This window comes from Chloroflexota bacterium, assembly GCA_009840355.1.
Classification (GTDB): domain Bacteria; phylum Chloroflexota; class Dehalococcoidia; order Lucifugimonadales; family JADFKI01; genus Bin90.
The window spans coordinates 1-57671 of the sequence record VXNZ01000054.1; the positions used below are offsets into that span (position 1 = coordinate 1).

The 57671-nt window shown below is 55.4% G+C and carries 50 protein-coding genes and 3 pseudogenes (1 of these 53 running past the window's edge); 23 read left to right on the forward strand and 30 right to left on the reverse strand.

Annotation, left to right across the window (positions count from 1 at the left end):
• Positions 1 to 545 precede the first annotated feature (545 nt).
• The 4 genes from F4X57_13680 (at position 546) to F4X57_13695 (ending at position 3258) form a co-directional block, all read left to right on the forward strand.
• A complete protein-coding gene (locus tag F4X57_13680; GenBank protein MYC08199.1) occupies positions 546 to 1625 on the forward strand; it encodes a hypothetical protein in 1080 nt (359 codons plus the stop codon).
• A gap of 170 nt (positions 1626 to 1795) precedes the next feature.
• Positions 1796 to 2122: a transposase gene (locus F4X57_13685; GenBank protein ID MYC08200.1), complete on the forward strand. Its 327-nt coding sequence runs from the start codon at positions 1796 to 1798 to the stop codon at positions 2120 to 2122.
• Between the two features lie 24 nt (positions 2123 to 2146).
• Entirely contained in the window at positions 2147 to 2881 is a 735-nt protein-coding gene (locus tag F4X57_13690; GenBank protein MYC08201.1) for a hypothetical protein, read from the forward strand.
• Positions 2878 to 3258 carry a hypothetical protein gene (locus F4X57_13695; protein MYC08202.1) on the forward strand — a complete coding sequence of 127 codons (381 nt, stop codon included), beginning with the start codon at positions 2878 to 2880 and terminating at the stop codon, positions 3256 to 3258. The genes F4X57_13690 and F4X57_13695 overlap by 4 nt, the downstream gene beginning before the upstream one ends.
• 573 nt (positions 3259 to 3831) lie before the next feature.
• Here F4X57_13695 and F4X57_13700 read toward each other — a convergent pair.
• From F4X57_13700 to F4X57_13715, 4 genes are all read right to left on the reverse strand, one after another.
• Positions 3832 to 4821 carry a tyrosine-type recombinase/integrase gene (locus F4X57_13700; GenBank protein MYC08203.1) on the reverse strand — a complete coding sequence of 330 codons (990 nt, stop codon included), beginning with the start codon at positions 4819 to 4821 and terminating at the stop codon, positions 3832 to 3834.
• A gap of 377 nt (positions 4822 to 5198) precedes the next feature.
• Positions 5199 to 5474, reverse strand: a complete 276-nt coding sequence (locus F4X57_13705; GenBank protein ID MYC08204.1) for a DUF4326 domain-containing protein — start codon at positions 5472 to 5474, stop codon at positions 5199 to 5201.
• A gap of 477 nt (positions 5475 to 5951) precedes the next feature.
• Positions 5952 to 6233: a hypothetical protein gene (locus tag F4X57_13710; protein ID MYC08205.1), complete on the reverse strand. Its 282-nt coding sequence runs from the start codon at positions 6231 to 6233 to the stop codon at positions 5952 to 5954.
• Positions 6233 to 6916, reverse strand: a complete 684-nt coding sequence (locus tag F4X57_13715) for a ParA family protein (protein MYC08206.1) — start codon at positions 6914 to 6916, stop codon at positions 6233 to 6235. Before F4X57_13715 ends, F4X57_13710 begins: the two co-directional genes overlap by 1 nt.
• Positions 6917 to 7243: 327 nt before the next feature.
• Between F4X57_13715 and F4X57_13720 the strand changes: the two genes are divergently transcribed.
• The 4 genes from F4X57_13720 to F4X57_13735 all read left to right on the forward strand — a co-directional run bounded on the left by F4X57_13720 (position 7244) and on the right by F4X57_13735 (position 12339).
• On the forward strand, positions 7244 to 8596 hold the full coding sequence (locus F4X57_13720; GenBank protein MYC08207.1) for an ATP-binding protein: 1353 nt from the start codon (positions 7244 to 7246) through the stop codon (positions 8594 to 8596).
• 592 nt (positions 8597 to 9188) lie between these two features.
• Positions 9189 to 9803 (forward strand): hypothetical protein, encoded by a 615-nt coding sequence (locus F4X57_13725; protein ID MYC08208.1) that lies wholly within the window; start codon positions 9189 to 9191, stop codon positions 9801 to 9803.
• A gap of 12 nt (positions 9804 to 9815) precedes the next feature.
• The gene (locus F4X57_13730) at positions 9816 to 11030 is read left to right on the forward strand and encodes an AAA family ATPase (GenBank protein ID MYC08209.1); all 1215 of its coding nucleotides are present in this window, start codon (positions 9816 to 9818) and stop codon (positions 11028 to 11030) included.
• A 43-nt stretch (positions 11031 to 11073) separates the two neighbouring features.
• Positions 11074 to 12339: a hypothetical protein gene (locus tag F4X57_13735; protein MYC08210.1), complete on the forward strand. Its 1266-nt coding sequence runs from the start codon at positions 11074 to 11076 to the stop codon at positions 12337 to 12339.
• A gap of 407 nt (positions 12340 to 12746) precedes the next feature.
• On the opposite strand, the gene F4X57_13740 is transcribed toward F4X57_13735, so the two are convergent.
• On the reverse strand, positions 12747 to 13031 hold the full coding sequence (locus tag F4X57_13740) for an SMP-30/gluconolactonase/LRE family protein (GenBank protein ID MYC08211.1): 285 nt from the start codon (positions 13029 to 13031) through the stop codon (positions 12747 to 12749).
• Complete coding sequence (locus F4X57_13745; protein MYC08212.1) at positions 13031 to 13240, reverse strand: hypothetical protein; 210 nt, start codon at positions 13238 to 13240, stop codon at positions 13031 to 13033. The genes F4X57_13740 and F4X57_13745 overlap by 1 nt, the downstream gene beginning before the upstream one ends.
• 454 nt (positions 13241 to 13694) lie before the next feature.
• On the opposite strand from F4X57_13745, the gene F4X57_13750 reads away from it, so the two are divergent.
• The 5 genes from F4X57_13750 to F4X57_13770 all read left to right on the forward strand — a co-directional run bounded on the left by F4X57_13750 (position 13695) and on the right by F4X57_13770 (position 18135).
• Positions 13695 to 14114: a DUF1937 family protein gene (locus F4X57_13750; protein ID MYC08213.1), complete on the forward strand. Its 420-nt coding sequence runs from the start codon at positions 13695 to 13697 to the stop codon at positions 14112 to 14114.
• A gap of 99 nt (positions 14115 to 14213) precedes the next feature.
• Positions 14214 to 14549: a hypothetical protein gene (locus F4X57_13755; protein MYC08214.1), complete on the forward strand. Its 336-nt coding sequence runs from the start codon at positions 14214 to 14216 to the stop codon at positions 14547 to 14549.
• Between the two features lie 134 nt (positions 14550 to 14683).
• Entirely contained in the window at positions 14684 to 15883 is a 1200-nt protein-coding gene (locus F4X57_13760; protein MYC08215.1) for a hypothetical protein, read from the forward strand.
• 29 nt (positions 15884 to 15912) lie between these two features.
• A complete protein-coding gene (locus F4X57_13765; protein ID MYC08216.1) occupies positions 15913 to 16623 on the forward strand; it encodes a Bax inhibitor-1/YccA family protein in 711 nt (236 codons plus the stop codon).
• Between the two features lie 87 nt (positions 16624 to 16710).
• Positions 16711 to 18135, forward strand: a complete 1425-nt coding sequence (locus tag F4X57_13770; protein MYC08217.1) for a hypothetical protein — start codon at positions 16711 to 16713, stop codon at positions 18133 to 18135.
• Positions 18136 to 18321: 186 nt separating this feature from the next.
• Here F4X57_13770 and F4X57_13775 read toward each other — a convergent pair whose 3' ends face one another.
• Positions 18322 to 21510 carry an N-6 DNA methylase gene (locus tag F4X57_13775; GenBank protein MYC08218.1) on the reverse strand — a complete coding sequence of 1063 codons (3189 nt, stop codon included), beginning with the start codon at positions 21508 to 21510 and terminating at the stop codon, positions 18322 to 18324.
• Between the two features lie 277 nt (positions 21511 to 21787).
• Between F4X57_13775 and F4X57_13780 the strand changes: the two genes are divergently transcribed.
• Both F4X57_13780 and F4X57_13785 read left to right on the forward strand, forming a co-directional pair.
• On the forward strand, positions 21788 to 22522 hold the full coding sequence (locus F4X57_13780; protein ID MYC08219.1) for a helix-turn-helix domain-containing protein: 735 nt from the start codon (positions 21788 to 21790) through the stop codon (positions 22520 to 22522).
• A gap of 248 nt (positions 22523 to 22770) precedes the next feature.
• Positions 22771 to 23490, forward strand: a complete 720-nt coding sequence (locus tag F4X57_13785) for a hypothetical protein (GenBank protein ID MYC08220.1) — start codon at positions 22771 to 22773, stop codon at positions 23488 to 23490.
• Between the two features lie 24 nt (positions 23491 to 23514).
• Here F4X57_13785 and F4X57_13790 read toward each other — a convergent pair whose 3' ends face one another.
• The 8 genes from F4X57_13790 to F4X57_13825 all read right to left on the reverse strand — a co-directional run bounded on the left by F4X57_13790 (position 23515) and on the right by F4X57_13825 (position 36953).
• Positions 23515 to 24045 carry a site-specific integrase gene (locus F4X57_13790; protein ID MYC08221.1) on the reverse strand — a complete coding sequence of 177 codons (531 nt, stop codon included), beginning with the start codon at positions 24043 to 24045 and terminating at the stop codon, positions 23515 to 23517.
• A gap of 260 nt (positions 24046 to 24305) precedes the next feature.
• Positions 24306 to 24731, reverse strand: coding sequence for a PIN domain-containing protein (locus F4X57_13795; GenBank protein ID MYC08222.1), 426 nt, complete (start codon positions 24729 to 24731; stop codon positions 24306 to 24308).
• Positions 24718 to 25020: a hypothetical protein gene (locus tag F4X57_13800; GenBank protein ID MYC08223.1), complete on the reverse strand. Its 303-nt coding sequence runs from the start codon at positions 25018 to 25020 to the stop codon at positions 24718 to 24720. The genes F4X57_13795 and F4X57_13800 overlap by 14 nt, the downstream gene beginning before the upstream one ends.
• A 312-nt stretch (positions 25021 to 25332) precedes the next feature.
• Entirely contained in the window at positions 25333 to 26076 is a 744-nt protein-coding gene (locus F4X57_13805; GenBank protein ID MYC08224.1) for an endonuclease/exonuclease/phosphatase family protein, read from the reverse strand.
• A gap of 153 nt (positions 26077 to 26229) precedes the next feature.
• Entirely contained in the window at positions 26230 to 32505 is a 6276-nt protein-coding gene (locus tag F4X57_13810) for a hypothetical protein (protein MYC08225.1), read from the reverse strand.
• Positions 32506 to 32872: 367 nt separating this feature from the next.
• Positions 32873 to 34054, reverse strand: coding sequence for a M48 family metalloprotease (locus F4X57_13815; GenBank protein MYC08226.1), 1182 nt, complete (start codon positions 34052 to 34054; stop codon positions 32873 to 32875).
• A 137-nt stretch (positions 34055 to 34191) separates the two neighbouring features.
• Positions 34192 to 36006 (reverse strand): tetratricopeptide repeat protein, encoded by a 1815-nt coding sequence (locus F4X57_13820; protein ID MYC08227.1) that lies wholly within the window; start codon positions 36004 to 36006, stop codon positions 34192 to 34194.
• A gap of 179 nt (positions 36007 to 36185) precedes the next feature.
• On the reverse strand, positions 36186 to 36953 hold the full coding sequence (locus F4X57_13825; GenBank protein ID MYC08228.1) for a hypothetical protein: 768 nt from the start codon (positions 36951 to 36953) through the stop codon (positions 36186 to 36188).
• Between the two features lie 91 nt (positions 36954 to 37044).
• Between F4X57_13825 and F4X57_13830 the strand changes: the two genes are divergently transcribed.
• Positions 37045 to 37506, forward strand: a complete 462-nt coding sequence (locus F4X57_13830; protein MYC08229.1) for a hypothetical protein — start codon at positions 37045 to 37047, stop codon at positions 37504 to 37506.
• A 354-nt stretch (positions 37507 to 37860) separates the two neighbouring features.
• Here the strand turns inward: F4X57_13830 and F4X57_13835 are convergent, their stop codons facing one another.
• The 7 genes from F4X57_13835 to F4X57_13865 form a co-directional block, all read right to left on the reverse strand.
• On the reverse strand, positions 37861 to 38607 hold the full coding sequence (locus F4X57_13835) for a tyrosine-type recombinase/integrase (GenBank protein ID MYC08230.1): 747 nt from the start codon (positions 38605 to 38607) through the stop codon (positions 37861 to 37863).
• Positions 38608 to 39035: 428 nt separating this feature from the next.
• On the reverse strand, positions 39036 to 39689 hold the full coding sequence (locus F4X57_13840; GenBank protein MYC08231.1) for a hypothetical protein: 654 nt from the start codon (positions 39687 to 39689) through the stop codon (positions 39036 to 39038).
• A gap of 414 nt (positions 39690 to 40103) precedes the next feature.
• Entirely contained in the window at positions 40104 to 40925 is an 822-nt protein-coding gene (locus F4X57_13845; GenBank protein ID MYC08232.1) for a hypothetical protein, read from the reverse strand.
• Complete coding sequence (locus F4X57_13850; GenBank protein ID MYC08233.1) at positions 40895 to 42031, reverse strand: hypothetical protein; 1137 nt, start codon at positions 42029 to 42031, stop codon at positions 40895 to 40897. Before F4X57_13850 ends, F4X57_13845 begins: the two co-directional genes overlap by 31 nt.
• Positions 42032 to 42531: 500 nt before the next feature.
• Positions 42532 to 42822, reverse strand: a complete 291-nt coding sequence (locus F4X57_13855; GenBank protein ID MYC08234.1) for a hypothetical protein — start codon at positions 42820 to 42822, stop codon at positions 42532 to 42534.
• A gap of 130 nt (positions 42823 to 42952) precedes the next feature.
• Entirely contained in the window at positions 42953 to 43168 is a 216-nt protein-coding gene (locus F4X57_13860; protein ID MYC08235.1) for a hypothetical protein, read from the reverse strand.
• A 24-nt stretch (positions 43169 to 43192) separates the two neighbouring features.
• Entirely contained in the window at positions 43193 to 43876 is a 684-nt protein-coding gene (locus F4X57_13865) for a toprim domain-containing protein (GenBank protein ID MYC08236.1), read from the reverse strand.
• 494 nt (positions 43877 to 44370) lie between these two features.
• Between F4X57_13865 and F4X57_13870 the strand changes: the two genes are divergently transcribed.
• Positions 44371 to 44649, forward strand: coding sequence for a hypothetical protein (locus F4X57_13870; protein MYC08237.1), 279 nt, complete (start codon positions 44371 to 44373; stop codon positions 44647 to 44649).
• Positions 44650 to 44748: 99 nt separating this feature from the next.
• On the opposite strand, the pseudogene F4X57_13875 reads toward F4X57_13870, so the two are convergent.
• The 4 genes and pseudogenes from F4X57_13875 to F4X57_13890 form a co-directional block, all read right to left on the reverse strand.
• Positions 44749 to 44832 (reverse strand): annotated as a pseudogene (locus F4X57_13875) (response regulator transcription factor).
• 6 nt (positions 44833 to 44838) lie between these two features.
• Positions 44839 to 46185, reverse strand: coding sequence for an ISNCY family transposase (locus F4X57_13880; GenBank protein MYC08238.1), 1347 nt, complete (start codon positions 46183 to 46185; stop codon positions 44839 to 44841).
• An 89-nt stretch (positions 46186 to 46274) separates the two neighbouring features.
• A pseudogene (locus tag F4X57_13885) lies at positions 46275 to 47031 on the reverse strand (AAA family ATPase).
• Positions 47028 to 47828: a transposase gene (locus F4X57_13890; GenBank protein ID MYC08239.1), complete on the reverse strand. Its 801-nt coding sequence runs from the start codon at positions 47826 to 47828 to the stop codon at positions 47028 to 47030. The pseudogene F4X57_13885 and the gene F4X57_13890 overlap by 4 nt, the downstream one beginning before the upstream one ends.
• A gap of 302 nt (positions 47829 to 48130) precedes the next feature.
• Between F4X57_13890 and F4X57_13895 the strand changes: the two are divergent.
• Positions 48131 to 49618, forward strand: a pseudogene (locus F4X57_13895) (IS21 family transposase).
• Complete coding sequence (locus F4X57_13900) at positions 49615 to 50376, forward strand: ATP-binding protein (GenBank protein MYC08240.1); 762 nt, start codon at positions 49615 to 49617, stop codon at positions 50374 to 50376. The pseudogene F4X57_13895 and the gene F4X57_13900 overlap by 4 nt, the downstream one beginning before the upstream one ends.
• 49 nt (positions 50377 to 50425) lie before the next feature.
• Here F4X57_13900 and F4X57_13905 read toward each other — a convergent pair whose 3' ends face one another.
• The 4 genes from F4X57_13905 to F4X57_13920 form a co-directional block, all read right to left on the reverse strand.
• Positions 50426 to 50632 carry a hypothetical protein gene (locus F4X57_13905; protein ID MYC08241.1) on the reverse strand — a complete coding sequence of 69 codons (207 nt, stop codon included), beginning with the start codon at positions 50630 to 50632 and terminating at the stop codon, positions 50426 to 50428.
• A 1-nt stretch (position 50633) separates the two neighbouring features.
• Entirely contained in the window at positions 50634 to 50801 is a 168-nt protein-coding gene (locus F4X57_13910; GenBank protein ID MYC08242.1) for a response regulator transcription factor, read from the reverse strand.
• A gap of 796 nt (positions 50802 to 51597) precedes the next feature.
• Positions 51598 to 53862 carry a S8 family peptidase gene (locus F4X57_13915; protein MYC08243.1) on the reverse strand — a complete coding sequence of 755 codons (2265 nt, stop codon included), beginning with the start codon at positions 53860 to 53862 and terminating at the stop codon, positions 51598 to 51600.
• 39 nt (positions 53863 to 53901) lie between these two features.
• Entirely contained in the window at positions 53902 to 55143 is a 1242-nt protein-coding gene (locus tag F4X57_13920; GenBank protein MYC08244.1) for an AAA family ATPase, read from the reverse strand.
• Between the two features lie 380 nt (positions 55144 to 55523).
• Here F4X57_13920 and F4X57_13925 point away from each other — a divergent pair, with 380 nt between their 5' ends.
• The 4 genes from F4X57_13925 to F4X57_13940 form a co-directional block, all read left to right on the forward strand.
• A complete protein-coding gene (locus F4X57_13925; GenBank protein ID MYC08245.1) occupies positions 55524 to 56102 on the forward strand; it encodes a hypothetical protein in 579 nt (192 codons plus the stop codon).
• Positions 56084 to 56983, forward strand: coding sequence for a hypothetical protein (locus tag F4X57_13930; protein MYC08246.1), 900 nt, complete (start codon positions 56084 to 56086; stop codon positions 56981 to 56983). Before F4X57_13925 ends, F4X57_13930 begins: the two co-directional genes overlap by 19 nt.
• Before the next feature lie 351 nt (positions 56984 to 57334).
• Positions 57335 to 57565: a hypothetical protein gene (locus F4X57_13935; protein MYC08247.1), complete on the forward strand. Its 231-nt coding sequence runs from the start codon at positions 57335 to 57337 to the stop codon at positions 57563 to 57565.
• On the forward strand, positions 57555 to 57671 hold the 5' end (the start) of the coding sequence (locus tag F4X57_13940; protein ID MYC08248.1) for a PIN domain-containing protein. It continues 315 nt past the right edge of the window; 117 of the gene's 432 nt are visible here — the first part of the coding sequence; its start codon is at positions 57555 to 57557; its stop codon lies beyond the right edge, outside the window. Before F4X57_13935 ends, F4X57_13940 begins: the two co-directional genes overlap by 11 nt.

Here is a 57671-nt window from a genome sequence, read left to right on the forward strand (position 1 = left end):
CAGTATCTAACCCATTTCTTATACTTGTGCCAATATCAGGCGGACTTGGTACTAGTGTCCTTCGCGGCTTCGCAAGGAGAACCACACACTCATCCATCATCCCTCAGCCTACCAACGGTCTGGGTATCAAATGGATAGCCAGACTGGCGACTCCGGACACCAACCACGATGCTGAGCAGCCGGTCGACGCCTCAGGTCGCAATGGCACGAGACGAGTTCGCAAAGCTGCGACTCCAACGTGCAGGAAGCCCACGCCGTTGCAGACGGCCAGATGGAGGGCGGTACAGAAGGCGAAGTGCAAGGGACTATCCATACGTGGGATCGCCCGGGAGCTGAGCATACACAGAAACACCGTGAGAAAGTACATGAACGCCGAGAGCCCACCAATGTCGCCATCACGGCTGAGGTCTAGGGCCATCTGATCTGATACCATAACCGAGAATGAGTCAGTGACATTTATGCTGATCATTTACGCTGACATTTATCCTGAACAGCGACACCGTTTACACATAGCAATAGAACATAGGAATCAGTAGGTTGACAACTTGAGATACGTTCTAACAATAGTTGAGCAATTAGACCGTGCCGCTACTGAACTGGCTACCGATCACCCCATAAACAACCGGCTGGCATTGATATTGATTGACAATGCAACTGAGCTTGTACTTCATCGTCAATGCATCGACCTCTTGGAGATGGACAATTGGGCATCTAGTGTGTGGAAGGTGCATCAGGCTGTCTCTAAGGGTAATTCACACCACCAGTTCGAGCTCTCTGATGATTCGAAGAAGTCTATGATGACGAAGAAGCAGCGAGTCGCCGCTGCCGGCAAGTCCTTGCACGGTAAGCTTAAGGTTTTGGGGCAAATGGGGGATCTATCACCGGCGGAACGGCGGTTCATCTCTGTTGCTCATGATTACAGAAATGAACTATACCATGTCGGCTTAACCCATGATGATATTGTGAGGGCTATCGCCGGACACTACTATTTGCTCTGCTGCGAGTTGTTTGTTCGGATGGAAAACGTTGGACTTTGGGGGCCCACAATTACTTCAGACGATAGATACACTGAAGTAGCAAAGCGCTATCTTCCTCACCGCGACGGGCGGGTATTGCCTTTTGGCATTAAGAATGAAGAGCTTGCGCAGAAGCTTCGTTGTGCGCTCCCAGATGGAATCCGAAACCTGGCCACAACACTTGAAGGAAGTGCCCGGGCCGCAATTAAGGCGCTCATGGACAACTTTGACTTTTTGATCCAAGACAATCCCTTTGGAGCGGACAAGGACAAAGTCTTAGAGCTTGTACAATGGCAACGAGACCTTACAGAAGCTCAGGAAAACGAAGGTGTTGATGGGTCATGGTTAGATCCAGATTATTGGGCAAGTTATATTCGGGTGGCAGCAACTTTGGAAGCAACCTGGAAGCACAAACATACTGCGGTTCCAATCCAGAGATGGATGCGTCGCGCAATTGCTGTGGGACAAGCATCTGATCCCCTAATCGCTATGGACTTATACCAATCTCTGCGAAATGACATGTCATACCTTGAAGAAGCATTCGAGTCGTCAGCACTTGATCTGGACGGTTGGATCCAGCGTGAAATCGACAAGGCACGGGGTAAATGAAGGAAGCTGAACGAACTGGGTGTGAATAGAGTGTCCCTTAAAGTATCCGAAGTTTATTCTGGCCGCTCCTGCTGCCTGTAAACGGCGGAGAGATAATGTGTCTGTCTCATGAGTCGGCGTAATCGTCAGGATGTAGAATGTCGGGAGATTTGGGATTGTGAGGATTGCAGATGCCGATTCGAGAGATGAGCCGGGATCAGGCCTGGCTGTTACCGCCTACACTTGACGACTTAGTCCCTCCAGTTCATCCGGCACGGTTCGTAGCCGAGTTCGTGGATGCACTGAACCGCGGCGACTGGGCAGAACTAGGTGTGCAGCCGGACGGAGAGCCACTGGGAGCGCTGGCTTATCATCCCTGTGCCCTGCTGAGCGTTTGGCTGTACGGATTCATGACCGGCGTGCGCTCCTGCCGGAAACTGGAGACAGCCTGCCGGGATCAGATACCTTACCTTTGGTTGACCGGACGGCAGTATCCAGCTCACAACACGCTCTGGTGATTTTACAAGAAGCATCGCCAGAGTATGAGAAGGCTGTTCAGGCGCACGGTGCGAACGGCGGTGGCGATGGAGTTGGTGGATCTGGCAGTGCAGGCTGTGGATGGGACGAAGGTGATCGCCAATGCCGCGTTGATACAAACCTACGACGCCAAGAGGTTGCAGGAACTGATTGAACGGCTGGAGAGTGCCATCGAGTCTCTGGAGGCTCAGAACGAAGGCGGGGAGGACGGAGTTGTGGCGCGTCTCCCCGAGAAACTGGCGGAGCAGAAAGAACTGCGGCGGCGCGTCAGGCAGGCGATGAATGACCTGCCAGGTATGGAGCGTCCAAACCGATACAAGCGCCCGGCGCGCATCAACATGACCGACAAGGATGCTAGGTTGATGAGGACTCGTCAGGGCATTGTGCCAAGCCACAATGCTCAGGCTATGGTATCGCCTGTCGCCACCGATGAGGGAGTAACTGGGATGTTGGTCACCGCCTCGGACGTGGTGGACGAACCCAATGACACCGCACAACTGACTCAGATGGTGGAACAGGCCGAGGAGATGACCGGCGCGAAGGTGCCGTTGAAGCTGGCCGACGCCGGTTACTTCGCCGGTAGGCATGTGGCGGAACTGCATCGAAGAGGGCAGCAGGTGGTGATGCCTGACATGGCCCGCCCGACGGACCATCCATACCACAAGGACCAGTTCGCATACGATGACGACACCGACAGCTACATCTGCCCCACGGACAGAATCTTCGCTTTTCCGGGATGAAGATCGACAAGACTAAGAAAGCACGAACATACCGTGTGGCTTCAGGCACAATCTGCCAGGGATGCCCCGCTTTCGGAGGCTGCACCAAGAACGGAAGGTATGGGCGCACTATCGAGATAGGACAGTACGATACGGCCTTGCGCCGCCACCGTGACTGGATGAAGACAGAAGAAGCGAAGCAAGCGTATCTGCGTCGGTTGCCTCTGATAGAGCCGCTCTTCGCCATATTAAGAAATCAACTTGGCGCGCGTCAATTCGCACTGCGAGGACTGCCCAACGTGAAAGCCGAATGGAGCATGTTCGCCACGGCCTACAACCTACGGACTCTCTGGAAGGTGTGGCGTACCCGGCTCGACACCCGGGTAAACGCCATCTGAGCATTTTATAGAGAGTTTCCATACGTCTGGGCAAATCGGTCACGCTACAGCTCCACTCAAGACCTGTCTACTCCGAAATCCCTGATGTCTCGACCGCATATCCGCCAAGCGCAGCACCTTTTGAGACAGACACACTTTTACTCCGCCCCGGTGGCATGTTTTGCACCGCCCTTGACACGCAGGAGAGCAGTCGGCGCACTATACTGGCAACGCGATCACTATCTAGCAAAGTTGTCATGAAATAATCCCTGATGATTCTCGGGCTGTCGTCTATGCGGCCTGTCGTAAAGCACCCCTATGGGGTCAATCGCATCTACTATTATATCCCACCTCAAGCGGGCAATTACCACTTCCGGATTCCTTGGACAACATCGTAGACGATAAGTTTTCTCGTCGATGCATGGTCCAGGACGAGAGTGATCTGAAGGAAGAGCGAGACAGTCCCGGAAACGAGTTAATCGTCGCTCGCGCAAATCACCTTTTCAGATTCGTTCAGAAAGGAGGCGCTAATCCGTGTGAGCCGATTTTGAGAACCGACCCATAATCTAGGTAATAGGACGAAACTCCGGTGACTCAACCCGAGCCGTAGAATCTCGCTACCGCCCCGCGTCCAGCCTGCTCGGCGCGAGTGTACCTGGCGGGCATCGTCGGTGACTGCCATCTACCCGCCGTCATCAGTGCCGGCAATTCCGTCCCACCGCGCGCTAGGTCCTGAGCCATTCCCACGCGGGCTGAATGTCCGGTAAACCCTTCTCCCAGGCCTGCTGCTTCCGCCGCGGCAGTAACTCTGCGCGCGATCTGATCATCTGAGAGTCCAAAGAGCGAATCGCTGGCGCTCGCATCGGTTGGTCTGATGGCCCTCAGCGCTTCCATCGTTGGAGCGGAAACGAATAGTACCGCGCCCTCCCCTTCCGGGTCGGTCTTTGACCGAGCGACCGTCAGCCTGCCGGTCCCATCGCCTTCCTCAACGAGTTCTCCCCAGGTCAGGCTCTCCGCTTCTGAGCGCCTGAGCATGCCGTCCCGCATCAGCGAGATAAGCGCGATGTCGACCAGACCCCTTGCCTGCGCTGTCCCGGTGGTCTCGAGTGAGCCGCCACGCCCGATTCGAGGGGCACAAGCCGTCGCGCGAATTGCGGCTAGGCTCGCGGCGGTCAGTCCAGCAGCTTGTTTCTGCGCTCTGCCGGCAGCTCTGGTAATTCCACGCATCGTGGCTCGAACGCCCTCGTCCTCAGTGGGGTTAGGAAGATTGGCCTGGCGATGGACGGAGCCAACAGCAGCTAACCCCATACGGATAGTGCCGGGCTTTCGGCCGTCAGCGGCCCTCTGCGTGATCCAATCGGCAAGATGAACAGGCTCTGAGGGAAAGACGGGATAGCCGCTGTCACCTGCGAACATTTCCCACTTCCTCCACTGCGATATGTAATTAACACGAGTGGTTGGAGCGAGAGAATCTTCGAGAGCTTCGGTGATGCGGCGCCTAGCCTCCTCCGACACAGGCACAGGCGAGCCGGTTGTCTGTTGACGTTGTGGGTCAAGACTTTGAAGCAATTTACAGCAAACCATCTAAATGCATTATTAATGAAATAATAATGCATTTAGCCAAATTCCAAAACCAGTTTGCAGTCCTGTTTCAATCAATCACGTCCGCTCTGCCCTACAGATTCCCTCCCGAGGAACTTAATGATGTCGCCGTCCTGCCGGATAAGAAGGCATCCAATGCCTCTACACCGATGACTTCCCACTAGGCCGCCCATAGCAGCCAGCCTGCGCTGCCCAATCAACACTCTGAAGCTCAGCTCACACCCCCGATCAAACGTGAGCGACGCATCACCCTCCTGTCGATGGACTGATCCCCCTAATGTTATTCGAGTGATACTAACGCATTGGGAGCCAAGATGGAACGTGACGACTCCGTTATGACATCGGATTGAAGCGGTCCGCTATGCTGCGTTGACAATTTCGATGTGTAAGTCGGCGTGGCAGGGTTCGTCTTCGCGACACCAACAGCAGACGAAGTCAAAGCCATTCAGTTCTCGGCGCACAAAACCCTCGTCGATCCCCAACTCACCTGCGTAAAATGCACATCGGTATTCGGCAATCTGCCCCGCCTTCGTTCCCTCGGTGAAGGGGTTACCTAGCACCCCTGGGCGGCCCACATACTTTGCGCGAGGAGGCATACGCCAACCCTTGACTCTCCTCCGCCGGATCCTCTCCATAAAATAGTCCTTATCAATTGATGACATCGCAGAAGCGATCGTGCAACTATGGTGGATCACCACCTTACCACTGTAGAGGTTAAGCACGATACCACAATACCACTAAACAACCTCACGCCTAAAGCACATCACAATGTTCGGAGGAGTCCACCATGCTACTTTTACACGTAACTACTAAACCACTAAACAACCAAGGGCGCATACCACCGTTTTTAAGTACTGTGGCCAAGTTATCAAGGATAGCCAATTGTCATTAAGCTGAACACTGGCAGTGGCATGGAGACGTGAAGATGTAGATGTGAGCGGAAGTGGGGCTGATGAAGGAAAGCAGAAATGGGCGGGTAGCGACGAGGAATCCCCAGTTCTGGTCGATGTGGCGACGTGGAACTTCGCCCACAACTATACCACTAAACGACTATACCACTTTGGAACTATCCTTCTAAGCGACGAATCTTCTAAACGACGACAGCGTTAAGATCAGGCGACGGGTTCCATTCCGTACTTCTCAAAGAGCAGATTGAGCGCCTCCGCGATCAACACTGGCCCCAGCTGAGGCCCCGTCCCTGTGTACTGCTGAGCCACTAGAAGATTGAATGCTTGTGACGCTTCTGGAGTGACGCGGAAGTGCTTGTCGATCAACTTCCGCTTCACCTGCTTTTTCACATCTTCCTGATCTTCCTGTACGTAATCCGGAAGGCCAGTGTGTTCGTTTGCGACGAAGTTCTCGAACCTGCTCTTCTTCCTGGTTGACTGTACCATCACTGTGCTCCTCTAATTTGTTTGGCGATCCAATGCCATGACGAGGTGATTTCGGGACCAGCTTTCCCGCGCGGCGCATACTCACGACCAGTCTGTCCGTCCCTGAAGCCATCCTGGATTGCGGCCCGCTGAGTTATGACTACGGGGCAGACGGGCAGGTCATAGCCGGCGAGCGCTGTCGAGGCATCTTCGTTTATCGGCGAGCGGGGCCTGCCCCTGTTGACGACGACACAGCCGGGCACACCGGCGTTTCTGACTATTGCGACCGTTGTCCCTATCGCCTCCATCTCTGCGAGTGACGGTCCGGATGGAATGACGACGTAATCTGAGACTTCCATTGTGACAATGACAGGCTGCCGAACCGAAGGCGGCGTGTCTATGAACAAGATGTCTATACCTTCATCTCGGCAAGCCTTGCAAACTTCAACTACCTGTTCGAGGTTGATACTTCCGACGTCATCCAAATCTGCCTTCAACAGGAATGGTCTGTTGTCGTTGAGCAGCCTAAGTCTCCGTTGCGCCCAAGATACAGCCGTGGCCTGTGGGTCCAGATCCAGCACGGCAACAGTTCCCATGCCCTGTCGCTCCGCTTCCACGGCCCAGTTGATTGTGAGATGGGTCTTGCCCACGCCTCCCTTTTGGGCGACCACGCCAATTACGTCCATCCTGCGAATTTCTCCCATACCACCACGCGACTACCGTCGCTTAGTGGTTTAGTATTTCAGTATTTTAGTTTCTTAGTTGTGAAGTGGTTTAGTGATAAAGTTGGAATGTCGGTAAGGCGTATAGTAGTCACGTGGTAGTGTCGTTAAGTCGCTTGAATAATCTTGACTGACGCGCGTCAGCAAGGCAATGAGTTTTGGCACTTCTTTTCGTTTAATTTGTGATCGAATTACACTGGAATTTGGCCAACTGATAGGCAAACTTGCAATCATACGCATGATGAAGTTACAATTGGACGCGCCTAAACCTTGCAATTATACGCAACTCCGCGTAATGGGATTTGCCTCATGACTCCAGCGACAGTCTATCCTAGGTATGCTGAGCATCGTCTTCTAGAGGCGCTAGAAGACTCTCCGGTCGTCTTGATTAACGGGCCGCGTCAGTGTGGTAAGACCACGCTTGCTCAGACGATCTGTGCGCCTGAGTATCTTGGGAGTCCCTCCAGAGAGCGAATTGCCGCCAACATTTCTCACTCTGGCGCGTACAGCATTCGAGGAAAGTACGACTACATCAGTCTGGACGACGACAATTTGCGCGTCGGCGCACAAGAGGACCCTGTCGGTTTTGTTGACGACCTCCCAGACAACGTCGTGCTTGATGAGGTCCAGCGAGCACCTGAGTTGTTCACTGCTCTGAAAGTCGCAGTCGACAGAGATCGGACGCCGGGACGCTTTGTGCTTACCGGTTCGTCCAACATCCTTCTCCTGGAAAGATTGGCCGACTCACTTGCGGGACGTCAAGAGGTGGTTCGCCTGCATCCTCTTTCTCAAGGAGAGATAGAAGCGGGAGTCACGCATCTCGAAGATACCGTACCGCATGCCGACCCTACAACCGATTTTCTCGGCAGGATTTTTGGAGATGGGTTCAGAATCAGCAGGTCAGCCCGCCTCGGCAGGCAGCTGTACAGTCGAATAGTCGCGGGCGGATTTCCTCCGGCCCTCGCTCGCACCGCGGCTCACCGTCGGGCAGCGTGGTGCAGAGCATACGCTGAGGCCCACGTGCAGCGCGATGTGCGAGACATGGCGCGTATCAGGAGTTTAGACGTCATCCCAAGACTGCTGAACGCAGCGGCTTCCCAGACTGCCAAACTCTACAATCTCTCCGAGCTTGCTGCTCCATTCCAGCTGAGCAGGCAAACGATAGGCGACTATGTGACACTCCTCGAAAGAGTATTCTTACTGGAAAAGTTGCCACCCTGGCACGGAGGGCGCGGCCAACGACTCCTGAAGACTCCAAAACTCCATCTGGGGGACACGGGACTCGGCTGTGCACTGCTGGGACTGGACGAAGAAGCCCTAGCAACCAACCGCGAAGTCAGAAGCAGTCTCCTGGAGACCTTCGTCTTTCAGGAACTTAGGCGACAGGCGAGCTGGAGCATCAATCCTCACTCGTTCTACTACTACCGGGATAAGGATCAACAGGAAGTAGATATCGTAGTCGAGAGAGGTTCATTGGCCGTAGCCGGTGTTGACGTTAAGGCCGCTGCGACAGTTGTGTCCTCCGATTTTCGTGGATTGCGGAAGCTCAAGAGAATAGCCGGAAGCAGATTTACCAATGGCGTGGTGCTATACGACGGTGAAACGGTTACGAGGTTCGGCGACAGACTATACGCTGTACCCATACGGCACCTCTGGAAGTAAGCTTGGACCGATCGGAACTTAAAGGGAGTGAGTGAAGATAGTGCCGCAGCGCGAGTACTCAGACGCAAACTGGCGGACCATGGCGCCCGATGTCTGCACCCGGCTCTTGGGAGACCCGTCAAGTCGTTCCAGCAAAGAGTGGCGCTGGGGACGGAAAGGCTCATTTCGGCTGAGTCTAGAAACGGGGACGTGGAATGACTTTGAATCTGGCGAGGGCGGGGGAGTGATAGCGTTGATAATGCGGGAGGAACGTCTTGAGAAGGATGGTGCTCTTGCTTGGCTTGAACAACATGGCTTTTTGAGGAGACAGGGCCACCAGGGTCCCGGTTGCAATGATCTGCGGCAAAGGAGTCACGCAGAACGAGCTGAGACATCGCCAATCCACCGAAGTATGACCAGAAGACCTGCGCGGCACCCAGAGGAGGCTGTCCGCTGGATAAGGAGCCAAGTACTGCCAATCGCCGATACGCCTGACCACCCGACCCGCGCCTGGATGCGCAGACGAAACCTTTGGCGTTCCGAACTGCCCTTGCCTCCCTCACTACGCTGGGTTCCTGCCGATGCTCCGGTCTTCAGGAGGTCGCACTCCGGCGTGGGTGCGGTAGCCTTCCCACTCGCACCGATTTCGGCATGGCGTGACGCTTTTCCAGACACGCCACAGCCCACCGCGGTCCAGCTTGTTTGCATTGACGCTGATGGGCAGCGAGCTGATTACGAAAACTCCCAGGGCAATCGTGTGGACAAACCGAAATTTGGAAATGCCAGACTGGCCGTATGGGCGGTGGGAAACATCGGAGGGGACGCTGTGACGGTGTGCGAAGGTGCCGCGGATGCACTTGCGCTTGCCGCCCGCGATCCCGATCCCGTGATTGCCACACTAACGACTCCTCGTCCAGCACTTCAATGGAGGGACGAGTTATCAATTTTCGAAACTGTGACTCTGTGGCCCGATATGGACGATATGGACAATCATGGACGACGGCCGGGGCTGGACGCGGTGGTGGCACTTGCCCAAGCTAGGAAACTTGCAGGGCAATCCGTCGATGTGATGGGTGTCGAAATCGGCAAAGATGCTGCAGACGCTGCGCACGAGGCTCCACTAAACGACATCGATAAGGAAGAGCTCCTCAATTTTGCTCAGGAATTGGAAGCCGAAGGCCTGACAGAGTTCGAGGCACTCAGGTATGCCTCTACACTTCTCAGATAGGAACTCCAGACTATGACGACAAACAGCACGAACGGACATCTCGCAGCAAACCGCATCGAGGTCGAACCAACAGATCGGCAGCGGGCAGCGCATGAACTGGCAGAGGCCTTCGTCGCTGCTGGTGGAGTCGACTGGACCACGGTGGAATCTAGCCTGAGACTGCTGACTGACTCGGCCGGATACATATCTCCGGCGGTCGAGTCCGGCAGAACTGCTGCTGCAAGAATCAACGAGGCTATTCTTACCGGACAGGAGCCGTTGCAAGCGGACTTCGATGCTGTTCGATTCGCTCTGGAACAAATGCAACGTGCCGAGCCGCTTGAGCTCGTCGACGGACTACCGGAGCAATACTGGCAGGGCTGGTTGGTTGAGAACTGGCTACCACGTGACTGCGTCTCAATGCTGACGGGAGACGGAGGGGTTGGAAAGTCTCGCCTCGCTCTCCAACTCGCATGGAGTTTGAGCGGCAATGGCCAGTGGCTGGGCGAGACCGGATTGATGCCACCGAACGGGGCAGACTACGGTATGGGTTTCGAACCCCTTGGGCCCGGCACCATAGTGTACGCTACGTGGGAGGATAGCCCGGAACAGATCAGGGGCCGACTATACTGGCTTGAGCAATCCGGAAAGACGGGCGACGGTCAGAACTTCAAGATTGCGGACATGCGCTCAAGGGGGCACCTATGGGCCTCGGGCCAGCACAATGCCGTGCCGGGTTTGACTCCGGCAGGAAAGATGCTGCGCCATGCGGCTGAACAGCACAAAGCAAGGCTTCTGGTAATTGACACACTTGGAGTCGCCAACGGCGCCAGTGAAATTGACAGGGCTCAGGTCGGGGCGTTCTTTGCGGACTGGGCCGCCTGGGCCGATGCCAACGACTGCGCCGTGCTCCTCATAGCCCATCCACCCAAAACACCCGGCGTGGCCTACTCGGGTTCAACCGGAATTTTGGGCGGCGTCAGGGCGATGTGGACGATTGAGAGGGTCAGGAGAGATTGTCAGGGCGACTGCGGATCCCCTAAAAACTGCAATTGCGAGCCAGCATATGCTTATCGCCTAGTGAACGCAAAGCAAAATTACAGTCGGAACACGGGTTCAGTCTGGCTCACCAATCGCAATGGCGTCTGGTTCGAGAGTAACGGACGAGTTCCCGACTACGGCGACGAAGTGGCTCGCCCTTCACGGCATAACGACGATGCCGATGACATGTTCAAGGATGCACTCTAAGCGATGGTTGCGAATCAACTTCAGGCCTTGTAGGAAGACGAGAATGACAAGAACCAGCCAGGAATCTCTTGTATTACTCACCGATGCCGTCTGGCGAGATGACGGTAACGACGGTGAATGCCCGCTTGGGAAGCGTCCAAGATTTCGGCAACTCGATGATCTGATCTCTACAACCGCCTGGGGCACGGAGGCACGAGAGGAATTCTTTCGACGCTGGGCTATTGTCGAAAAGGCGACGGATAAGAGCTTTGAGGTAAGCAGTTTCGCCGAGCTTGCCCATATGCACTGGGAGGAAGCTGCTAAGGCCGAACCCGAGATGAAACACCCCTTGGCTCCCTTGATCTCTGCTTGGCAGTCTGGGCCGTTGGAAGTCAAAGCCGTGCGAGACGCGAATGGGCACCTCAGAAGTGATACGATCGCTCCTCGTATTGCCATGCGCGACAGTGGAAACGCTAAGGCCGACAGACTCTACCTGGCTCCAGCCCATTTCGGTACCGACAATGACGGAACCCAAGTTTCGCTTCCTGGATTCGAGGATGGGCGAGCAAATGGCCGGATTCCAGTCCTACCCGTTAACCTCTACGATCTCGGAGTGACGGCCGGTGAAGCTCGAGGTGGACGAGGAGCCGCACCGATTCCCGCTCGAATGCTCGTCAAGCTTGCCGCCGCACCGTCAGCTGTCGTTCGGCACGGCGAACGCTTTGTAACATATGCAATCACTCTTCGCGACCTGAGAGGTGCACTATATCCGCCTGAGTATCTCGACGGCAGGCTGCGCCGCCAGCGTTCGGTAGGGGAGATTTGGCCGAGAATACGCGAGGCGATCCGGGTCATTAACCAGGAAGCCAGAATACCGGTGCTCGACCCGAAGACCGGCTACGGATACTATCACCACCTGCTACGCATCAATGAGAACTTCGGCCGAATCGACCTTGATATGCCAATTGGGGTCGTACTGGATATCCCACCAGAAGTTGAAGGCGGCGTCCAATTGCCACATCGGCTCGATCAATGGGGAGCCGAGAGTGCTCCAGCTTACAGAGCGCTATTGGGCTTGTCGTTCTTGTGGCACGAGCCCGGGAGAACCCACGCACCAGTGAAGGGCGGGCGATGGGTGCGAAAAACTGGGATAGAGGCCTACGAGCCTTTGACCGACGACGATGCGATAGCTTTGACTTTTCCAAGTAGCAGACACAGTAACAAGCGGCTCTTAGTACGCCGGGCGTGGAACGCCTTGGAGAACCTTGAGGATTACGGTGAACTGCGTATAGATGCACGCCGTATTCTACCGCCTGCAGATCTCGAATAAGTACTGCCATTTGAAGATACACAGGCTACCATCTGACGATACAAGCCACTACCGCCTGATGATACGACGAATGCCGTTTGAGGATACGGTTAGCTCCGCTTGACGATACAGAAACTGCCATCTGATGAAACGGTCAATACCATCTGACGATACGCTCAGAGCCATTTGACGATACAGAAATTACCTTTAGACGATACGTAATCGGGCGAATTCGTATTGTATTTGCGAGTCTCTACATGCTACGAGCGACTAACTCTACTACCCTACACCTACTCTCTACATGAGGAGGTGGTAGGGACAGGAAGTGAGGCTTCGTCCAACTCGCTCACTTCCTGTTACCAGCCTCTTCAATTGGGCAGCGACCCTTAACTAGAAATAAGCGCTATTCGAGACCATGATACTTTCCATCACTTCGCGCCTGACACCGGCACCGGGACGCCGGGATTGAGGATGTGGATGCCACCGGAACTACCGCAATAGACATTGCCTTCAGAGTCCACTGTCATGCCGTCCGGGATGCCCTCTCTATCATCAGGTCGCATTTCAGCAAACAGTTGGTCGGATGCCAGGTCAAGGGTGCCCAGGTCAGCGGATATGCGGAAGACGCCGGAGATGCTCTGCTCCCATTGCTCCCGGGGGCGACGGAATGTCCAAGGATCGGTGGAGTAGATGCTGCCGTCTGACTTTAACACTACGTCGTTCGGGCGGTTGATCTGGGGACATTCGATCCAGTTGGCGTTGACTGTGGTTGAGCCGTCGTCTCCATGCGGCTGATGCGACGCCCATCGTGCTCGGCAGCGATAAGTCGTCCCTGCAGGTCTCTGGTCAGCCCGTTGTGGCGGTTCACGGGCTGCGCCTCGACGGTAAGAAAACCCAGGTATTCATGTCCGTCCTCAGCCAATCCGCCATCCATCGTGAAGCGCATGCGCCGGTCGTTATGGATGTCACTGAAAAGCAGGTGCCCGCCGTAATCGTCGTCCGGGCCAGCCTACCACAGCGGACCTTCAGCAGAGCTTTCAGCGCCGCCAAAACTGAAGTTTTGGGAGTCGGTCATGGGGACATGATCAGAGCGATGACGATAGCCTTTCGATAGGCATGTCCGTGCCTCCTGTCCGCTGGTATGCTGTGGGTAAGTCCGTCTGAGTGGGCGTCACATTATCAGATGGCGCAGCTCGGGACTAAATGGGAGTGAGCGGCATCGATTGAAGCCTTCATACGACGAGAGTTAGACCTAGCCGGTGCTACTACCCCTTCACGGTATACTGCCCATGATGACACTTGGAGCGTCCCTTGTGCGTGAGACAAATTGAACCCAAGAGCAGGGACGACGACATCTCTGTCGGAGAGGATTTACGATGACCACAGTTCCGCTGTCCGGATTCCTGCCGGCTGACGCCTTGGACGAATTCAGGAGATTCGACGGTCCCCTTATCTACCTTGCTGCACCGTTGGGACATCCGGAGCCCTCGATAAGGCAAGAGCGATTTGAGAGTGTCAACAACTATTGCGGATATCTGATCCGTCAGCGCGTGCTCGTTTTCTCGCCACTGTCGTTGGGCGCTTCTCTCGATGAGAATGCCATATCCAACAGCGCCTGGTACGCCCTTGGGCTCCAGATGCTGGCGCGCTGTGACGAGCTACGGATTCTCGCACTGGACGGATGGGAGGAAAGTGTCGGAGTATCCCTTGAGACAAGGTACGCCAGACAGCTGAGTATCCTTGTTTCAGTCGCCGACCCGCTCACTTACGAAGTGACGTTGCTGCACGGTAACTGAAGTTATCGCTGTCAATTGTCGCTGCCTCCTGTGAACTTCGGGATTTATCTGTAGCTTATTAGGAATTGCACGGATGCGCGTAACCTGACAAAAGGCTCTATGAATTGGGTTCCAGACATCCTGAGGCGAGGCAATCACGGCGATTCTCCGCATGCTCGGTTGGTGGACAATCGGGGCTACCTGCCGCAGGGGGCCGAGGAGTCCGAGGTGCTGTTCACGCTGATAGCCGAGCGCTACGAGCGTCGCTCGCTCGACATCACATCCAACCTGGTCTTCTCAGAGTGGGAGAAGATCTTCGCCAATCCGATGGCGACTGCGGCTGCGATAGACAGGATCGTGCATCACTCGGTCATCCTGGAGTTCGACCTGCCGAGCTACAGGACCGACGCGGCGCAGAGTCGGCAGGCGGAGAACGGGACAGACCGGCAAATCTAATTGACGCGTCAAATGCGAATCGTCGCGTCAACATCGCGTGAAATCAGCAGTCAGACAAGGAGTGAAAGCGGCAAAATCCATTGACGCAACCGGCAAAAATGATTGACGTGTAACAGCGGCCAGAATAATTGTCGTTGACCACCTCAAACCTTTTACATAGACGACGGATGTTTGATGTACAATACGCCGACGAACTTTTCGCAGATGTAAGAGTGGCGGAGGCGAAAGTCAGAGAAATGAAGGTTGTGATAATGCTGATAGCCGTGGTGTTCATCAGCCAGCTTCTAGCCTGTGATGAACTGGCGCGGGTCCAGGATGAAAGCGCACCCGTGGCGACACCGATGTTACCGGCTATCCCTGAACAGCCAAGGGAAGCTGAAGAATCTGGCGCCAAGCCGAGCACTCCTAAGCCAGCTTCGACTCCCGCTCCGGCGAATGCACCACTTTCGGTAGTGACTCCGTTTGCCGTGCTGCCGTCGTACACACCACAACCAACGGCCACTAGGTCGCCCGCATCAACCGCAACTCCAATCTCCCCAGAAGAATTTAGGGCTAAAACGGCTGAGAACATCCAGCGTTGCAAGCACTGGGCCATGCAGAACCTAGAACCAATCGAATTCTCTCGATTCGATAGGCTTAACCCTAAGACGATGAGTGACCTCGACAGGATTCTGTGGGGAAATATGGTCAGCAATCCCTACGGCAGATATTCGCTTTTTGAGCCAAGAGAGGGCGAGACGGAGTGGTGCATGGACTACTGGTCCGAACCCCTAACGGAGCAGAACGCGCATAAACGGAATGACCAGTTTCGTGACGAGTGCATCTATGGCATAGTGCGTCGGGCGCGAAACTACGAACAGAAGATAAAGGAATGGGCCGAAATCGCCAGTGAGAAGTACGATGTCGATGTATCCCCAGTCATCGTCAATCAGCACATCCGCGTCATGAATTGGATGGATATTGACGGTGCGGATCTGCTTCAGATACAGGAATCTCCTGCTGCGCTTGTAAGGAGAATATACGAGAGTAGGGATGAGGGGTATTACGGCAGATATCAAGGCACTGAGAACTTCCCGTCGAAGGACACGCCTTCAGAGGTGTTGGAATGGTGGGGTATAGAGGACGCCTTTTTCTACGTCATTGACCCTGACACTAACGAGTGTGGACTGTACTACCCACAACTTTTCTTCGGACGCTGGATTCCCATAGATGATTACGGGACAGAGGATGAAGCTCAGCAATACAAGGAGTCCATTGAAGACCTACGGACCGAAGATGAGTGGCCTGACTGGGCCGATGGCCCGGCCCGCGACATCCTGATTCAGCTAGAATAAATTCTCGTGGGTAAATTCAGGGAACGGATATGACCACGTACAGGAAAGCCCTAGTCGAACAACCAGACCGCGCAGACACGATCTACACCGAAGCCCTGTTTAGAATGTTCGGGCTTGTGGCGCTTGGCGTTGTGGTTACAGCCGTTGCGATCTGGGTTGGCGACGCGTTCATTCTCGGCAAACATATCTTTGGAAATGGCTGGGTAGGAGTCCTGCTATACGTCGGAGCTACCCTTGGGGTACTGATAGCATCCCATATTGTCGCCAACAAAGGGATGCTGGGCCTGGCGACTGCCCTCTACCTCGGCTTCGCTGCCCTTGAAGGCTTCTTCATTTCTCCGATCCTGGAACTGGCAACCGGCGAGTCGATGGCGATAGCGTTCATACTGGTCGCTGCACTCTTCGTTCTAATGGCAGCTATTGGTCTGCGAACGAAGAGAGACCTCTCCGGAATGGGTTCGATGCTCTTCTTCACGCTTTTCGGGGCGGTGGTCGTCTTGTTGCTTGACCTGTTCATATTCCAGTCCGGCTCTGTGCAGATCATTATCAGCATCATCCTGTTCCCCGTGTTTCTCGGCCTGACTGTTTGGGAGACGAGGCGCATGAAGATTCGTGCCCAGGAGGCCGCACTTGAAGGCGATGCGGCCAGCGCGGACAAGGTTGCCGTGCAGGCCGCGATTGGGCTGTACCTGAACGTATTGAACCTGTTTCTGATCGTCTATGACTGGCTGCCATTCTGAAGGATTGCGTCTGCTGCACCCGACGGTCCGTCGGGGATTGGAGGATTTGGCAGCAGTCTGATTAGGGCCTGGCAGTTATTCAAAAAGGTGGCGGAGTGGAGCCTGACGGCCGTAGCCCTCGGATTGATATTCCTTCTGGGCATAGGTGTCGTCTTTGCTTTTGTGGATACTTTTTCATCAGGCATTTCCAGCGGCCTCAGTGCCACACTCCTCGGCACTATCGTGCCGCTTCTGGTGGGAGCACTATTCGGCGCTCTAGCCGCTTCCCATAAAGGCCGGCGAGTTTGGTTGTGGGCAATCCTCTGCGGAATTCTGCCGATTTCGCTTTTCTTTCTAGCGTTCAACAAATGCTATCGGTGTGATGCTTCTGACGGTAACAACTTTGCTGCCCATTGGCTTATCGGGCTTTCTGCACCAGCTTTGTTCATTGGTTTTCTGGTCTGGCAATTTGACGTTGATGACCCGGAAAGAGAGCAGTACCGCCTGACCGAAGAAGCCGAGCCGAGCCCCAGTGATAGATACCATGCGGAGAAAGTGGCGATGCTTGAGATGATTAACGAGCAGCGCAGGCTGGCCGCAGTGTCTCCTTTGAGGCTGGGTCACAATGAAGCCGCCCAGCTTCACGCAGAAGCGATGCGGGACGATTGTTTCGTATCGCACTGGGACACGGATGGCTTGAAGCCATATATGCGTTACAGCTTGGAGGGTGGCTATCAGTACAATGCGGAGAACGTCGGTGGATTTTACGACTGCGGCCCCTTTGACCCCTATGAAGATGTTGAAGCCACACTCGAAGCATACGTGCTGGGTTTCATGGATAGCGAAGGACATCGTGAAACGATGCTGGACCCTCTTTATCGTAAGGTCAGCATTGGAATCGCAACAAATAGGGGCATCTGGGTAGTTCAGCATTTCGAGGGAGAATACATCGAGTTTGACGAGCTTCCTTCTCTGGATGGCGGAATTCTCTCAATGTCTGGGCACGTTAAGGAAGGCGCTCAAATGGATGAAGATGTTGGCGTGATGATTGAATACGATCCGCCAGTTAGAGAACTCACGATTGAGCAGCTTGAACAAACACAGTGCTACAATCCAGGCTTGCCCGTCGCTATTGTTCTCAAGAATCCCTTCGATGAATATGACCTTGACGACCCTGATGTTCGTGTTGAAATTTATGAGATGCTGGCTTCTCTGGAAGACAGCCCGATTCCACATGAAGAGTGCAGAGACCCTTACAAGATGGATCTCGCAGATAGCTACTCCAGGAGCGACGGGTCTGAGAGCAGATTTGGCCTAGGTCAACCTGATGAAATTTCCGAACGTGAGGTATATGTATCGTTTATGCTTGCGGAAGAGTGGAGCATAACCAACTTCGGAGAATTCTCAATGCGAGCAGACATCGGAAATGTAATGGCAGACTACGGGTCTGGAGTCTACACAGTTACAATTGTGGCAACGATCGCTGGGGAGTTGTCCCCCATTTCCGTTTACGCGGTATTTGTGGACTGGTGACTGGTGAAACGACCGTCTGGTGAACCTAATGTCTTCCATTCATTAACCGCTATCATACGTTACAAAACCCACGCTGCGCGTATGCTACACGACAGCCTGACTCCCACAATTGATGCGTGCACTAGCTGCCTCTACTCGGCCGATCAGAGGCGGTTAACCGCTCATTTGCTAATCCAAACCATCAAATCACATCAAGGGATTAGGATACCTTGAGCTAGTCAAAGGGAAGTACTGATCTGCGGTCATCTCCTCGGGATCACGGCTTACCTTTTGAGGTGTCTCTCGGGCAGGTCTCATCCGATCCACCACCTCCATCGTCCGCACGCTCACGGTGCAAACTCGCCGTAGCAAGTCAATCACATGCTCCTTGTAGTTCGCGAACCTGTAAGTGTTGAATTTCGCAGCGATAGTCGGATCCCGCGGCTTCTTCTCCTTATACTGGTCCAGCACCCACTCCAGCGCCGACCGGTTCCCCAGCCTGTACTGCCACGCATCCGCCGGAACACCCCGCAGCACCGTCTCGCTGTCGATCTGAATCTCCCCCCGCTCCTTGTCCCGAGCATTTGCCCGCAGCATCACCTTCGGTGCAGAACCTGTGGAATCCCCTGCCTTATCCACCCTCTCTAGCGCATACGGCTCCACATCCTCAAACCCGATATGCAACTCCAGCAGCTCCCGCCCCATCTTCACCCACGCCGCCCAGTCGTGATACAGCGGCAGCCGCGGAAACTCCCGCAGCAGGTCAACCGCATACTCGTGCCGGTACGCCGGATCGTGCAGCACCGCGTACGTGTACGCGAACACATCCTCCGCCGTGATACTCGGCCCTCCCGCGACCTCCTCGAAATGCTCTCCGAACTCCTTGCGGTAGTGCGCGTTGATCCGCCGCAGCCCCCACTCCGTGATGTTGCTCACCCGCTCCCCGTCCTCCGTGTAGCGGTAGAGCGGCAGGCACTGTGTGTTCCCGTTGTTCGTACCTGCAAATTTAAGCTCGGGGATTCTGTTAGCCGCTAGAACTGAAAAATGGTCGGAAGAAGGACCTTTGAAGCAAATAAGTTTGTTTTTATGGTCCAGCTTCTGTCCAAACATCTCGTAATGGTTTCTCGTCAGCACATCGTTCATCGTGAAGTTTGCAAAATGATGCTTTATCGTGAACGGTCGATACAGAGATTGGATGCGGTCCGCCTCACTGTACATTATCCGCCGTCCTCGGCGAAATTCATTCCGCAAATCACGACTCCACTTGATCGTTGATGGAAAGGAAATGTCATTTCTGTCTAATAGATTATTGTAAGTATCGGCAAAGAAGAGCGCCTTATATCGAAGGCTGTGGATGTCGAAATCAAATACCCACTCGTCGCGGCTAGTCATAACACCATTGGAGAACAACTTGAAAATGGCACTTTCTTCATCGGCTGACTTAGTGAATTTCGTCTGTCTATCTGCGATAGGAATGAGCCTTTCAAATTCAGGATTGGACTGATTGAGCCAGTTATCAAGCTTGTCAGGGATTATCTCTTGGAATTCAATGTCAGCCAATTCTGCCTTGCTCAAGTAGGCTAGTTTGTCAAGTGCAATCTCAGCGTCCTCACGCCTGGCGTAGTGTATGCCGCACTCGCCTATATTTGCCTTTTCACGAACGAAGAAACCTATGGCGACGCCCGTCTGTATGCCGAACACATTATGCGTCGTCCCTGAAATCTTGGGATTGCGGCGCACATCCGAACCGAGGTCAAGAATGTAAATGTCACTGAACTCTTGCCCAGCTACCTTGCGGAAGCCGTCATCCTGCCGCGTGTCAAGATACGCTCGATTTGTGATGAACGTGATCATGCCATCGTTCGCAAGCCTGTCGCTTGCCCAGCGTATGAACCTCTTGTACATATCGTATTGATGGGTTCTCTGCGCCGTACTTTCGTTGATATATGTGTCCCTGATGCGACGGTCGATTTCTGGATACTTGCGGTTCGCGCCTCCGTCGCCCCAAAGCTCTGCGCGGTCGTTATACGGCGGATTCCCCAAAATCACGCTTATCGTCTTCTCGTTCTGCAAGTTCACGCGCATCCAGTTCTCGGTGGACATCCCGCCCAGCTCGAACGCGCCCTGCCGCTGCACCGCGCCGCCCGTCGCCCCCTGCCAGTCCATGTTGTCCAGCGTGTCCACGAACACCAGGTTCGGGAATTCCAGGTAGCGCCCGGTCTTCTCACGGTAGGTGTATTCGATGTTCAGGTTGGCGATGTAGTACGGCAGTATTGCCACCTCGTTCGCGTGCATCTCGTTCAGGTACTTGCGCTCCAGCCTGTCGGCCGGCAGGTATTCGATGAGGTTCGTGATGAACGTGCCTGTTCCGGTGGCGGGATCGAGAATCTGCACGTTCTCGTCGGCGAGGCTGCGCCCGAAGTGCTTACCCAGCAGGTAGTCGGCGCCCCGGATGATGAAGTCCACAACCTCGTTCGGCGTATAGACGACGCCCAGCCTGTCGGCGGCGGCGGGATTGTACGCCTTGTAGAAGTCCTCGTATATCGCTTTGAGGAAGCTCTGCTTTTCGGCGTAGTCGGCGATCTGTAGCGCCGCGACGCTTATAGCGTTGTAGTATCGAAGAAGCCTGTCCATCGCCTCCTTCTTGACACCACCGATAAAGAAAGTCTGCTCCAAATTATCGAGTTGTCGTGCGATATTGTTTTCACTATGAAACTGCGTCTCACGGAAGATATTCAGGAAAATATCCTTAGTCAGAATGTGCTGCAACAGCATCTCCCGCACATCCAGTTCCGACACATCCGGCCCGATGCTCTGGTGGCAAAGGTCGAGGAACTCCGCCGCCGCCCTCCGGTACTCCGCGTTGTGCCGCTCCGCCTCCTCGATAGTCGCCCGCAGGCGGTCCAGTACGCTCGGCAGGTCGTCCTTGAACTGTGATTGTGCCCTTCGAAAGTCCTCGATTTCCGGCAGCTCATAGTCCAGGAACCGCTGTATCAGCCGGTGCAGCTCCCCCGTGCGCGTCATATCCACGCGCATCGCGGTTTCGCCGTTCTGCACCAGCACCGCCGTTTCCGAGTCCTCGAAGATGATGTTGTCGGTCGGATACCCCCGGTTGAACTTCGCCTGAATCTCGGCATCAAGGTCGTCGTGCGTATCCTTCGCCTCCCAGTACCCCCGCGCCATTAGCAGAACGTCTCGTACTGTTCCGTCTGGTATCACGCCTCTGACTGTCGGGCGCTCCGCAACCAGCTCGAAATCCTCCCTATGTTCGCGACAGTATGAATTTAGGCAGTTTTCGAACGCACGGCGAACGCTGAGCTCGTTCCTTGAGCCACCAAAGCGGATCAGTCGTTCTAGGTCCTGCCTGTACCGCTCAATATGTGGATAAGTAGGCATTCAAGATCCTCGTTAATTTCCTCGATAAGTTGTGTGAAATGCAGGAAATGCTAATCACTGAGTCCTTCCTCGTCAAGTGCGCCGCGAAACACGCTTGTAGTAGTCAGTCCCCTCCAACTTGACAGTGCCTCCTACCCAACGTTATCGTTGTGTTATGCTTCCTGATTTCAACCAGGCCAGTCTACTGCCCCCGGGCATTCATCGGGCCAACTGGGATGAATTTGCCCAAAGATACGGGCGAAATCCTTGGTGAAGAAGTCTTCTGGCCGGACTCAGAATGGCTCTTGAGAACTTGAGAGACGCCGGCTGCCAGACAGCTTACATAGACGGGAGTTTCGGCACAGACAAGGAGCACCCGAACGACTACGACGCATGTTGGGAAGAGGCCGGAGTCGATCCCTATCTGCTGGACCCGGTTCTGCTAACCTTCGACCTGGGAAGGGCGACACAGAAAGCGAAGTATCTGGGGGGCTGTTCCTCGCCTCCGTTGTTGCAAACGCAGAAGGTCTGTCTTTTCTGGAATTCTTCCAGACGGACGGGGATACCGGAGAACCGAGGGAATTGTCGTCATCGATCTGGAGGAACTGACATGATCAAGAACGAGAGACAATACCGTATCACCAGGGTCCAGGTGAGACGCTTCGAGCGATCGCTGGAAGTGCTTCTGCAGAGCAACGAAGAGGAAGAGGATATACATCCACTAATCGCCAAGGCGCGTGAGGACGCAATACGCAGCCAGCTTTCAGATCTCAGGTCTGAGCTTCGGGAGTATGAGGCCCTGAAGGCTGGTGATTTCGAGTTGGACCAGCTTGGAGTCGTGTCCGGCCTGCCGGCGATGCTCATCAAGGCTCGGATCGCGCGGGGAATGAGTCAGAGGGACCTGGCTGAGCGGATCGGGCTGAAGGAGCAGCAGATACAGCGCTATGAGGCCACCGACTATGCTTCGGTCAGCCTCTCCCGGATTAAGGATATTGTTGGTGAGTTGAGTGAAGAGAATTCCCTACATGGCTAAGACTGAACGGTAACTGTGGGTGAGGAAGTGAAATGGCTAATAGACGGACTATCAGTCGAGACGATTCTAACCTTCCAAGCCTGCTTGTATCGAGAGAGGAGGCAAAGCAACGGCTGGGCGACCAAATTACAAGAGGGAGAGCTCTCCTGAAGCGCTTGGATGAAGGTGTGGAAGCTTTGAAAACTTTGCCACCTGAAAAGGGCTTCATCAGATCGATTACGGAAGGTCATCCTAAACACGACTTAGGGATGTCAATTCGCGAAGAGCACGAAATATGGATGAAGTATATTCAGACCTTATTCGCTGCAACCTTCGATGAGGGCCAGTATTACAGCGAATTCCTACATGAACGTGCTAAGCCACACATAGGTTCAGTAACAGATTACTATGGCGGGTTTTTTCGACGCTTTTTACGTAGGCAAGTTGCTACTCTTGTTTCTATTAAAGAGCGTGTAAGTCTATTAGATGAGCCGGCTGCGATTGTTTCAGACAATAATGCCGCTCCAACCTCTGTTGTGTCTGCGAGAAATGTTTTTATTGTTCATGGTAGAGATAGAGGTGTTCGAGAAACGGTTGCTAGATTTGTGGAACATCTAGGTCTTCACGCAGTTATTCTGGATGAAATACCCAACCTGGGACGTACCGTTGTGGAGAAGTTTGAACAAGCTGCAGCTGAACACAATGTACGCTATGCGATTGTTCTGATGACACCAGATGATGTAGGAGCATTAGCTATTGAAGTGGACGAATCATCACCCCGCGCTCGCCAGAATGTCATATTTGAGCTCGGTTACTTCATCGGTAAGCTAGGTAGGGGAAATGTCTGCCCGCTTGTCAAAGGGGATGTCGAAATTCCTTCGGATTTTTACGGGGTTGTGTACGTACCATTAGATGATTTCGATGGTTGGAAGAGTAAGTTGAAGAGTGAAATGGAAGCCGTAGGACTTCCCATTCACGAGGCGAGTTGACCCGCCAATCCAGTCTTCACCAATTCACGGCACCATCGCCAGGCTCCCCGTCGGATCCGGCACAAGCTCTAGGTAGATCAGTGTCGTCTGTATCGATGAGTGCCCCAGCCAGCGCGACAGGTAGTTGATGGGGATGCCGTTCATCAGAAGATGCCGTGCGTAGCTGTGTCGCAGCGTATGGTTTCCGAGATGGCGGCCCGGTGGAACCGCCCCGAGCTGCTCGGCTCTCGCGTGCGCCCGCTGCACCCAGCGCCAGGCCGTGCTCCGGTGAACGTCAATGAGGCGACCCTCGGAGACATTGCCGTAGGACAGCGCGACGGAGAATGCAGCACCAAGCTCCGGATGCACAGGCACAATCCTTGATTTCCTGCCCTTGCCCTGTCTTACACGAATCGTCGGCAGTTCGGCATCGAGCGACAGGTCCGCGATCTCAAGCGCCAGTGCCTCCGATACGCGCAGGCCGGCTCTCGCATTTCTTACAGAAAGGTGGTTTTGTGGCTGGTCTGGAACAGGAATAGCAAGTCTGTGCTGTTGGACCAAGAGATACTCCGCAATGCCAGCAAGTCATTAAGTTAATGCCTTCGCTTTAGGTCTCGACGCCGTGCAACACCGTCTCCGAGTCATTGTTGCATATCCGGAGGAAGTTGTCAGGTTTAAGGAGAGCGCTCAGGTAGGGAAAGGTTGGTCGAATGCAACAAAAGTGGATAAATTGTTGCAGCCTGTCATCCCTGTGCGTTGGTCGGTGACGACCCCTCCGGTGCAATCAAGGCCGCGCAGACCAGCAGCCTTTCCGACCCCATCCGTCATGTCGGTCGTTATCGGACTTCCATTTCCTCTCGGAATGGATTTATCACCTGCAGGCCATCGTAGTCTTGCTGCGCGCTCAGGTCTTCGGAATAGACCGCATCGCACCCCAGGGCACGAGCTGCCGCAAGAATCGCGCTGTCCCAATAGGACAGCTGATAGCGCCTACTGATTGCAACGGCGTCACGGAACACATCAAGTGTGACATCTTGGACAGGGAATTTCAGGAGAGTTCCCAGAAAAGCCAACGCATCATCGTGGGTCAAACGGCCCAAGCGTGTGCGGCGTGTTGCCTGGTAGTAGAACTCCTGAAATACTTGCACTGAGACCGCTAAATCAGATCGTTTCAACAGATCGCGGGCGCGCCGGCGTTTGTGGGCCTCTTCCGGCAATGGGCTGACGGCGTAGAGCAGCACGTTGGTGTCAGTGAGTCGCATTGGTCCTCTCGATCACTTCGGCGTACAGCTCATCGCGAGTCAACCTTTCCGACACTCCCACACCGCGGGCATCGAAGTCTGCAAGCACTTCGTCCAAGTCGCGCGGACGAAGCACGATGGGTATTTGTTCTTGATTCGGAACGGTGGAAATGCTGACGACAGGCCTGTTTCTTGCGAGGCTCCGCAGGAACTCCCTTACCAACGCCGAAACCGACGTGTCCAACTCCGCCGCACGGATGCGCGCCATCCGATGGGTCTCCTCGTCAACGGACACTGTGATGTTCTTCATTGCGTTACCCTCACAGAAACTGTGATTCACAGTATAGAGGAACTGGGTTCTCCCTTCAAGAGTATCCGGTTTCAACTCCAAGGCCTCAACCTGTACGTGAAGGTTGCCCGCCACTACGTCGGTGGTCAGCCATGTGCGGCATTTACTCGGTTGTTCGATCCAGTGGCAGGCAATGGTAATGGCCGAGTAGATGCCGACATGAAAGTCACGCCGCAAGGGTTGTGGGTAAATTGTTGCAGCCAGTTCTCCTAGGCCCTGAGCCGGCGAGTGTCGTTGCTTAGCGGTTCTATCCATCCTAATTGCTCAGAGATTCTAGCTCTGGACAGATATGACGGCAGCAACGCCGCAATGGTCCGACAGCTTGCTACTGCCAGCTATGTTGCTGATAACGCTTAGGGATTCGGCTGCGAACTCGTCGCTCAATGCCATGTGATCGATACAGCGGCGACCCCTGTGCCCAAGCACGGAGGTGGCAATGGTCAAGTGCTTGGGCATTGCTCCTTTCAATGCTGTTCGCAGTTGGTGCGGCACAGATCTCCCTTGGCCTATCCTCTGGTTGAAGTCACCCGTTACGATCAATGGTCGATCTTGCACGCCTTCTAGCAGATTGGTAAGCCCTTTTAGATAACGTGCGTGATCCTCCCAACGCTTCTTCCGTTCTGACTTTCGGTAATCCTCGGTTCTGGACCCGCTCCAGGGAATGCAGGTTCCGATCACTGTCACCTCGCCAACCGGAGTCCGCGTTACTCCGGACACGTAGCGGCCAGGAGGCATGTCCCCGTCCCCCAGATCATCAACGTGCTCCCAGGGATACCGGGACCAGAGTATGACCTTTCGCCTGTTCTTCGTGAGTGGGTATCCATAATCGGGCTGCGAGGAGATTACATGCCCGTCTGGTGCCAGCAGATCCTCGGAGGTCTCAGTCAAACAGATAACGTCAGGGCTATGGAGGTCGATCTGTTTGCGGATTTCAGGGGTTCGTCGTGATCTGGGAGTTGCCCACTGCACGTTCCAGTTGACCAGGCTCATTGTCATAGCTTTGTCTCCTTGAATCATCGTCCAGCAGTCCGCGATTCAATCACGTGTGGTATTTCTGATTGCGCCTGTCGCCATCTGAGGTCTCTCGACTCGGTAGCAAAGGCTGACTTGCAAGTCACGCCGCAATAGATGAGAGTAAAATCTTGCATGTGTCCCAAGTCCGTCATCCATTCAAGGTGAACTGCTGTCGACACTGTCAAAGTCTCCCCAGCACTCCAACGTGCCGTCCGATCGGAGGCCGCAAGTGTAACGATCCCCTGCGCCGATGGCAACGAACTCCCCTTCGAATGGAGGAGACGTCTGCCCGTATTCACCGGAGCCCCAGCAGTGTACTGAGCCACTTATGTCTATGGCGCAGGTATGCGACGTACCCGTGCCAACAGCTATGAACTCACCCGATTCGGGTCGGCCCGATACTTGCCCGTGTTCGTCTGAGCCCCAACATTGGATGGCTCCTTCTTCGTCAATGGCGCAGGAGTGCCTTGCGCCCACGCTGATGACCGTGAAGCCGCCGGCAGTTGGGCTCCCTGACACCTGCGCAGAGTCGTCCACTCCCTGACAGGAGATTTCGCCATTCTGGTTGAGTGAGCAGGCATGGCTGGGTCCTGCGGACAGCGCGCCTGGAACGGCAACCACCGGCTCGATCTCAGGTGCGAAGTACCACTGTTCCGGGAATCCGGTGTTTGGTGTTCTAAGTGGCCAATCGTTGGCCGCAATATCAGGCACGTTTCTCAGCTCGTTCTTCTTGACGATCATGCCCTGCACCATCGGTGAGAGGCCGACTATGCCGATGTTGTACTGGTTCTCCACGATGAATTTGTAGATTTCCCTGCCGAGAGCGTTGCGCTCCGTCTCCTGCAGGCCGGGACCGCGGCCGTGCATCTCCAGCAGGTCCAGAGACTCCTGTGCGCAGGGGAAGGCATATTCGGCTTCTGGATTGACGAGCCACTGGGCGCAGCCCGGACCATGGAAGGAACCGATTCCTGCTGGGGCACGCTTGCCAACCGAGCTGAAGGTAAATCCGGTCGTATCTTCGTTCCATACCATGACAGCCCACTCGTTCGTCTGCCAGCGCGTGAAATGCTGCGTTCGCGTGGTCACGTTCACATCCGTCTTGACACCGACTTCTTCCCACGCGCGGCCTACCAACTGTGCCGTGTCCGGCCAAACGCGGAATGAGTCCGTTGCTGTGATGCTCATTACGATTCTCTCACCGCTGCTGAGACGCCACCCCTCGCTGTCTTTGTCAGGGAATACGCTGTCAAGGAGACGATTAGCCTCTTCCATGTCGTACGCGGTGCGAAGATTGGCGATGTCGTCACCCGGATAATGTGCATGGCCAGGAGACGGCACACTCTGCCTGATTTCACCAAAGCCGAGGAACTGAATCTCCTGGATTGCACTCCTGTCGATGGCAAGCGAGAGCGCCTGGCGGAACTCCTTCGTTCTGATGGCGTCACCCGTGGGGCCCGGCATGCTCATGTTGAAGAAAAACGCCGCGTCTGAGCCGCCGAACGCAGGCCAGGTCAGCAACTTGTAGCCGCCCTCAGACTCGGCATCCTTAAGCGGATTGAACTGGTCAATTTGAATATGGCGACCCTGCATGTCGATCTCGCCCTGCGCTGCACGCAGGACGCCACTTTCGATGCTCTCCACCAATGTCAGCTGAATGCCGTCGACGTATGGAAGCTGGTTGCCGACCTCGTCGACTGCCCAGAAGTACGGGTTGCGCTCGGTCATCACCACCTGATCGCCTAACTTATTCGTGAACCTCCACGGCGCTAGACTGGGCTTTTCTGGATTGAGGTTGTACTGCGTCCTGTAGTTATAATACTCGACCCAGTCACCGAATCCTGCGGCCTGTGCCTCCTGCCCAACGTCGGAATTATAGTCAATATGGAACTGCTGCATATAGTGGGAAGGCGCCCATGGAACGTTCCTAGATGCGCCATAGCATGCCTCATCAGCCTGTGCCACGATCTCAAGGAACAGGAAGTTAGGCTGCGGGAATACGAACTTCACCGTGGTGTCGTTTACCTTTTCGATGCTGCCGACCTCGTTCCCTATCCTAAGAAAGACAGGTATATCCTGCGTCAGATCCTCGTTGAGCAGCACATTCTCATAGTTCCACAAGAAGTCGTCTGCGTTGAAGTTATCACCGTCGGACCACTTCATGCCTTCGCGCAAGTAGAACGTCCACTCCTTGCCGTCCTCGGACATCTTCCAGTCCTTGGCGACGGATGGGACCAGCGAGAATCCGTCCTGCGAAAATCTCACAAGCGAAGCCCGCGACAACCGGAAGAAATTACAGCCGTCAGCAGGGCCAAGGTAGAAACGCCGCAGGATGCCGCCATATTCACCCGTGTCTTCGATTGTCGGAATGGTCAAGGGCTCCGACGGCAACCTCTCGCATACGGACGATAGTTCACCAGACGCCACCTTCTCCGCAAGGTCAGGCGATTCCGAATACTCGGAACACTCAGCATCTGCCCGGGTGCCGAGTTCAACGCCGAGCGTAAAGGCTGCGGGCTGACCCGCGTCGTAAGTGGTCGCCTCGATGGTGTATGTCCCGCTGTCCAGGCTCTCCAGTATGCCCGAATCCGTAGATGAATTGAGGGTGAAATCCGAATGGTCGTCATCGTCGTCCTCATGCACTATGTGACCGTCTATCCCTTCACCCTCCCTGATGTACAGGTAAGTGTCCACTTCGGACTCGAGGGTGACTGCAACGTCTCCGGGTTCAGCGAGAGTGAAAGAGTAAAAGCGGGCGTAACTGCCGATACGCACGCTGGATTCGCATTCGCTGTCCCAAGTACCGTAAACGGTCGTAGACTCTGTGACAACTTCCAAGCAGGTGTCGGAAACTGCAGTTGGCGTTCCGGTCACTGTCTCAGACCATGTTCCCGATCCTGCGCCGTGGACCGCACGCATCTGTACGTCGTAGGATACGTCAGCTTCGAGTCCGGTGAGCGTGTATCTTCGAGCTCCACCGGTCCATACTTCAGTAGCTACCGTCCAGTTTCCGTCCGACTTGTCGGCCGAATCGCTTTCTATGTAACGGATGTCATAGGAGGCAATGTCGGTTCCGCCCGTCTCCTCCGGAGCGGTCCAGACAACTGTCAGAGCCTGTCCACCCGGGCTGATGCTCTCGATAACCGGGGCTCCGGGCGCGTTCGCGTGGTTGATGTTAATCGTGTAGTGCTGCGCCCCGCGTCCGTCTTCAGGGATGACACGCAGGGTTATGACGGTCACGACCGAATCAAGGTCGATCTGGTGTCCTGCAACCGAGGCGTCCGCGTCAGGTATTGCGCTGCCGTCCTTGTCGTGAATCTGTACGGTGGCGCCTGCATCGCCTGTAGGTATGATCGTAACCCGCGACTGGCCGACTACCGCCGTATAGCTGGTGTGTGCAGGGTCGAAAGGAGGGACCAGCGCGCCAGGGCTTACGGTGAGCCCGCTCAACAGCGCCTTACACGATGGGGTGCCGAGTTCTTCGAGGTCGTTATCCGGCACATCCAGCAGACCTTCCGGGACACAACCAATCAATCGGTTGGTCCTCATATGCACTCGCTCGAGGTTTGTGAGGTTCCCTAGCTCCGTAGGTATTGTGCCGCTCAGTTCATTGTGATTGAGAAGCAGATCCTTAAGGTTTGTGAGATTTCCAAGCTCCGGCGGTATTGAACCGCTCAGGCTGTTGCTGCCGAGCCACAAATCTTCGAGACTGTCCAGCTTGCCCAGTTCTGGCGGTATCGGGCCTCTCAACTGATTGCTATACAGAAGTAGAGAACTGAGGTCTGTGAGTTTGCCCAAATCGGGCGGCATTGAGCCGCTTAACTGGTTGTAGGAGAGTCCCAAGAACCCTAGATTGGCAAGGCTGCCGAGTTCCGACGGTATCGGACCACTCAGGCTGTTGCTGCCGAGCCACAGACTCTTCAGATTGTTTAGGTTGCCCAACTCCTGTGGTATATGACCGCTCAGGCTGTTGCTACTAAGCCAGAGATACTGCAGATTCCCGAGCTTGCCCAGTTCTGGTGGTATCGTGCCATGCAACTGATTTCTAATCAGAATCAGAAAACTGAGGTGGGTGAGTTCGCCCAGCGTTGAAGGAAGTCTGCCGGAAACTTCCGCTTCTCGAAATTCGATCCCATATACCCGGTCGGAGTGTAATTCAATCCCCTCCCACTGGGCGATGGGAAGATTCACGCTCCAGTTGAGTGACTGCTCACCACGCAGGATGTCCCGTGATGCCAGCAGCGCTTCGCAGTCGTCGACTATGCCGTTTCCGGTGTACCCTGACACCGCTGTGCTGCCGGCACATTCCGCACTGCGAACCGTGATGCTGACTGCCAACGAATCCGTGTCGCCGTCACTGTCTGTAACTTTGAGCGTATATATGGTTTCCTCGGCAGCAACCGAAGCGGTCGAGACTTCGATCCGCGGCGGCGGCCCGGAAACGAAGGCCACGCCATTGCCGGGTTCGGGAGACAGGGAGTAGGTCAGTGGTCCGTTGCCTCCGATCGCCTGGGGAAGCGTGCGATTGTCCTCTTCTCCAGCAATGAATGCGTAGGCAACGTTTGCGGCCTCGAAAGCCGGCGCAGTGTCCTCCTCGTCATCGATAACGTACAGCGAAAGGGACTGAGGCGCGATCACCCCCTCGTCGCTTGCGTTGTTCGCAGTGGCGGATAAAATCACCTCCACGCTTCCGGTCCGGTCATCGTTATCCACCGCGGTGACCGTCACCGCGCCGTGACTCCGCGTCCGTCCTGCAGGTATGGTGAGCGTCCTGTTCTTACTGAGAGTAGCGGCATCGTGCGATGAAGCGGATATCGTCACCTTTGTGTCCTCACTCGACGGCCTGTGCAGTGTTGCGGTAACAGTACTGGTACCTCCGTTCTCCGACAGCCAGTAACTCGACAGTGCAAGGCCAACCCTCGGTGTGGAGGAAGCGGAGCGGCGGAAGTTCGCGGTAATTCCGCGTCTCTCGTTGAGAGTTCTAACGGCGTCGGCCGGTCCGTCAACGCCGGTGGACGGATCATCCGCAGAAACTCCCACAGGATCGCCGTTGTAGGTCAGTCTTGGATTCGAGAAGTAGGCAAGCCTCGGGCAGTATGCTTCTTCGCCGAGAATGTTTACACACTGCCTATCGTATGACATGATTGTGCGCCAGCGCGTCGATTCCGGCGCGCCCGGTTCGAAGGCACGCTGGTTCACATAGCCGTAGTGCCAACCTTCAAGAGACGTTTCTTCTGATTCCTGCAACGACACATACCGGTCGTGGAGGAGCCCCATGTTATGCCCCAGCTCGTGCGCGAAGACCAGTCCGCCCCAGGGCGCCGCTCGTGTGATCCCAAATGACCCCTCAAAATATGCTATTCCGGCGAATGTATATTCCCATGTCCAGGCAGAGAGCAAGTGAACTAGGTCGGCAGAGTAAGTCTCTCGCAGGCTGTGAACGTGGTCTATGTGGCTGTCCAAGTCATCCTCGAGCCTCTCGAGGTCAATAAGTATTTCGCCGGATTCGATGTAGTCCACTTCCTCCCGCAATACCAGTCTTATCCTGTGGAATGCGCCGCTGTTCGCGTATGCCTGGTTGGTCTGGGCGACGTATAGGTCGATCAGCGCTTCGATGCCTGCTCTACCTCCCATCAGAATCTTGGCGGCAGGTGTGTAGAACACCATTACGTCTATCAATGAACCGTCATCATCGGAGATGGAAACGTCAAGCGCCTGTTGGGATCCCTCATCTGAGTCGGGCGGAGCTTCAAGAGGCTCGGCCAGAGGCGGCAGGTCAGATTCGTCAATCTGCCGAATCACATATGAGCCGGTGCTCGTAGTCGTGATCGTATAGACCGCCTGAGGTGTGCGCACCGTGCCGACTACTACGTCTCCATTCACTACCATTGTCATGGTGCCTAGTTCCACATCGTCGAGATCACCCCAGAATGCGTACCCCGATGCGGTCGGTTCCACATGCTCGATTCTGCCCGTGAATACGGCGTCCTCAAACAGGTTGAGCGTTACAGTTCGGGGCGCAAGGCGTCTTACCTCCCCTGTGCCCAAGGGTCTCGATACTGATGCCAATGATGGGTCGAGTTGCGCGAAGTCGATATTCGCGAATCGGCTGACGTCGGACTCGACGCCGGGACTGGGCGGTGGTTCACCCTCGATATCGAAGAACAATCCCTTAACCTGTTCTTCGCCGTCGTCCCCTTTCGATCCATCGGACGCTGGGACAGATACGGGGGTTGGAGGGGGCGGCTCGACTTCCTCCGGGACGATCGTAGCCGTTGGTGCTATTCCTTGCGAGGAGGCAGGCGACGGCAGCGCGAGCAAACTGACCATCGCAAGTAGGACTATGGCCGTAACCAGCAGTGCTCTTACTGAACGACTGCTGGACGTAACGTCTAATGCCCGGGCATGTTCTGAGACCAATACGCTGTTGCCCAATAATTACCAAGGTGTCTCTATAGCACGGCATCGAGTATATCAGACTACGAATCGTATAGCTTAACCGAAGTGACTTGACAAATCTGTTCAATAGACGTCCTTCTTCGAGGGACAAAGGACGGCGCATCACCGCTACCGCGCTGGAAACGTTTATGCGAGTTCCCGAAATACTGTTGAGATCTCTCACTGCACGTTATCTGGATAAATACCGTCCATACTGGGACTTTCGGCGATAGATCAGATTCCGGCGGGTTATGACTCTCTTCTTGACATGATGCGGCAAGCGACCAGGGTGATCGTGCCCTGGATTGCAGTAGTCGAAGTTATGGCTCACTGGCTCTGATATTTCATCCCCACTAAGAAGGTGTCACGCGGCGCAAGAGTCGTTCACTAGTAACTCGGATTCGACATAGTTTTGAAGCTGTCGGGCATAAGTCCGCGTCAGTTCCACCTCAAGATGCTCCAGATTGAACTCAAGAGACAGCGGATAGTGCGTGTCGATGTCGGGTGAGCGAAGCAAGGACGACACGTTCAGTGCCTTCAGGCGGGCTCCCAGAGCGGGATGAGAGTCTGCGGCCCGGGTCCTCGCGGCGGCGGCGTAGCTGAGTATCCTGCTCACTACCGACCTAGTCGACTCTTCCCGAGCAAAATAGCTGAACCATTCGGGGTAATTGTGCAAAGTCCGGTTTTCTCTCATGAGTGAGACGAACTGTCCGTCGATGTTCTCCGAAAGCAAGTTTCCATAGCCCACAACCTTCAGCAGTCCGTTGCTGATGTGGACCCGTCCATAGACTTCCGAGGCTATCTCGTCGCAACGAAGTTCGCGCCTTCTCGAAATTGCGTTGTCGAGTATGCGGAACATTCCATGATATGCGAGGGTGATGAGCATCGGGAGGACGAGCACAATCCCATTGATGCTCCAGTCGATTTGAGACTTGATGGCGTGTATGCCGCTTGTGAGGGAAGCGTACGCCGGCGCGATCTGCGTACTGTAAACCGTGTCCCGTCCGGTGAAGTGGGCAAATTCGTGCGCAAGCACAGCTTTTGTCTCGTCCAGCTTCATCACCCTGAGAAGCGGGGCACTGACATAGAGCGAGCGTCCTTCTACAACAGGCGAACGCCACTGCCCCAATAGCGACACCGGATTTTCCGTAACGTAGAAATTGGCGGACATTCCGATCAGAATGTTGTCGGGCGGAGCGGCCCCGACCATGTCTGCGCACTGTTCGGCCATATCCCACAGGGCGGGGTAATCGGCCTTCGAAGCTACCATCGCCAGTTCGGAACTTCCCGTTCCCTTAAGCGTCAGCCCCGCCGCCTGAAAGCAGATGTAACCTCCAACGAGCGGAATCGGGAGTATGTACAAGAGAAAGAAATATCTGCCTGTTTCAATTGCTCCCCAGACGACAAATCCACAGATCGCCAGGATTCCTAGAAACATGACCGGCCACAGCAGGAACGTACCAATCCGAAAGGCCAATCCCAGCCCCACGAGAGCCACAGGAATGCGCGTGCCGGTCGTTGGTGCGCGCATTTTCATATGCCCCATAAATTCACTCGGTTGTTGTCAAGGATTCGAGTATCATATCTAGCGTTGGAAAGGCTAGCGTTGGAAAGGTATCTATGCTAGGTGCGGAGATGCCGCTTGGGGCGCCACAACGAGGAATCAAGCGCCGTTGGCGGAGATCACTCCAGCGGGACTTCACGTGAGTTTTCAGGCTCCGGCGGAAAGTGCGATGGGCGCTCGGCGTCATGAGGAATCTTCCAGGCGATGAGAAACTCTGCCTGCACTTTTTCTTCCCCTTGCGATCCTGAAATTCTAGTGGTCACTGCGATATCCTGCCAGTCAGACCGCAACAGGATATCCTGGTGGTCTGCAAGGAGAGCCGATGCCGCCAGTTCGCCCGTCTTGTCGTGCCTGAGTAAAAGAGTGTATGGTGAGGTCTCTTCGAGAGCGAATGCCTCCGGTAGAACGTCCCTGAGCAATGGGCTGTGCGCTCCGTTGAAGTACCAACGTGCTCTCCACCCGGGACCGAGGTAACCATATCGCGTTATGTCCTCGCGTAGGGTGTCATCATCCGGAATTTCTGCCATAGGCCTGTATTTTCGCGCCATCGACCGCAGAGGATAATTTATCCTGAGCCTCGGGACGCCTGCCGCTTCACGAGCGTTGTTGATGTGTCTAACAGCGTAGGCACTACCGTCCGTAGTTCCGTAACCGATGGCCACGAAGACACCGAAGCGTGAGTGCGAGTCGTCGGTATACCCGCACGCTATTCCGAAACCCAAGTCTTCGTATGCCAGGTCGCTTAACTGACGGCGCAGCACTTCGGCCATTCCCTCAATTATCTCCTCATCCGGCGTATGCATCGGCCACGTCTCCCTGTAAAAGGCCATGCCTGACCAGCCTGCATACTCGTCCTCGCCTTCCAAGACATATTGATCGAATTCCCTGTAGACCTGCTCCGGGCTTTTTATTTCTTCCTCGGCATATCTTGTTGCGATCTTCAGCGCCGCCTTCCCCAAGGCCGAACTTGGCATCGCTTCCGGCAGGCCCTGCCGCGCCCTCCAGGAATCAACCGCATCTCGCACTCCATCCACGATGTTGAATTGCCTAATTGTGTTGATGATGTCATAAGGAGTGTATGGACGGACGCCGCTGTCCGCGCCGGCGTAGTAGGCGTTGCTGAAATAATATGTGACGTAATCCGTATTCAGCTCAATCGCCTTGCGAAAGTCCTCTGCGGCCTCGTCATAGTCTCCCCCCTCGGTGAAGGCATGCCCCCTGGATACATAAGCCTGTTCGTTCCGGGGGTCCATGAGCAGCGCTTCTCTCAGGTCTGGCATCGCCTCTGAAAACTCGCCCTTGAAAACGTGAGTGCCCCCTCTGTTGCTGTGGTACACAGATACTCCCGGTCGTAGTCTGATTGCCGCTCCGTAGTCTTCTATGGCCTTGTCAAATTCTCCAACCGCTCTGTAAGCATTCCCTCTGTTGTTGTGTACGGCGGCAATTCTGGCGGAGAAGTGGCTTATGTATTCTTGCGAGCGCAGCCTCGCCTCCTCGCTCTCAAACGTCTTCTCCTCACGGTCGTGGAGCATTTGGGTTGGGAGAATGTCGATGGCCCTCGTGAAGTCACTGATGGCGTAGTCGTGTGCGCCCTTGTTGTAGTAGATCAGTCCACGGGACGTGTATGCCTCGGCGTCGCCGTAGTTGACGTCGATTCCGTGCATGCCCAGCTCAATGGCCTTGTCATAGTGAGCCAACGCCGTATCGAGATCGCCGGCCGCCCAGTAAACGTTCCCCTTGAGGCGGTAGGCCTCGCTGTTGATGGGATCGACTCTGATGAGCTCGTCGAAGCAGGACAGGGCCTCGCCGTACTCTCCGGCGTTCAAGTAGTTGATGCCCGCTTCGAGGAAGGTTTCTTTTTGTCCTGACTTGAACACGTTGGTTGCGCGTCGCCATAATTTTCCAACCATTTGGCTAACCTCGCTCTGTAACATTTGCAGTTTCCCGAATGGAAGAGCTCTCTGACAGCGAGTCTATTCCGTTCAGCGCAAATAGAAAAGGGCCATGCTGGCGTGTCGCGGGATCCCTTAACTGCTGAATGTGACCGCGTTGCCTCGAATTTCTGATGTCCACTGAGTAAGAGTTGCTTGAGGAAACGGGGTCTGGCGAGTGCTTACCTGTCGGCGGGGATGTGATCGAGCCCGACTTCATAGATGACGGCGCCGCTCTCTTCGTTCGAGAAGCGGGTATTCCTGTAACCGCCTGTGAAAGGGGAGAAGCCGTAATCAGTTACGGTAGCCTCCTTCCCGTCTCCCTTCGGAGGATGCAGCGTCACCTTCCAGTATGGAATGTCATTTGGAGCTATAGGTGGACCGTAAATCTCGACCGTGTTATAGCACCTGGGGCCGAGCAGCGCCCTTCCGTTGATATAGGGAAACCGCATCGAGCCGATCCAGTTCTCCTGGTTGACGGCGAGATCCGTTATCCACAGTCCATACCATCGTCCCACTGAGTCATCAGGACCATCCTGTCCGATGCGAAGCAGGTACTTGCCTGCGCCCCAGTCGTAGTTCCGCCTGACGCCAATGAAGTTGCCCTCGTGCCCTGAGGACTCCATAAATCCGCCATCGGGAATTCTGGCGTTGGTCAAGTTCCTCTCTTTCCACCGAGAGAAAATCAATCCTTTGCCAGTATTGCGGCTTGAGACATTGGCGTTGTTGTTATGCACATCGGTCTGCAGCCCGAAATAGTATCCGATGCCATCGACATCTCCACTGCAGACCATCAGGTATATGCCGTTGCCTGTACCGGCTAACTCAATGTCGTTATGTATCTCGATTTCGACTGTAATTTCGTTGAGCGCGCTCTGCTGGTTTCGCAGCGGGTTCTGGTAGTCCCAGTCCCACCAGGCATAGACCATGTGCTCAGGTGGTGTTCCCATTGTAGTGAGTTCTCTTTCTTCTGATGTCGGAGTTGCCGTTGCCGTCCGTGTAGCAGTGGCAGTCGCTGTAAGCTTAGGGGATGGAGTAGTTGTGGGCGTAACCATCGGCGTTACAGTTGCCGTGGGCGTCAGTGTGAAAGTTGGAGCCACAATCGTAATCGTAGGAGTGGGCGTGAGGGTGCTGGTAGGCGCCGATGTTGTCGTAGGCGTGTGGGTAGGTGTTGATGTGTTGGTTGTTGCGGACACAGGCGTCGGAGTCGCCAAAGTATCTGCAGGCCTTGCAGTGTTAGTAGCGGTTGGTATCGGAGACATGGCTGGCGCTAACAAAGGTTCAGGTATCTGTGTCGCGGTCACAGATGGCGTCGCACTGGGCAACGTCAATGTCCTCCGCTCGGTTGGCTCATCCGCTTGCACCGGAGAGGGAGGTGGCGCACTCATTCTCTGCGACGGCGGAGACATTAATCCGGTGAACACTTCGTTCCTCGCAAATATAATCACCGCGGCCACGACGATCACACCAACCAGCACGACCAACGCCCCAATTCGCCAGTGACGCTGGCGGCGGCGAACAGCGCGCCAGTGATTGCCGCCTTTAGGACGGCGGCGGTGGGTGTGAAATGACCAGTCATGAAAGTGGTTTTACGGCACTGTCTAACTCACGGGATGCCCAAGGCGCACACTCGCGAATGGATTGGAGTATTCCCAACCGCTCCAAAGTTGCGTCATTAATTGGAACTAGATGATGGCACTTCTATTTCTTTTCACACGCAGCCAGGGTACCGCTATACGCGTTGACGAGAGGAGTGTTCTAATCTACTGACTGTCACGGAAGCGTCAGCCTATAGGCTGCGCCTATGTGTGCGCCGCTGCACGGCAAGTTATCTCTAAATTGTAGGCTCACAACATATTAGACGAGCCACTTGAGGGCCACAAGCGCCTTCTCGCTCCTGGTATACCTCGCCGGCATCGACGGCGACTTCCAGCGGCCGTGAGTCTGCACCGCCTGAAGCGGAGCTCCCCGTCGCGTCATCCTGATCGCCAGGCCCACACGACCGGAGTGTCCAGAGTACCCCTCTCCCAGGCCCGCAACCCTTGCCATGCTGTCCACTCGCCGGCTTATCTGCGACTTCGACAGCCCGAAGGCGAGATCATCATCGGTCCACGTCTCAGTGTCCCCTCGCAGCTGCTTCAACGAAGTCAGGGTGTCAGGAGTGACCACCACATAGGCCCCTTCCCCTGCCTGATCTGTTTTCGATCGCTCGATGTACACCAGCCCTGCGCCATCCTCGGCATCAAGCACGTCGCGCCACCTGAGAGCTGCGGCCTCAGATATCCGAAGGCTCGCGTCAGACATCACGGACGCCAGAGCGATGTCCAGCCGGCCGCGCCTAAGCGCGGTCTCCTCCGACTCAAGCGAGCCTCCCCTGGATATCCTCGGATTGAGCGCCGTCGCCCGGATCGCGGCGAGCGCATCGGCATCAAGTGGTCTTGCCTGCTTCTGGCTGACACCCAACTGCCGTGACAGTCCCCGAAACGTCTCGGTGACGCCGGCAGTCTGGGGTGACTCCAGTCCAACGCGGCTGTGAGCATTGACGATAGCGGCGACCGCAAGCCGGATCGTGGACATGCTCTTTTCATCGTCTGCAAGCTCCACGGCATATGCGGCCAGTACCTCCGGCTGAGCCGGAAGTGCGGAGTAGTCTTCCTGCTCGCATCAGCGCCTGAATTTACCGAACTGGCTGGCGTACTTTATGCGAGTGTTTTCAGACTAGGCGCTCTCGAGAGCGTCCGCCACTCGCCAGCGCTGGTCGTCCGTCAGAATCGCCGGAGCGTTCTCGGGCTGTGGTTGCTGTGCCTGGAGGGTCATTGTCGCTACTTCCTAGTTGCGGTATAAGTGTAATTATACCGCATTTAAAAAGGGCCGAAAAACGCCCAGAAAAAGCGGTGCGAGAACAGTGGTTTCACGGATTATACGGTGCCGCGCTACACGAGTATCTTCGCCTGAGAAATCATCGTGCCGGCAAGGATAGTCGACGCGCGCAGATGTGACTTCCCTGTCCATTCTCAGCTATGGAGATTCGTTCATAAGGGTAGGTAGAAAAATCCCAGCCCCCTAAATCGCAATGCTGTCCAATCCCGACCATCGATCCACTCTCTCATCTGAGGCGCAGTTACACCTATTCCTTGAATATCTGACAGACTTCCGGTCCTCGGCTGGAAATATTCTCCTGCATTCATCGCGTTGCATTTCGATTCCCAATTCGGGCCTGACGCACGTACTCCTGAAGGGGAGAGCTTCCTCACCTCAATGGTGGTCGAATCCTTTGCCAAGTATTTTGACGGTATGCATTCCACAGGAACCAGCCAGGTGTCTTGCAGAAGGTCTGGTGTATTTTTGTATATCTTGCACCACTTACTATACAGCGGGAAGACGTAATGGACTGCGCCGGGGTGTCCAAGCCGCTCCATCGCCTTATGCTGCCTTCTGTTTATGGTGAATTTGTAGAGTGTGTCTACCCTCAACGTCGCCCATGGAGACTTAAACTGGAGCATCAAGGCAACACCCTTGGGAGCATTCCTGATCTTGGCGTCCAGCCCTTCTTGTCGTTCTTCTCGTTGAGTCAGGCCATGCCAGGAGGCTTTACGAAACGGAGGGTGACTCCTAATATGCTGGATCATTTCCGCGCAGACGTTTAACTCCAGTGTCTTTTCCGAAACTTCTTTTCTCTTGGTCATGTCCTGATCCTTATCTGCGACGACCCAGTCCGTTAACTCTGGCTGCCGCTGCTCGGGAAGACACCGACGCCAGCAACCCTCCATTCCGGCAGCTGTCGCCGCGACTGGATTCCAGATGTCCCGCGCAGCCGCCCCCGTTTCAGCGATGTTTTAGCGGATGCGACGCACTCCAATTTCGTTCCTGTTGTCGTGTCATAAGAGAACAGGACCTTCGATGCTGAAGCTACGTTGTTGTGCTGACGCCTTGATTTTGCATCGTTGTTCGCCGGCAGGTCGAAGACAATTTCTGGTTTGTGACACCCAACGCGGATACTCTCGTCCTTCCGGCCGCCTTTGCTGGCGATGGACACATGTCGCACGGACCGGGCCATTCACAAGCTGACTCTTCGCGCTGAAATCACTTTGATACGTCATCTATCGTGAGCGCTCGCTCATCAGGTCTTCGCTGAAGGCGACACAAGACTCGGCGATGAAGTCGGGATCTTCAATGCCGAATACGTGCTGCACGACCAGATCGGTCCCCAGACCAGACCGGGACACGAACAGTTCCTCGAACTTGGCGAGCGCCTCGGCAGTCACTTCGCGAGACACCTCCGCCGACTCCAGGACTCGGAACTCGTCAGCCAGAGTTGTCGTTCCGACGGAACGCAGCAGTCTGTAGATGTCGAATGCGTCCTTGTGAAGTCGTGACCGGCGGGATGGATCGTCAATCCGCTCGGCTATCTTATGGACCTTCGCGACAAGCAGAGCACCCGGACCCGCCACTTTCAAGGTACAGTGCCTTTTGCTTCCCGGAACCATTGACCTGATCGATGTTGCTTTATGACTGACCAGAGCGCCCTCGAGACCGTGAGTCTTGCGCGCGGCCCTGTTGCCGTGGACGCCGAGACGCGCGCCTCTGCTTCCAGGACCGCCCACCGCTTCCGGCACCAGCAGGTCGATGTGTGATCCGTCTTCTCTGGTGTATATACCTGGCTGCGTCGTCGGCTTGAATCCGGCTTCGCCCATGGCTTCGATAAGAATTGGAAAGTCGCCTAACAGGTCAGGGTCTATCGCAATATCGGCGTCCAGCGTGAATGGTGATACGGCGAAGTCACTGTCGTAAGCTCCGGTATGAACGTAAACGGCCTGCGCGCCTACCAGGATGACCGCTTCACGGTGAGGTCCCAGAGCTTCCACGGCGTCCAGTAGACCCTCGCGGGCGACTATGTACGGCTGGATATCCAAAGTTTCCATGCCTCCTCGTTAATCCGCATCCACTCGAGTAGCCCATCCGCCTCCACAGGAGACCTGCCAGTCCCCGTCATCAGGTCTACCAGGACCTGCGTGACGCGAGCGTATGTAATGCCATCCTCGTGCTGAGTGCGTTCGAACACCACCGGATCAAAAGGACGTACTATCAGAACATTCCCTCCCGTGTCTGCCGGCCGAAGCCCCAGCGCCAGGGCGTCGGCCTCGGGGTCTTCCGTGTACAGCGTCAGCAGCCTCGGCACAGCCACGGGCGCCAGCCTGTAGGCGGCGAATGAACCGGTGACGGCGTACCGGAAGTCTGTGAAGCGGAGCCGCTCAAGTAGTGCTCTTGTGCCGCGCGGCTCAAGCCAAGTCGTCGGGGTGTTGGACCTGGTAAATTCGTAGTCCATTGCCCACCTGCGTGACAAGGTCTCCCAGTCCACGGAGACAATGCGTCCCCTCGGACCTTCTCTGATAATGATCGCGTCCCTCTCCAACAGATCGGCCACTCTCGACACTGTGCTGGGGGAATTCTGCGTTTCGGCGGCAATCTCGCGGGTTCCGAAAGGCGCGCGGTAGTCCAGGAAGGCTCTGACGATGCGGCCAGCCCGCCCCCCTCTCAGTGAGCGAAGGGAGCGCTTCTCACGGAATGGATTTCTGTCCGCTCCATGTGTCTCGATGAAGATGGCAGGGTTTTCGGAGACAAATCGGACATTTCCGGTCGAGTCGGCGTAGCTGATACCATTTGCATCAAGCCGTTCCCTTGCCAGGGGGCTCAGGAAGGAGGAGATGAGCAACGGAATGGGGTCAGTATCGTAGTATCTTCTTCGATCGTTCAGCGAATCCGCCAGCTGCAGCAGTTGGCCGGAGATGAAGTTGATATAATTGGGTTGGCTCGGATTGACCTTTACTTCTACGACGACAAGTGAGGATGCGCCCCGTGGATCCTGAATTTCCCATGTCGCGTCAGACCTGGGAGAATCGAAACCGTCGAAGCGTGTGCAGTCGTGCAGGGTCCACCGCGGTGGCAGGCGGCCACTTAGGTCATCAAAAATGGTTCGGGCGAGTGTCGTTGCAGTAGAGAGTGTGTTGCGCATTATGTGCAACAGCATAAACCATGCAACACTGTCCAGTCAAATTGCCGCCGCTAACGGAATAAATCTGACCAAGCGCCTCACGCAGAGCCTATAACGCAACAGGCCCTTCAGCAAGGACTATCTGCTCAAAATCTTATTGTCTTGCCTGTCGTGAGGCCGGTTTGAACGCCCATCTTCCGACTTTCGATGCAGCAGCGTACATCGCCTTGCTGACCTTGATTGCGTCGAAGACCAACACTTCCTGGAGCGAAATGACCTTTGCTCTGATTCGCTAAACTCCGGCGGCGCACCAGCAAATATACGGCCAGTGATCTGCGAATCTGCGCGGGAACACCAACGAAGGCACGCGTCGCGTCCTCAGCCCGGTCTATGAAAGCCATCACCCTAGGTACCACAGCAAGGAAGTAGATACTTGGATTAGATCCGAAGGCCACCAGTGTCACCGATGACGACTAGAGTCATCTACTGACGTCCATCTCTGCAACTGTTGCGAACCCTCTCCAGGCGAACCAGTGTCATGCATCGTCTTCGTTGATCACCCTGACGAAGGCGTCATCCAGCTGTGCCTGGCGGGAATGAAACTCCCTTAATCTGGACGTGACTTCTTCGTAAAGAGAGTCCGCATCGAAAGGTTCGTCAGACAGCATGGCCGGAAGCATCACTTCGTGCATCAACTTGTCCACAGTACGACGCAGATACAAGGTATTGACATGGCCCGCCAGGTACTGTGCCGCCTTCTCAACATCGAAATCGACTAGTCCCCGTATGACCTCGTCCTTTGAGTATTGGGTCTTGTGGTCGCTCATCTTTACTCCTGTAAGAACTTCGCGCGAGGAATGGCTTAACCTATCCCGATACGCGCTTATGCTAGGCTTTTGCCAGCGGATCGGCGAACGAAGGTGTGCCTAACTTCGCAAGTGTGAGAGCCGCCCACACTCAGTGGCCTGCCGGCGTACATCTACTCTCGTCCGCTCTGGACACCAGCAGCCTGCGCGCCGATTTAGCGGACAGCAGCTCTCCGGACTCCAGGTCGACGACACCGTTTGCGACCCCCCTGTAACGAGGGTCCGCGTCGATCTCGCTCTCATCACAGACAAGCAGATGCTTCGGCAATTTATTCAGCTGCCGCTTCTCCTGAAACGCGAGACGCATCGCAGCCGGCACACCGGCTATGGACTAACCCTGTTCCACCGCTCTCAGTGCCCTGACCGCCGAGAAGAATGTCCCGTCGTCGTCGTACGGCGGCTGATCGCCGCAATTGACCATCCTTCTCAGGTAATGCTTGCCCACGCTTGAGATCAGGCGGCGAAGGTCCCCTGCGTCACGGCTCCACGTGCCGTTCCGTCGCAGCACCAGGAACTCGACGCCTTCATTGCCGGTGACCGCCAGCAGCTTCTCGGCCTGGTTCTCCAAAACAATATGGGCGAGGCCCGATTCGTTGAAGGTTGGGTCTGCGCTGAAGTCGGCGAGATACGTCCCGGAGTCGAAGTTCATTACATGAGCCAGACGCCGCAACTCGGAGGAGAGCTTGATAGGCTGCTGTGCGCCCTTCTCCCTGATCGGCCCACCCGTGGCCCTGAGGAAGTGAGCGAAGCCTCTGCTGGTCGCAATGCGCCTTCTGGCGTCGTCTGTAGATATGTCGGCTATGTCCGCCCTGTCGGGCATGCCCGCGAGGTCCACGACCCGCACCGAGCGGGCGACGCCGTCCATCCTGTTGCCGATGGCGCGCATCGCCCTTATGCCGTCGTGGTCATTGTCCGGAAACAGCACCACATCCACACCGTCGATCTCGTCAAAGTTGATGGTTCCGGCGGAACCGCTACCTCCGCTCCAGCAAGCGCAGGCGAATCCGGCACTCATCGCCGCGGCTACCGCCTTCTCACCCTCGCAGACGACCAAGGGCTCGCCACGGCTGGGCCTGCCGGCAGGCAGCAGCAGGTATGAGTCCCTTGCGGACGAAACACCCTTGATCGTATTAGTGACGGAGGATAAGAATATGGCCTATACGAAATGGGAAGAGCAGGATGACGGACGCTGGAAGAAAATCCTACATTTGCCCCCCGAGGAGACTCATATTGAACTGATGCGGATGATACACGTCCAGGATCAGGAAAATGGGAAGCTTTGCGAATGCTGCCGGAGAAACCCGAGAGAAGATCATGGCGATGGTTTTGTGGACATATAATGCACGGAATGCATAGATAGTAACCTAGTCAAAGCAGAGTGACTTAGCCATCATTCATGCACAGCCCAGATTCGTTCTTGGGAAGAAAGCGGGAGTTGTACGCTGAGATTGGCGTGGGAGAATACTGGAGCTTCGACGCGACCGGCGGCGAGTTCTACAGGGAGCCCTAGTGGGTGAGCGTCTGGTGGACGGGAAGTATCGCTGGCTGAAGATGCGGTGTAAGACCGATGGGCGTGTGTGGTCGCACAGCGAGGCTCTGAAGCTGGAGCTATGGTGGACGGACGGGGACCTTCGCTTCTGGGACCCCGCTGTAGAGAGTTGGCTTCTGAGGCGCGAGGAAGAGCGAGCCGGTCGTATGGCTGCTGAGGTCCGCGCCGGAGCTGCTGAGGCTTGCGTGTGTCAACGCCGACGCAACTTTGTGCATTTTCGTGTCGATGTGCAGCGATAATGTCCGGCTAAGTGTTCAGCGATTCTGTCCGTTCGTGTAGTTGGCCATAGTATCAGATCGTCGGATTCTCGGCGTCACGACAGCTCCCACCATATCCAGACTCTCCGCCGCCAGGTACTTCCTGACGGTGTTCCTGCTGATCCCTAGGTTCTTAGCGATTGCGCGGTTGGACGTGCCTTGCAGCTTGGCTCAATGGATAGCCTTCCACCACGCCCTCTGTCGCCGATTGGGCTTCCTGCGCAGCACAGTGACGGGCTGATGTGTTCCGTTGACACCATCAGCGGCTGCGCCCGCCGCGATCTGCGCGTATCTGTGCATCCAGCCGCTGTCCGCGTTGTTGGGATGAACGTCCCGAGCGATCATCTGAGTAGTGTCACGCAAGACTCCCGGACGGGGTGGAGCCTCCTGTGACGGGATGATGTACCTCTCGTGCTGCACCCGCAGAGTTCCGTCCAGTCCCTCCAGCACTTCCACCTTCGATCCGGCATAGGTCCCCGGCTCCACATCAGGCAGCAGCTGCAGAGTACGCCAGCGATACTTCACTGTGTTGTCCCTGGCGACCGTGCGCCAGTGCTTGTAGCAGAGGATACGGTCAAGATAGATGTCGGGATCAAGTGGACGGTACACCACACCGGGCTGCCGTGCCGGCACCTTGAAGCGTCCGTTGAAGCGAGGCAGGAAGTCCGCGAGTACAGCGTTGGCTTCGGGGATGGTGGACGCACCGGCGAGGCGAAGCTCGCTGATCAGCCTGTCCTGGAAGGTTCCCGCCATACGTTCCACCCGACCCTTGCCCTGTGGTGACCGTGCGAACACCAGCTGTATGCCCAACTCGTCCATCGCGCGAGTGAACTGCGTGGCAGTCCTCACCTTCCGTCCTCTCCCGGAAGTCTGCTTGAAGACGGAGTGCCTGTCGGAGTAGAGCGCCAGCGGTATGCCCCAGTGCCCCATCAGTTCCTCGAGCATCTCGAAGTAGTCGCGGGTGGTCTCCTCCTGACAGAAGAGTGCACCGGCCACACACCCGGTGGCATCGTCCACCGCGATCAGCAACGTGAACTGCGGTCCGTCCTTCCCCAACCACCTGTGATGGCTGCCGTCTATCTGAAGCAGCATCCCTTCAAGGGGCATCCTCTGTCGACGCACGCGATGCTTCGGCGGACGCCTGCTGCGAGGACTGCTCACCCCAGCCTTCACCAGTAGGCGATGGAGCGTGCTCCTGCCGATCTCGATGCCTTCCCTCTCGCCGAGCAACTCGCTCAGGTGCGTATGGTTGACTCCTGCGTATCTGGTCTGCGCCAGGGCAACGACTGCATCAGCCATTCCATCCGGTGTAGCGTTGGCAGGTCTGCGACCCCTGTTGCCGTGAGCGAGTGCGGCTGCTCCCTCCTGTCGATATGCCGCCAGTATGCGCCTGGTGTGGCGTGTGCTCACTCCGATCAGTGTCGCTGCCTGCTCCGTCGTCATGTATCCCGCCAGTAAGTTGTTGAGTACCTGAAGTCTTGCCTGTTCTTGCTGCGTCAATGTCACATGCTCCATCATGCGGACATTGTCGCTGAGCAGTTAGCACGGACGGAATCGCTGAGCAACAACAATTTTCGCCGGATTAGATTTGAGCCACCCTAGTCCTATTACCGCTCTATTTGTGTCTCTTCAGATGTTGATGTCAGCAGCCTGCTCGATGTCAGCAGACCGGACTGCCGCTTGTCCTTCAGCCTGTAGTTCTCCCCGCGGATGTTGATGACGTGACTGTGGTGCAGTAGCCTGTCGAGGATCGCGGTAGCTATCACCGCGTCACCCAGCAGCTCACCCCAGTCGGCGAAGCCCTTGTTCGACGTCAGTATGATGCTGCCACGCTCGTACCTCGCCGACACCAGGCTGAAGAACGCCGTTGCAGACTCCTTGTCGTATGGCCAGATGCCGAACTCGTCCACTATCAGCACCTTGGGAACAAGGTACACCCGCATACGCCGGTCCAGCCTGCCTTCTGCTCTCGCCTTCCTCAGGTCCTCCATCAGGTCGTAGGCCCGCACGAAGTAGGCTCCATACCCGTTCTCTATCGACTTCAGAGCGAGCGCCACCGCAAGGTGCGTCTTGCCCACTCCGGGAGGACCCAGCAGCAGCAGGTTACTGGCTTCCGCCGCGAAGGCGAGTGTGGCGAGTTCCTTCACCTGTCTTTCGTCTATCGAGGGCTGGAAGTCGAAGTCGAACTCCTCCAGTGTGCGATGGAAGGGCAACTTCGCCATGCGCGTTCTGGTGGTCATGTAGCGCTCCCTGCGAGCGGACACCTCCACTCCCAGCAGGTCGGAGAGCATCTCGGGGGTACGGTAGCTGCTTCCTGGCAGCGTCGTCCAGCCTGCTGTCCAGCACCTCCATCACCTGTGTCATACCCAGCGTCTCCAGGTGGCTGCGTGCCTGTTCAAGAGCGAGCATCGCACACCTCCACCGGCCAGCAGCTCGTATATGTCCAGCGAACGACGCTCAACCTGCTGGGCTGACACCTGCACCGCCAAAGCTTCACGCTTGGGCCTCGTCTCACCGTTCACCGACCCGTCCCACTGGCCGGGCAGTGTCAGCCTCTGTCCGCGCCTGTGCGCCCGAGGATGCACCGCCAGGCTCTCGTTACCACACCATATCTCCACCATCCCGGCGTTAACGCCGACTTGCGCCATGTTGCTTGACCACGACCACGGTACTCCGTACCGCGATCCGTCCCAGTTCACGTATCCGTCACGTCCTACCTTGCGGTCCTCGCGAAGGTACACGCCCAGGGTGGAACGCTCAGGCAGCGCACCGAGGCTGCTGCGCTCGATGCCAAGCATCGCCTTCGGAACCTTCTCGGTCGTGCCGTGCACTCGCTCGTTGGCGACTTCGACACACCATGCCAGTGCCTGCCTGTTCAGGTCGGCGTCGTCACTGAACCGCACAGACGGCCAGAAGTTCCCCTTCACGTACTTCACGCCGTTCTCAACCTTCCCCTTCGTCTGCGCCCTGTATGGCTTGCACAGCCTCAGCTCGAAGCCAACCCTGCGTGCGAAGTCCAGCATCCGAGAGTTCCACTCGTGATCGCCGTCCTCGTCATCGCGTTCGATAACCACCACCTTGGCGTTGTCGTACAGGCAGCGCCTCAGCACTCCGCCGAAGTAGTCGAAGGCGTTCAGGTGACACCTGATGAACGTCGGCACGTCCGCACGGACGAACGAACTCCACGTAGATGGCGGGAGAGAAGCCCAGAACCATCACGAACGCCACATACGATGCCTGCGCCCGTCCTCTCCCTTGTAGCTCACCACGCCGCAGTCCACCTGCGCTTGCTCTCCCGTGCCAGTCTCAAACCGCATCGTCGCCTTCGGCTGGCTCGGCTATGAACGGCGGCGGCATAATGTACCACGAAGGAGGATAGACAAGCCGATTGCGGCGGTCTAAAACCATACCGTCTGTCACCTTCCTGTAGAGTCTGCCGAGACTCGAAGGAAGGTGATCATGGATGTACATCGTGGACATGTATTTGCGTGTGCGCAGGGCGTGCCTGGTGGAGGGGATGAGCATCAGGGAAGCGTCCCGGGTGTTCGGGTTGCACCGGGACACCGTGCGCAAGATGCTGTCGCACTCGGTGCCTCCGGGCTACCGCAGGAAGCGCCCACCGCGACGACCGAAGTGGAGCCCTACACGGGCGTCATAGATCGCATACTAGAAGACGACCTGAGTGCGCCGAGGAAGCAGCGCCACACGGCCAAGCGCATCTTCGACCGGCTGAAGGCCGAGCACGGGTTCGACGGCGGCTACACCATAGTCAAGGACTACGTCCGTGATCACCGGCGCGTGGCGCGCGAGATGTTCGTGCCGCTGGAACACCCTCCCGGTCACGCACAGTGCGACTTCGGTCAGGCATGGGCGACCATAGGTGGCGAGAGGCGCAGGATCCACTACTTCGTGATGTCGTTTCCGTACAGCGACGGCGTGTTCGTGAAGGCATATCCCGCCGAGACGACCGAGGCGTTCTGCGACGGGCACGTGTCGGCGTTCGCCTTTCTGGGCGGCGTTCCGCAGGGCATACTGTACGACAACACGAAGCTTGCCGTGGCGAAGATACTGGGAGGAGGGCGACGCAAGCGCACGAGAGCGTTCACGGAGCTTCAGTCGCACTATCTGTTCGCAGACAGGTTCGGTAGAGTCGGCAAGGGCAACGACAAGGGCATTGTCGAGGGCATGGTGGGATACGGCAGGAGGAACTTCCTTGTTCCGGTCCCTAGGGTGAAGGACTTCGATGAGCTCAACGCGCACCTGGAGCGTGAGTGCCTGGAGCGTATGGACGCAAGGCTCAGGGGACACACCGAGACGATAGGTGAGCGTATGGAGCGTGACCTCGGAGCGCTGCTTGCGCTGCCCGCGGCTCCCTACGACGCGAGCGACAAGCATGCCACCCGTGTGAGCTCGCAGTCGCTGGTGCGCTACCGCAGCAACGACTACTCTGTTCCCGTTGAGGGACGTGCTGGTAAGAGGCTACGTCGATGAGGTGGTCATCAGCTGCGGCACCGAGGTGATAGCGCGTCACCCCAGGTCGTACGAACACGGTGACTTCGTCTTCGATCCGATGCACTACCTTCCGCTGCTGGAGCAGAAGACCGGAGCTCTGGATCAGGCTGCCCCACTCGCCGGATGGGAGTTGCCCGAGGAGTACGGCAGGCTGCGGCGTCTGCAGGAGGCCCGGATGGGTAAGCCCGGCAAGCGTGAGTTCGTGCGAGTGCTCAGGTTGCTTGAAGACTTCCCCGATGACGAGGTTCACGCCGCAGTGCGCGATGCGATCAGTCGGGGAGCGACCGGCTACGACGCGGTCAAGCACCTGCTACTGTGCAGGATCGAGGGACGGCCGCCAAGGCTCGACCTCACACTGCATCCGCACCTGCCGAGTGTGAGCGTCAGCACGACGTCCGCGGGAGACTATATGAAGCTGCTTGGAGAGAAGGCATCGTGAGCGACAGGCCGACACTGCTGCTGGAACATCACTTGAAGGAGCTGAAGCTGCCGACCTTCCTCAGGGAGTACGGCAAGATAGCGGCCCAGTGCGCCTCTGAGGGTGTGGACCATCCGGATTACCTGCTGAGGCTGTCGGAAATGGAACTCATAGACCGCCGACACCGCCTGGTGGCGCGCAGGATCAAGGCCGCGCGCTTCCCCGCGGTCAAGAGCCTCGACACCTTCGACTTCACCGCCATACCGTCGGTGAACAGGCAGCTCGTGACGCAGCTTGCGCGCTGCGAGTACATCGAGCATCGTGAGAACGTAATCGCCATAGGCAACAGCGGTACCGGCAAGACGCACATCGCGCTGGGACTGGGACTCGCCGCCTGCCAGAAGGGACTGACGGTCGGCTTCACCACAGCGTCGGCCCTGGTGAACGAGCTTATGGAGGCACGGGACGAGATGAAGCTGCTGAACCTGCAGAAGAGGCTTGCCCGCCTCAAGCTGCTGATCATCGACGAACTGGGCTTCGTGCCGCTGTCACGCACTGGAGCGGAACTGCTCTTCGATGTCTTCAGCCAGAGATACGAGCGTGGCTCGATCCTGGTGACAACGAACCTGCCATTCGACGAATGGACCGAGATGTTCGGGTCGGAGAGGCTGACCGGCGCTCTTCTTGACAGGCTCACTCACCACGTTCACATCATCGAGATGAACGGCGACAGTTACCGCCTCAGACAGAGCGGTAGAGCAACCGCTGCATCGTCCTGAAGTCGAACTACGACCTCAAGCCGATCCCCACTGAAGGGGGCATATTCCCTTAGCAGTTAGCACGGACATAATCGCTGAACATTGGCGGCAAGTGGTACAATTTCTCGCCGCCGCGGTGGTCCATCATCATCGCGCCCTTGACACTCGGCCGGCGCCTCGGATGAACGTAGTTCTTCAGCGTGCTGTAGCCACCGTCGTAGCCCATCTCCCTTATCTCCCTCAGCAGCACCACGCAGTTCTCAAGTCCTTCCGCCAAGCTACTCCTTGTAGCCGTCCAGCTTCGATCCCCTCTTCACTCTCGGCTCGGGCTTGGGGCCCCCTGGCGACCGCACATACTTGCGTACCGTGGCCCTCGATATGCCAAGATCCTCCGCGATCCCGCGGATCGACCTCCCCTTGCCCTTCAACTCGTAGATCTCTCTCACTGTCTTACCCCCTAACATTGGGCAGCTGCACCTCCTGTCGGATGTTCCGACTAAGATGCACTCCGCTTAGGGGTGGGTCAATTCAAACTTGGCGATTTCGGACATTTTAGCGTTGGCGCTTACACTAGACCGAGGAGGATTTGGTGTTCGGGCTGTCGATGTCGCAAATCATCCGATACGTGGTCGGCATGACGAGATCCGCAGGACTGAGCGATGGGCACTCTAACCACTCGGGGGTGTGGGTTTGGCTATCAGGATAGCACGCAGGGAGCTCTGCGGTGCGGACGCACGGGTGCTGGAAGGTTCCCTCAATACCGACGAGGAACACCAGGAGCGAGAGGGCGCTGGAGGCACTGGAATGGCTGTGATGCCCGCTGCCTTTTAGGGGAAGAGCGAGACAGAGCCTTACGCGTGATAACCTCGGGTTCTCTTCTGGTTTCGTTCAGTTCGCAATGCGCCAGTACGTGTTTTTGCTCTACCTTCAACTGTTAATTTGCCTCCGGGGCGTGCTCTTTGATGCTCGCGTTCACGACGTGCCGGATTGTTCGTAACACCCCGATGAGATACCTTCCGGCCGACTCGGTATGTGTAGTTATAAGTGTTTCTTCGTGGCATTACGGTCACCTCTTCATTCAGACTTTCTTTGCTTCCATATTGACGTCGACTTGACTCCGCGAGCAGCCCAGCTAATGCTATGCAAATCTTGAGCAGGATATCTTTGAGCGATTGCCTAGCACTTTATTGCGACCCACGTCTCGTTTTCAGATGTTGTCCCCGATATCGGAAGGTTCACCACTTACATTATCCGCGGTGTTACTGTTACCGGCAGCCGCAGTTTCGGTGTGATGGGAATTAGCACACCAGCGAACGTTCGGACAATCTGATTGTATAAGTCTGGAACACTGGGAGTCTTGATTCCTATTACGAGAGCGTATGGAACCGGACTATCGCTATTGCTCTTGGATCCTGGCTGCCGGCCATGGTTGTAGATGTCAAATACGGGGTCTGAGAGTGATGTGGCTCGAAATCGCTTTGTGCTCTTTACACAAGGTTCCCATTTCAGCCCGCCTTCTCGCAATTCAAACTCACTTCCTCCATACATGGCGTTCTCCGAAAAGAACGACTTCGATTTCGGGTGGAGAGACTTCTTACCATCACGATAGTTGTATCGAGCACTATGTGGGCGGAAGGTTGCCTCAAAACCACTCTCCGTATATGAGGCGACAAATTCGGGACAAACATTTGGAGCAATTAAGATCGTGGCAGTGATGGTCACCATCCCTTCGAGTTGTGTGCTCGGCATCGGAATTGGGGCACGCAAATGGGAGCCTATCGGTAGTACTCCCTGGTACAGGACGACAGCCTCGTCGTCCGGACAAGTAATCATTAGATTGGGGTCCAGTTCAAATTTTCCCCATCCTACCTCTTGCCGGCTATTGCCGTCGTCCTGAGCCTTGTGAATCATTAGTGCCCTTATCGCTAAAGGATTCACATCGCTGCCCAGCTGTAAGCTTAGGCCAGCGGCAGCATTCAACAACAATGGAGTCGCGAAGCTTGTTCCACTTACTGGTCTTGAACGACTGTTGGCACCGATCACATGAAAAGGCTGGTCTTGCGTACCACCGAACGCTACTCCATCCGGCTTCACCAGCCCTGGTGCTCTTCCTGGCCCGACAGAACTGTAGTCAGCTCGCCGCCAAGGGCCTGTTAATTTATCAGCAGCTCCAACGGACAGCGCGTTCACGGCGTCTGCGGGGGGCTGAATGCGATTCAGTCCGCTGGCCGCATCACTTTTGCCAGAGTTGCCGACTGCAACAGCAGGAATGAACTGAGAACAAGCGAATCGTTCGTCTAAAGCCGATGTCCAATAAGAGATCTCATCATCTGAAACTGGAATGCTAGGCCCAATGCTAAGATTGACGCATTGGTATCGGCCTGTATTTTGATCGAGATGAGAGGTTATTCGGTCGACAACTTCGAAATACTCGAAGTTGAGTGGGTCAGAATTCACGGTGTTCTGGTCCAATACTCGAATATGATCCACCTTTATTAACGGTCTTCTGGGTATCTGATCAACAGACAGTTGGCCAAACAGGAAAGCAGAAGTTACAGCTAACCCGTGAGCTTCACAACTCGGATTTGGTGGGCCAATCCCGGAGGGTTCGGTCACCGAAACCCAAGGAGACAGCTGTGATCTCAAGTGGTTGGGTATCCCACCATCAAAAATTGCCGCTTCATTACCCTCTGACAATGGTGGTTCACTGGGGAGAGCAACCGCAAACGAACCATTGTTTACGTCATCTCGAGTTAAACCAGGGTGTAAGGGCCGCATCGAAGGCATTTCACGAGCCACTCTCACAAACGAGTGCCTAGCTACTTCAACTACACTTGATGGGCCTACCTCAACCGGAAAAAAGGTTAGCCCTCCGATATCACGACGTTTCTCTGTATAAACAGTCGCGGACAATAGAGAGGCATAATCTATGAATGACCGGACCACATCTTCATCACTGGCGTTATGAAGGATTACTTCGAGCATTACGGAGTCTCTATCATCAGGTATTGACCTGACCTTCGTTTCGGCGTGGAAGGCCGAAACATTTTCGATTGTCCGCAAAGACCCTGACACACCAGAGCTTTCATCCCAAGTGCGTATGCTGCCTGCCCATCGAGCGAACGACTGACGGGCACCTGCCACAAACAGCTCATCAGTAGTAGCTTGCTCTGGATGTCTATCGGTGCCCCATCTTTCTGGGGCAACTTGCACCGATCGGCTTCCTATCGCGCGAAGCCCAACTGAACTAAAGAGATTATCTGGAAAATCGCTCTTTGCAATAAACCGGGGATGCATGGTTACTACTGCGACCGCCCTGTCACTGGGACACGTCTCTGGTGGTTGGGAGCTGATGTACTCATAAGCCTGGGAGAGCTTCTGGTCCAATCTGTCTAGTTGACTCCCAAAATCGTAAGGTAAGACTTTCTGATTGCCGCCGGAAGGGACATCAACTTCATACGTGAGCCTCTCACCTTGGCCGATGATAAAATTGTCCTCGCGAGGCATGTAGTTAACTCCCTATAAGGTCGATGTACCAGTTGGTCTTCACAATTGCTTTCGGATTGTGTCGCGCGAAATCCCCGTAAACTCCGAGATTTTTCTTTGGGATATGCCAGCTCTAGCCAGTTGACGGGCGAAGGCCAACTTCTCACGTCTTGGTTGAGACTTGCATAGATCCGCCGCAACTTGAATCATCACATCTTCAATGCTGACATTCTGAATTACGGCAGTTCTCTTGGAAGATTCTATCGTTCGTGTCACATCAGAGAACGAACTACCGCGAAACAACGAAGCCAACAGCTTCGCTGGGATTAGTGTCCTCTTGGCCTGAGGGACGAGTTGGCAGATCAGTTCTTCCAAGTCCGATTGCATAGGTAAGGGAAATTCAAGCACTCTATCAAATCGCCTCCAAACGGCTGGATCGAGCAGATCTGGATGATTTGTTGCAGCTATCAATATTCCAAAAGTGGGCCAGCGGTCGATTTCTTGAAGCAGCACTGTTACCAGCCGCTTTAACTCCCCGATTTCTAAACCGTCATCTCTTCGCTTCGCCAAGGCGTCGAACTCATCCAGTAACAGAACTCCAGGACTGCGCTTAGCATAATCCAGAACTGTACGGATATTGTTACCGGTCCTCCCTAGGAAGCTGCTCATAACGGCAGAGAGGTCCAATGTGAGCAATGGGAGCTCTAGTCGTTCCGCGAGCCAAGTGGCAGCGAGAGTCTTCCCTGTACCCGGATCTCCGACAAACAACATTGAGTTAGTTGGGTTCACTCCGACTTCCGATAGGCGCTCTTCTGCGTGACGCTCCGCTATGACCTCCTCAAGGGCCGTACCGACCATTTTGGGCCAAACTGGGGAGACTGGGACAGCTGGATTACTGTCCCAACGTAGCAGTTCCAATCTAGAATCAACATCGACGGGAAGCGGCGAGGCCTCAGATCTCAACATGTTCGTCCGATCTAACATCCCTAATACTGTCGAAATGCCGTTTGTAAGATCGGGTCTACGTTTGACCAGTGAGGGAGCCGCCTTTCTAAATAAGGCTGCAACGTCATCCAATTTTCCATCTGCAGCTAGGCGTGTTATATGGACGAATTCTCTATCTATATCAGGCATTAGTCCATTCCTGTGGAGTTCAAGTACGAAATGATTATAAATTAAGTGGACTAATATGTCAATATCACTTATAGTTAGTCCATAGGCATTTCTTATCAGATTCAGAGTCACGTAGAATGGCTCACTAAATGCAGACTCTCTTGTCGCAATCAAGGCGACCACACTCAAGCGTGGGCCTGCGCATCTCGGAAACTGCCCGGGTGCGGTGGTACGACGTGCTTGATATTCGGGAAGATGCCGGACTCGTGCACAGCGAGCGCTCCAAGACGGTCCAGGAGGACGAGGGTGCCTACGTGGCGATCATCCGACCGGTGAGGATTTGGCATTCGAGCTGTCGATGTCATAGATCAGCTGGTGGGGTTACGATATAGCGAGAGCTGCGGGCCTAGGGTATGGTGATTAGAGCCACTGCAGGCACTGCAAGTCACCAATGATGCCCGCGGGGCATACAAGGGGCGTGATAAGGCGCTTGAGAGGTCATTATTTGTAAATGGAGAGGTCGAGGCATTTCTTTTGTTAGAAGTAACTCAAGGTAACGGGAGTTTACATTGAACACACAATTCAACAACTCTGCTAATCTCTCAGTGGAATTGTCGGCGTCCGAATTGGACACTAATCTGCTATTCGAAGACTTCAATGATGATCCTTCATTCAAGGCTGAGTTACAAGCAGCGACTGTTCTTCTTATCCCTTCTGATCTGAAGCCTGAATACGAAGGTCCGGTTTTCCCCGCTTCGACACGCGAAATCTTCCGCATCCTTAGTGAAGAACTGAAGGGACGAGCTGTTGTTAACTCTCCGATAAAAGATGAAGACTACGTCGAGTTCGAATATCGATCTGAGGATATCCTCCTTCCGGTTCTGTTTATCGGAAAGCTCATTCTGTTGCCTTTAGTGATCAGTGTCCTAGGCACTTTTCTCCATGACCGTTTGAAGAAACCTAATATCGAGAAATCTGACAATACCGTTAAGAGCGAAATCCACTTTGTGCACAGCAATGGAACACAGCTGCATTTCAAATATGATGGGCCAGCAGACACTTTCGAACGAACAGCAATGGAACATTTCGAAAACTTAGGGCTGACGGTGAGTGGAGGAGAAAGCACATCTTGCAAGAAGAGAAACTGAATTTGCGTCGCGCCATGGATCAACCGAAATTCCAGTTGGCACGCCGCCATCTTCGTGATTATAGAGACCGTGTTGACACTAGTCTTTCGCAAGAATACTGGCAAAGCCTATCTCCTTTGAAAAGAGAGGCAGTCAACGGCGGTGACCAATTGACCGCCAAGGCTGTTTGGTGCCTCGAGACTATTGGTCGTATTCAAGACCACTTCGTCACTGCTTTCAATCAGATCATGTCTGGTGAGTGTGAGGAAGCTTGGCAACAGTTAGAAAGATGCGAGATCGAGATAAGCTTCTTAGATAGGCATTTCAGTGAAAGACCTGGAGAGTTTGGTGTGGAACACGCTCGCATCCACACGAAGAAATGCCAAGAATTGTACCTGCTGAATTGGGGGTTCAGTCCAGCCTTTCTTTGCAAGGATATTCGCTGTTCGATTTGTAACGCGAAAATCACTCTTCGAAGTGAATGTGGACATGAACTCGGTGAGATACACGATGGAGAGATGTGCGGCAGGGTCGTGAAAGATTTTGAGCTCTTGCATATTGCTCTAGTAGAGAAGCCGGTCCAGAAGTATTCCGTTTTCTTTCCCGATGGCAACGATGACGACCGCTTGGCTCCCATAAAATTCTTGGGCCGCAACTTAATCTCGCCTTGGCATCGCTGGAGCTATTACAAAGAGGTAAGGCGACAGCATCATCCTGTCTTTAGGAACGTCAGACGTAACGACCCTTGCCCCTGTGATTCTGGTCGGAAATACAAGCGCTGCTGCCTTGGCAATGAGGAACTGTTTCCTCATTTTCAGTTCTCATTTGAGGAACACACCGCAAATGAAATGTCACCTTTAGAGGTGATCCGTCCTCGAAGAAGCCAGATTACTTTTCGTTAGTTGCAACAAAATACCTACTTTTGTTGCATCCGACCGACCCCTCCCTACCTGAGCGCTACCCTTAAACCTGACAACCTCATTCGAGTATGCAACAATGACTCGGAGAAGGTGTTGCGCAGAAACCCGCAAGTAAGCGCTCGCAGCTGTCGGGTAACCACAACTACGGTGTCGATAAGCCCAACTAAGTGAGCATTGGCTGCACCTTCGGCCCAGATAAGTGCAACTTCGAGGTCGGTGTGGCAGCAGACACCACGGCACTCTCCCGCCGGCGCAGGCCCTCCACTGGCACATCAGCCTTATTATGGTTAGACTGTAATAAGTTCCGAAGCAGCTAGGCCGGGGGAGACACACATGAACATCACGCTGAACATTGACGAGGAGACCGTCAAGAAGGTCCGCAAAATAGCCATCGACAAGGACACGACCCTGACGGAGATGGTCAGGGACTACCTTACCTGGGTGGCAAAGGGCGATGCGCTGGAACGTCAGCAGAACATTGCCGCGCTCGATGAGTCTTTCGAGAAACTGAGCCGCGACATGGGACCACGAAACTGGAGTCGTGAGGACCTTTATGCCCGATAGGAACTTCATCGACACCAACATCCTCGTGTACGCCTACGACAGCGCCGATCCCGCTAAACAGGAGCAAGCTCGTCAGATTATAAGGAACGGCATCGCCGACGAGACT

What these genes read in the sequence shown, in the direction of transcription:
- F4X57_13685 (MYC08200.1), top strand. Translation starts at nt 1,796, where the DNA reads ATGCCGATTCGAGAGATGAGCCGGGATCAGGCCTGGCTGTTACCGCCT.
- F4X57_13690 (MYC08201.1), top strand. Translation starts at nt 2,147, where the DNA reads ATGAGAAGGCTGTTCAGGCGCACGGTGCGAACGGCGGTGGCGATGGAG.
- F4X57_13695 (MYC08202.1), top strand. Translation starts at nt 2,878, where the DNA reads ATGAAGATCGACAAGACTAAGAAAGCACGAACATACCGTGTGGCTTCA.
- F4X57_13700 (MYC08203.1), bottom strand. Translation starts at nt 4,821, where the DNA reads ATGGTTTGCTGTAAATTGCTTCAAAGTCTTGACCCACAACGTCAACAG.
- F4X57_13705 (MYC08204.1), bottom strand. Translation starts at nt 5,474, where the DNA reads ATGGAGAGGATCCGGCGGAGGAGAGTCAAGGGTTGGCGTATGCCTCCT.
- F4X57_13710 (MYC08205.1), bottom strand. Translation starts at nt 6,233, where the DNA reads ATGGTACAGTCAACCAGGAAGAAGAGCAGGTTCGAGAACTTCGTCGCA.
- F4X57_13715 (MYC08206.1), bottom strand. Translation starts at nt 6,916, where the DNA reads ATGGGAGAAATTCGCAGGATGGACGTAATTGGCGTGGTCGCCCAAAAG.
- F4X57_13720 (MYC08207.1), top strand. Translation starts at nt 7,244, where the DNA reads ATGACTCCAGCGACAGTCTATCCTAGGTATGCTGAGCATCGTCTTCTA.
- F4X57_13730 (MYC08209.1), top strand. Translation starts at nt 9,816, where the DNA reads ATGACGACAAACAGCACGAACGGACATCTCGCAGCAAACCGCATCGAG.
- F4X57_13735 (MYC08210.1), top strand. Translation starts at nt 11,074, where the DNA reads ATGACAAGAACCAGCCAGGAATCTCTTGTATTACTCACCGATGCCGTC.
- F4X57_13750 (MYC08213.1), top strand. Translation starts at nt 13,695, where the DNA reads ATGACCACAGTTCCGCTGTCCGGATTCCTGCCGGCTGACGCCTTGGAC.
- F4X57_13755 (MYC08214.1), top strand. Translation starts at nt 14,214, where the DNA reads ATGAATTGGGTTCCAGACATCCTGAGGCGAGGCAATCACGGCGATTCT.
- F4X57_13765 (MYC08216.1), top strand. Translation starts at nt 15,913, where the DNA reads ATGACCACGTACAGGAAAGCCCTAGTCGAACAACCAGACCGCGCAGAC.
- F4X57_13775 (MYC08218.1), bottom strand. Translation starts at nt 21,510, where the DNA reads ATGCCTACTTATCCACATATTGAGCGGTACAGGCAGGACCTAGAACGA.
- F4X57_13780 (MYC08219.1), top strand. Translation starts at nt 21,788, where the DNA reads ATGGCTCTTGAGAACTTGAGAGACGCCGGCTGCCAGACAGCTTACATA.
- F4X57_13785 (MYC08220.1), top strand. Translation starts at nt 22,771, where the DNA reads ATGTCAATTCGCGAAGAGCACGAAATATGGATGAAGTATATTCAGACC.
- F4X57_13795 (MYC08222.1), bottom strand. Translation starts at nt 24,731, where the DNA reads ATGCGACTCACTGACACCAACGTGCTGCTCTACGCCGTCAGCCCATTG.
- F4X57_13800 (MYC08223.1), bottom strand. Translation starts at nt 25,020, where the DNA reads ATGAAGAACATCACAGTGTCCGTTGACGAGGAGACCCATCGGATGGCG.
- F4X57_13805 (MYC08224.1), bottom strand. Translation starts at nt 26,076, where the DNA reads ATGATTCAAGGAGACAAAGCTATGACAATGAGCCTGGTCAACTGGAAC.
- F4X57_13815 (MYC08226.1), bottom strand. Translation starts at nt 34,054, where the DNA reads ATGGGGCATATGAAAATGCGCGCACCAACGACCGGCACGCGCATTCCT.
- F4X57_13820 (MYC08227.1), bottom strand. Translation starts at nt 36,006, where the DNA reads ATGTTACAGAGCGAGGTTAGCCAAATGGTTGGAAAATTATGGCGACGC.
- F4X57_13825 (MYC08228.1), bottom strand. Translation starts at nt 36,953, where the DNA reads ATGGGAACACCACCTGAGCACATGGTCTATGCCTGGTGGGACTGGGAC.
- F4X57_13840 (MYC08231.1), bottom strand. Translation starts at nt 39,689, where the DNA reads ATGACCAAGAGAAAAGAAGTTTCGGAAAAGACACTGGAGTTAAACGTC.
- F4X57_13845 (MYC08232.1), bottom strand. Translation starts at nt 40,925, where the DNA reads ATGGAAACTTTGGATATCCAGCCGTACATAGTCGCCCGCGAGGGTCTA.
- F4X57_13850 (MYC08233.1), bottom strand. Translation starts at nt 42,031, where the DNA reads ATGCTGTTGCACATAATGCGCAACACACTCTCTACTGCAACGACACTC.
- F4X57_13855 (MYC08234.1), bottom strand. Translation starts at nt 42,822, where the DNA reads ATGAGCGACCACAAGACCCAATACTCAAAGGACGAGGTCATACGGGGA.
- F4X57_13860 (MYC08235.1), bottom strand. Translation starts at nt 43,168, where the DNA reads ATGCGTCTCGCGTTTCAGGAGAAGCGGCAGCTGAATAAATTGCCGAAG.
- F4X57_13865 (MYC08236.1), bottom strand. Translation starts at nt 43,876, where the DNA reads ATGAGTGCCGGATTCGCCTGCGCTTGCTGGAGCGGAGGTAGCGGTTCC.
- F4X57_13880 (MYC08238.1), bottom strand. Translation starts at nt 46,185, where the DNA reads ATGATGGAGCATGTGACATTGACGCAGCAAGAACAGGCAAGACTTCAG.
- F4X57_13915 (MYC08243.1), bottom strand. Translation starts at nt 53,862, where the DNA reads ATGCCTCGCGAGGACAATTTTATCATCGGCCAAGGTGAGAGGCTCACG.
- F4X57_13935 (MYC08247.1), top strand. Translation starts at nt 57,335, where the DNA reads ATGAACATCACGCTGAACATTGACGAGGAGACCGTCAAGAAGGTCCGC.